The sequence below is a fragment of the Bacteroides stercorirosoris genome, assembly GCF_900142015.1.
GTDB classification, from domain to species: Bacteria; Bacteroidota; Bacteroidia; order Bacteroidales; family Bacteroidaceae; genus Bacteroides; species Bacteroides stercorirosoris.
Genome location: NZ_FQZN01000022.1, coordinates 1 through 57,671, shown reverse-complemented (window position 1 = coordinate 57,671; position 57,671 = coordinate 1). Strand labels below are relative to the sequence as shown.

General features: G+C 44.5%; 50 protein-coding genes, 1 tRNA gene and 4 pseudogenes (1 of these 55 running past the window's edge). 22 read left to right on the top strand and 33 right to left on the bottom strand.

What is annotated here, in order from left to right:
* From wecB to BUC01_RS16530, 6 genes and pseudogenes are all read right to left on the bottom strand, one after another.
* Nucleotides 1-875, bottom strand: partial view of a non-hydrolyzing UDP-N-acetylglucosamine 2-epimerase gene (gene wecB, locus BUC01_RS16555; RefSeq protein WP_025833164.1) — the 5' portion only. Its footprint begins 301 nt before the window's first position; 875 of the gene's 1,176 nt are visible here — the first part of the coding sequence; the start codon lies at nucleotides 873-875; its stop codon lies off the left edge, out of view.
* Nucleotides 872-1,365 (bottom strand): annotated as a pseudogene (locus tag BUC01_RS16550) (transposase). The gene wecB and the pseudogene BUC01_RS16550 overlap by 4 nt, the downstream one beginning before the upstream one ends.
* 81 nt (nucleotides 1,366-1,446) lie before the next feature.
* Nucleotides 1,447-1,680, bottom strand: a complete 234-nt coding sequence (locus BUC01_RS16545; RefSeq protein WP_034524462.1) for a hypothetical protein — start codon at nucleotides 1,678-1,680, stop codon at nucleotides 1,447-1,449.
* A 107-nt stretch (nucleotides 1,681-1,787) separates the two neighbouring features.
* On the bottom strand, nucleotides 1,788-3,350 hold the full coding sequence (locus BUC01_RS16540; RefSeq protein ID WP_025833167.1) for an ATP-binding protein: 1,563 nt from the start codon (nucleotides 3,348-3,350) through the stop codon (nucleotides 1,788-1,790).
* A gap of 111 nt (nucleotides 3,351-3,461) precedes the next feature.
* A complete protein-coding gene (locus tag BUC01_RS16535) occupies nucleotides 3,462-3,950 on the bottom strand; it encodes a UpxZ family transcription anti-terminator antagonist (RefSeq protein WP_025833168.1) in 489 nt (162 codons plus the stop codon).
* Nucleotides 3,951-4,022: 72 nt separating this feature from the next.
* Entirely contained in the window at nucleotides 4,023-4,562 is a 540-nt protein-coding gene (locus BUC01_RS16530; RefSeq protein ID WP_025833169.1) for a UpxY family transcription antiterminator, read from the bottom strand.
* Nucleotides 4,563-5,249: 687 nt separating this feature from the next.
* Here BUC01_RS16530 and BUC01_RS16525 point away from each other — a divergent pair.
* The 3 genes from BUC01_RS16525 to BUC01_RS16515 are packed head-to-tail and all read left to right on the top strand — an operon-like array spanning nucleotide 5,250 to nucleotide 8,060.
* Nucleotides 5,250-5,564, top strand: a complete 315-nt coding sequence (locus BUC01_RS16525) for a hypothetical protein (RefSeq protein ID WP_051568816.1) — start codon at nucleotides 5,250-5,252, stop codon at nucleotides 5,562-5,564.
* 54 nt (nucleotides 5,565-5,618) lie between these two features.
* Nucleotides 5,619-6,248: a BT4734/BF3469 family protein gene (locus tag BUC01_RS16520; RefSeq protein WP_025833172.1), complete on the top strand. Its 630-nt coding sequence runs from the start codon at nucleotides 5,619-5,621 to the stop codon at nucleotides 6,246-6,248.
* A gap of 12 nt (nucleotides 6,249-6,260) precedes the next feature.
* Entirely contained in the window at nucleotides 6,261-8,060 is a 1,800-nt protein-coding gene (locus BUC01_RS16515) for a DUF3987 domain-containing protein (protein ID WP_073314253.1), read from the top strand.
* Between the two features lie 171 nt (nucleotides 8,061-8,231).
* Here the strand turns inward: BUC01_RS16515 and BUC01_RS16510 are convergent, their stop codons facing one another.
* Nucleotides 8,232-8,450 (bottom strand): DUF4248 domain-containing protein, encoded by a 219-nt coding sequence (locus BUC01_RS16510; protein ID WP_025833173.1) that lies wholly within the window; start codon nucleotides 8,448-8,450, stop codon nucleotides 8,232-8,234.
* A 219-nt stretch (nucleotides 8,451-8,669) separates the two neighbouring features.
* Here BUC01_RS16510 and BUC01_RS16505 point away from each other — a divergent pair, with 219 nt between their 5' ends.
* From BUC01_RS16505 to BUC01_RS16500, 3 genes are read left to right on the top strand one after another with little or no spacing between them, the layout of a single operon-like run.
* On the top strand, nucleotides 8,670-9,152 hold the full coding sequence (locus BUC01_RS16505) for an HU family DNA-binding protein (protein WP_025833175.1): 483 nt from the start codon (nucleotides 8,670-8,672) through the stop codon (nucleotides 9,150-9,152).
* A 57-nt stretch (nucleotides 9,153-9,209) separates the two neighbouring features.
* Nucleotides 9,210-9,317, top strand: a complete 108-nt coding sequence (locus tag BUC01_RS26235) for a smalltalk protein (RefSeq protein ID WP_159106513.1) — start codon at nucleotides 9,210-9,212, stop codon at nucleotides 9,315-9,317.
* A gap of 2 nt (nucleotides 9,318-9,319) precedes the next feature.
* Nucleotides 9,320-9,733 (top strand): N-acetylmuramoyl-L-alanine amidase, encoded by a 414-nt coding sequence (locus BUC01_RS16500; protein ID WP_073314251.1) that lies wholly within the window; start codon nucleotides 9,320-9,322, stop codon nucleotides 9,731-9,733.
* 482 nt (nucleotides 9,734-10,215) lie between these two features.
* Here BUC01_RS16500 and BUC01_RS16495 read toward each other — a convergent pair whose 3' ends face one another.
* Nucleotides 10,216-11,331 (bottom strand): PspC domain-containing protein, encoded by a 1,116-nt coding sequence (locus BUC01_RS16495; protein ID WP_025833963.1) that lies wholly within the window; start codon nucleotides 11,329-11,331, stop codon nucleotides 10,216-10,218.
* Between the two features lie 52 nt (nucleotides 11,332-11,383).
* Entirely contained in the window at nucleotides 11,384-11,710 is a 327-nt protein-coding gene (locus BUC01_RS16490; protein WP_025833962.1) for a PadR family transcriptional regulator, read from the bottom strand.
* A 246-nt stretch (nucleotides 11,711-11,956) separates the two neighbouring features.
* On the opposite strand from BUC01_RS16490, the gene BUC01_RS16485 reads away from it, so the two are divergent.
* Nucleotides 11,957-12,457 (top strand): GNAT family N-acetyltransferase, encoded by a 501-nt coding sequence (locus BUC01_RS16485; protein WP_025833960.1) that lies wholly within the window; start codon nucleotides 11,957-11,959, stop codon nucleotides 12,455-12,457.
* Between the two features lie 82 nt (nucleotides 12,458-12,539).
* On the opposite strand, the gene BUC01_RS16480 is transcribed toward BUC01_RS16485, so the two are convergent.
* The 4 genes from BUC01_RS16480 to BUC01_RS16465 all read right to left on the bottom strand — a co-directional run bounded on the left by BUC01_RS16480 (nucleotide 12,540) and on the right by BUC01_RS16465 (nucleotide 18,303).
* Nucleotides 12,540-14,102: a peptide MFS transporter gene (locus tag BUC01_RS16480; protein WP_025833959.1), complete on the bottom strand. Its 1,563-nt coding sequence runs from the start codon at nucleotides 14,100-14,102 to the stop codon at nucleotides 12,540-12,542.
* 93 nt (nucleotides 14,103-14,195) lie between these two features.
* Nucleotides 14,196-14,675, bottom strand: coding sequence for a Cys-tRNA(Pro) deacylase (gene ybaK / locus BUC01_RS16475; protein WP_007213889.1), 480 nt, complete (start codon nucleotides 14,673-14,675; stop codon nucleotides 14,196-14,198).
* Nucleotides 14,676-14,679: 4 nt separating this feature from the next.
* Entirely contained in the window at nucleotides 14,680-17,508 is a 2,829-nt protein-coding gene (gene uvrA / locus BUC01_RS16470) for an excinuclease ABC subunit UvrA (protein WP_073314249.1), read from the bottom strand.
* Nucleotides 17,509-18,303, bottom strand: a complete 795-nt coding sequence (locus BUC01_RS16465; protein WP_025833954.1) for a T9SS type B sorting domain-containing protein — start codon at nucleotides 18,301-18,303, stop codon at nucleotides 17,509-17,511. It abuts the gene before it with no gap.
* 98 nt (nucleotides 18,304-18,401) lie between these two features.
* On the opposite strand from BUC01_RS16465, the gene BUC01_RS16460 reads away from it, so the two are divergent.
* Entirely contained in the window at nucleotides 18,402-20,180 is a 1,779-nt protein-coding gene (locus BUC01_RS16460) for a muramidase family protein (RefSeq protein WP_073314246.1), read from the top strand.
* A gap of 30 nt (nucleotides 20,181-20,210) precedes the next feature.
* Nucleotides 20,211-20,900: a porin family protein gene (locus BUC01_RS16455; protein ID WP_025833952.1), complete on the top strand. Its 690-nt coding sequence runs from the start codon at nucleotides 20,211-20,213 to the stop codon at nucleotides 20,898-20,900.
* A gap of 87 nt (nucleotides 20,901-20,987) precedes the next feature.
* Here the strand turns inward: BUC01_RS16455 and BUC01_RS16450 are convergent, their stop codons facing one another.
* The 5 genes from BUC01_RS16450 to BUC01_RS16430 form a co-directional block, all read right to left on the bottom strand.
* Nucleotides 20,988-21,455, bottom strand: a complete 468-nt coding sequence (locus BUC01_RS16450) for a DUF4293 domain-containing protein (protein WP_025833950.1) — start codon at nucleotides 21,453-21,455, stop codon at nucleotides 20,988-20,990.
* Nucleotides 21,456-21,532: 77 nt separating this feature from the next.
* Entirely contained in the window at nucleotides 21,533-21,868 is a 336-nt protein-coding gene (locus BUC01_RS16445) for a DNA-directed RNA polymerase subunit omega (protein ID WP_009127753.1), read from the bottom strand.
* Nucleotides 21,869-21,890: 22 nt separating this feature from the next.
* On the bottom strand, nucleotides 21,891-22,706 hold the full coding sequence (locus BUC01_RS16440; RefSeq protein ID WP_025833945.1) for an outer membrane protein assembly factor BamD: 816 nt from the start codon (nucleotides 22,704-22,706) through the stop codon (nucleotides 21,891-21,893).
* Nucleotides 22,707-22,856: 150 nt separating this feature from the next.
* Nucleotides 22,857-23,282: an amino acid-binding protein gene (locus tag BUC01_RS16435; RefSeq protein WP_025833943.1), complete on the bottom strand. Its 426-nt coding sequence runs from the start codon at nucleotides 23,280-23,282 to the stop codon at nucleotides 22,857-22,859.
* A gap of 29 nt (nucleotides 23,283-23,311) precedes the next feature.
* Nucleotides 23,312-24,610 (bottom strand): phenylacetate--CoA ligase family protein, encoded by a 1,299-nt coding sequence (locus BUC01_RS16430; RefSeq protein WP_073314283.1) that lies wholly within the window; start codon nucleotides 24,608-24,610, stop codon nucleotides 23,312-23,314.
* A gap of 115 nt (nucleotides 24,611-24,725) precedes the next feature.
* Between BUC01_RS16430 and uvrB the strand changes: the two genes are divergently transcribed.
* From uvrB to BUC01_RS16390, 6 genes are all read left to right on the top strand, one after another.
* Nucleotides 24,726-26,774: an excinuclease ABC subunit UvrB gene (uvrB, locus tag BUC01_RS16420; protein WP_025833941.1), complete on the top strand. Its 2,049-nt coding sequence runs from the start codon at nucleotides 24,726-24,728 to the stop codon at nucleotides 26,772-26,774.
* Nucleotides 26,775-27,175: 401 nt separating this feature from the next.
* A complete protein-coding gene (locus tag BUC01_RS16410) occupies nucleotides 27,176-28,690 on the top strand; it encodes a rhamnogalacturonan acetylesterase (protein WP_025833940.1) in 1,515 nt (504 codons plus the stop codon).
* Nucleotides 28,691-28,799: 109 nt separating this feature from the next.
* Entirely contained in the window at nucleotides 28,800-31,007 is a 2,208-nt protein-coding gene (locus tag BUC01_RS16405) for an alpha-galactosidase (RefSeq protein ID WP_025833938.1), read from the top strand.
* 74 nt (nucleotides 31,008-31,081) lie between these two features.
* A complete protein-coding gene (locus BUC01_RS16400) occupies nucleotides 31,082-34,330 on the top strand; it encodes a UvrD-helicase domain-containing protein (RefSeq protein ID WP_073314242.1) in 3,249 nt (1,082 codons plus the stop codon).
* A 17-nt stretch (nucleotides 34,331-34,347) separates the two neighbouring features.
* Entirely contained in the window at nucleotides 34,348-35,058 is a 711-nt protein-coding gene (locus BUC01_RS16395; RefSeq protein ID WP_025833937.1) for an energy transducer TonB, read from the top strand.
* Nucleotides 35,059-35,101: 43 nt separating this feature from the next.
* Nucleotides 35,102-37,999, top strand: a complete 2,898-nt coding sequence (locus BUC01_RS16390; RefSeq protein ID WP_073314240.1) for a PD-(D/E)XK nuclease family protein — start codon at nucleotides 35,102-35,104, stop codon at nucleotides 37,997-37,999.
* Nucleotides 38,000-38,100: 101 nt separating this feature from the next.
* Here the strand turns inward: BUC01_RS16390 and BUC01_RS16385 are convergent, their stop codons facing one another.
* The 5 genes from BUC01_RS16385 to BUC01_RS16365 all read right to left on the bottom strand — a co-directional run bounded on the left by BUC01_RS16385 (nucleotide 38,101) and on the right by BUC01_RS16365 (nucleotide 42,587).
* A complete protein-coding gene (locus tag BUC01_RS16385; RefSeq protein WP_025833935.1) occupies nucleotides 38,101-39,228 on the bottom strand; it encodes an ATP-binding response regulator in 1,128 nt (375 codons plus the stop codon).
* Nucleotides 39,229-39,258: 30 nt separating this feature from the next.
* Nucleotides 39,259-40,203 (bottom strand): UDP-glucuronic acid decarboxylase family protein, encoded by a 945-nt coding sequence (locus BUC01_RS16380; RefSeq protein WP_073314238.1) that lies wholly within the window; start codon nucleotides 40,201-40,203, stop codon nucleotides 39,259-39,261.
* Nucleotides 40,204-40,366: 163 nt separating this feature from the next.
* Entirely contained in the window at nucleotides 40,367-40,900 is a 534-nt protein-coding gene (locus tag BUC01_RS16375) for an IbrB-like domain-containing protein (protein WP_025833933.1), read from the bottom strand.
* Nucleotides 40,897-42,189 (bottom strand): DUF3440 domain-containing protein, encoded by a 1,293-nt coding sequence (locus BUC01_RS16370; protein WP_025833931.1) that lies wholly within the window; start codon nucleotides 42,187-42,189, stop codon nucleotides 40,897-40,899. The genes BUC01_RS16375 and BUC01_RS16370 overlap by 4 nt, the downstream gene beginning before the upstream one ends.
* A 2-nt stretch (nucleotides 42,190-42,191) precedes the next feature.
* Nucleotides 42,192-42,587 carry a hypothetical protein gene (locus BUC01_RS16365; protein ID WP_025833929.1) on the bottom strand — a complete coding sequence of 132 codons (396 nt, stop codon included), beginning with the start codon at nucleotides 42,585-42,587 and terminating at the stop codon, nucleotides 42,192-42,194.
* Between the two features lie 240 nt (nucleotides 42,588-42,827).
* On the opposite strand from BUC01_RS16365, the pseudogene BUC01_RS26230 reads away from it, so the two are divergent.
* The 3 genes and pseudogenes from BUC01_RS26230 to BUC01_RS16360 all read left to right on the top strand — a co-directional run.
* Nucleotides 42,828-43,137 (top strand): annotated as a pseudogene (locus BUC01_RS26230) (hypothetical protein); the annotation flags it as partial.
* A 302-nt stretch (nucleotides 43,138-43,439) separates the two neighbouring features.
* Nucleotides 43,440-43,532, top strand: a pseudogene (locus BUC01_RS25905) (alpha/beta hydrolase); the annotation flags it as partial.
* A 136-nt stretch (nucleotides 43,533-43,668) separates the two neighbouring features.
* Complete coding sequence (locus BUC01_RS16360) at nucleotides 43,669-43,989, top strand: hypothetical protein (protein ID WP_025833925.1); 321 nt, start codon at nucleotides 43,669-43,671, stop codon at nucleotides 43,987-43,989.
* Between the two features lie 108 nt (nucleotides 43,990-44,097).
* Here BUC01_RS16360 and BUC01_RS16355 read toward each other — a convergent pair whose 3' ends face one another.
* From BUC01_RS16355 to BUC01_RS16345, 3 genes are all read right to left on the bottom strand, one after another.
* Complete coding sequence (locus tag BUC01_RS16355; protein WP_025833923.1) at nucleotides 44,098-44,832, bottom strand: DUF5036 family protein; 735 nt, start codon at nucleotides 44,830-44,832, stop codon at nucleotides 44,098-44,100.
* A gap of 119 nt (nucleotides 44,833-44,951) precedes the next feature.
* On the bottom strand, nucleotides 44,952-45,374 hold the full coding sequence (locus BUC01_RS16350) for an acetyltransferase (RefSeq protein WP_025833921.1): 423 nt from the start codon (nucleotides 45,372-45,374) through the stop codon (nucleotides 44,952-44,954).
* A 158-nt stretch (nucleotides 45,375-45,532) separates the two neighbouring features.
* A tRNA-Asp gene (locus tag BUC01_RS16345) sits at nucleotides 45,533-45,606 on the bottom strand.
* A gap of 196 nt (nucleotides 45,607-45,802) precedes the next feature.
* Between BUC01_RS16345 and BUC01_RS16340 the strand changes: the two genes are divergently transcribed.
* Nucleotides 45,803-47,116, top strand: a complete 1,314-nt coding sequence (locus tag BUC01_RS16340) for an aminotransferase class I/II-fold pyridoxal phosphate-dependent enzyme (RefSeq protein ID WP_073314236.1) — start codon at nucleotides 45,803-45,805, stop codon at nucleotides 47,114-47,116.
* Nucleotides 47,117-47,120: 4 nt separating this feature from the next.
* Here the strand turns inward: BUC01_RS16340 and BUC01_RS16335 are convergent, their stop codons facing one another.
* Nucleotides 47,121-48,701 (bottom strand): SusD/RagB family nutrient-binding outer membrane lipoprotein, encoded by a 1,581-nt coding sequence (locus BUC01_RS16335; RefSeq protein ID WP_025833920.1) that lies wholly within the window; start codon nucleotides 48,699-48,701, stop codon nucleotides 47,121-47,123.
* A gap of 21 nt (nucleotides 48,702-48,722) precedes the next feature.
* On the bottom strand, nucleotides 48,723-51,719 hold the full coding sequence (locus BUC01_RS16330; protein ID WP_139261879.1) for a SusC/RagA family TonB-linked outer membrane protein: 2,997 nt from the start codon (nucleotides 51,717-51,719) through the stop codon (nucleotides 48,723-48,725).
* A gap of 256 nt (nucleotides 51,720-51,975) precedes the next feature.
* Between BUC01_RS16330 and BUC01_RS16325 the strand changes: the two genes are divergently transcribed.
* Nucleotides 51,976-52,569 (top strand): YqgE/AlgH family protein, encoded by a 594-nt coding sequence (locus BUC01_RS16325; RefSeq protein ID WP_073314234.1) that lies wholly within the window; start codon nucleotides 51,976-51,978, stop codon nucleotides 52,567-52,569.
* Here BUC01_RS16325 and BUC01_RS16320 read toward each other — a convergent pair whose 3' ends face one another.
* The 4 genes from BUC01_RS16320 to recR all read right to left on the bottom strand — a co-directional run bounded on the left by BUC01_RS16320 (nucleotide 52,570) and on the right by recR (nucleotide 55,787).
* Nucleotides 52,570-53,103, bottom strand: coding sequence for a GNAT family N-acetyltransferase (locus BUC01_RS16320; RefSeq protein ID WP_073314232.1), 534 nt, complete (start codon nucleotides 53,101-53,103; stop codon nucleotides 52,570-52,572).
* Nucleotides 53,104-53,105: 2 nt separating this feature from the next.
* Nucleotides 53,106-54,314 (bottom strand): glycosyltransferase family 2 protein, encoded by a 1,209-nt coding sequence (locus BUC01_RS16315; protein ID WP_025835972.1) that lies wholly within the window; start codon nucleotides 54,312-54,314, stop codon nucleotides 53,106-53,108.
* On the bottom strand, nucleotides 54,311-54,766 hold the full coding sequence (locus BUC01_RS16310; RefSeq protein WP_025835974.1) for a hypothetical protein: 456 nt from the start codon (nucleotides 54,764-54,766) through the stop codon (nucleotides 54,311-54,313). The genes BUC01_RS16315 and BUC01_RS16310 overlap by 4 nt, the downstream gene beginning before the upstream one ends.
* A gap of 406 nt (nucleotides 54,767-55,172) precedes the next feature.
* Nucleotides 55,173-55,787: a recombination mediator RecR gene (recR, locus tag BUC01_RS16305; RefSeq protein WP_025835976.1), complete on the bottom strand. Its 615-nt coding sequence runs from the start codon at nucleotides 55,785-55,787 to the stop codon at nucleotides 55,173-55,175.
* A 242-nt stretch (nucleotides 55,788-56,029) separates the two neighbouring features.
* Between recR and yihA the strand changes: the two genes are divergently transcribed.
* Entirely contained in the window at nucleotides 56,030-56,635 is a 606-nt protein-coding gene (gene yihA, locus BUC01_RS16300) for a ribosome biogenesis GTP-binding protein YihA/YsxC (protein WP_025835978.1), read from the top strand.
* A gap of 12 nt (nucleotides 56,636-56,647) precedes the next feature.
* Entirely contained in the window at nucleotides 56,648-57,250 is a 603-nt protein-coding gene (locus BUC01_RS16295; RefSeq protein WP_025835980.1) for a DUF4923 family protein, read from the top strand.
* 283 nt (nucleotides 57,251-57,533) lie between these two features.
* Here the strand turns inward: BUC01_RS16295 and BUC01_RS16290 are convergent.
* Nucleotides 57,534-57,671: pseudogene (locus tag BUC01_RS16290) on the bottom strand (DDE transposase); the annotation flags it as partial.

The following is a 57,671-nucleotide window of genomic DNA, read 5'->3' as shown; positions in this document are numbered from 1 at the left end:
CTCATGAGATGCACGAACTCAAGGTATTGTAGAGGCTCAATGAAGAAGAAGTTAGGACGAGTAAGATTCTTACCAAATACTTCATGAATTGGCTTGCGTACGTTAGGATTCAAGTGCATAGGATATACGAAGTCAACATCCGGATATTTCTCAGATAAATCCTTCATAGCAGAAACCATACGTATGAAACCATCACCAAAGTTCTCACGTCTATGTCCTGTAATCAAGACGAGTTTCTTGCCGTCAGCAAACCTCTTTACATCATAACCAGCCTCAAGCAGAATTTTATCCTGCTCAGCACGAAGGATATCATCAGTCTTGAGTTTCTCTACAACAATATGGAGGGCATCAATTACTGTATTACCTGTAACAAAAATATCTCCTTGAGCTTTTTCTTCTTTCAAGTTGCTTTCAGCAAGTGACGTTGGAGCAAAATTGTATGTAGCAATACGACCTGTAATTTGACGGTTCACCTCTTCAGGCCAAGGACTATATATAGTATGAGTACGAAGACCTGCTTCAACATGTCCAACAGGAATCTGTTGATAGAACGCAGCTAAAGCGGATGCTGTAGAGGTTGTTGTATCGCCATGAACAAGGACAACATCAGGTTTACATTCTTTGAGAACATCACGCATACCAGTCAATACTCGTGCAGTAATATCATATAAATCTTGACCTTGTTTCATGATATTCAAATCATAATCAGGTTTAATGTCAAAGATTTGAAGAACTTGATCAAGCATTTCTCGATGTTGCCCTGTTACACAAACAATAGTTTTAAATTCATTTTTATGTTTCTGCAACTCTTTTACCAGTGGGCACATTTTTATTGCCTCTGGACGAGTTCCAAACACTAGCATTATTGTCTTCATATATTTAGAATCTGTTTTGAATTTATTTCAAAAGTTTTTTTGAGCATGATTGGACAAAATGTTATTTGTAGCATTGCTTCTGCTGATTCTGTTTTGTATTCGTAATCAGTGGTCATCCTTCTGTAATTTTCAATCCAGGAAAAAGTCCGTTCTACAATCCATCTCAAAGGTGTTATCTGAAACTTTTTTGATGCTTCATCCGGACGGAGTACTACCGCTAATTCCCATCCCGGATCTTTCACTATGCCAGCTAACGTTCCTCTATATCCGCCGTCAGCTATAATCTTCTTTAGTCTTGGAAATATATACCGAAGTTGTTTTATAGGCTGGACAGCCCCTACGCTATCATGGATATTTGCAGCATGAATCCAAGTATATCAACAATGATGTGCTCTTTTCTTCCTTTGACTTTTTTTCCACCATCAATGCCATATTCACTGCTGTCTATATGATGGGACGTTCTTACACTTCTGGAGTCTATGAGCCCGATGCTGGGTAAGCCCCCAATTGCTTTACCCCTAATTGAAAATCAATCATATAGCAGTTGAGTAGATTTATTTTTTAAGTTTAATTAGATTGCCTGAAGGGCTAATTTACCTGGAAGTAGACTCTCATAGTCCTTGTTACCCTCTATCAATTCATCAGTCACGATTCGTACTCTATACCAGGTCTCATCTATGTTAAGCACGGATTTTGCTTTAAGTAACAACAGCTTTAGACAAGGCAACAGCTTTTGAATCTTACGGGGAGCATCATCAGTTTGATAACGGAATAAAAATTCACTGTAAAATTCACTCATGTTCATAACCGAATAATTTAAATGTATGAACACAAAGGTAACACGGAAAGAAAAAAGAGGCAAGAGCCATGCAATGAGTGCTTACAAAAAAAAACTGGATGTTTATTTGTATATTATTCTTCCACCAAATACCGTTCTATATTCCTCGTCTCCTTACTGAAGTTCACGCCTATCTTCACCAAACGTCTACCATCCAGCCGATAAGGTATCAGATAGTCTTTTTCATCAATCTGTTTCAAGGCATCTTCAGCACTGCCATCCAATTTGAACTCAAATACAAAGATGGTGTCTTTGGTCTTCACCACCGCATCGGCACGACCACGGGAGCTACGTACCTCGGTGTCTACAAACTGCCCCATCAGGGTGAAGACAATATAAAACACGGCTTGATAGTGACGCTCCGTATTACCGCTTAAGTCGTAAGGAATGCCGGCAAAGAAGACTTTCAAGCGTTCCATGAAAGCATTCACATCGTGAGCGCGGAGCTCGCGCATGAACTTGGCAATATGAAAACCAGTTTCATCGTCAGTAACCTTTGTATAGAAAGGAACCAGGAAGTTGAGAAAGCCGTAACGAACCTCGTCGTTGGGAAACGCCAATGTATAGAGCAAAAACTCCTTATCATAATCCTTGATAGTCAGATAACCACTTTGGTAAATCATCGGAAGCGGGTTGTTAGCTTCCGCACGATATTCGGAAAAAGCGGAAGCTGTCACTTCTACACCGTTCACCAGCAACCGAAGATCATAATCACTCTGTTTAAGCAAGCTGACAAGATAGGTAGGAGTGCCTGTCTGAAACCAATAATTGCCGAATTTCGTTTTCTGGAACACATTCAAAAGACTGAAAGGGTTAAACAACCCAATCACGGTATTCTCACAAAAGTGATAACCGTCATATTGTCTCTCCAGGCGGGAAAGGGTTTCTTCAAAAGTAAGTTCCTCATTTTCGCTCAGACGTTGTATTTCCGGTGTAAAGACTTTTACCAGTTCATCTTTCGTAATACCGCACAAGGCATTGTATTCCTTGTCCATACTGATGTCGTTCAGTTGGTTCAGATCGCTGAACACACTGACTTGAGCGAACTTGGTAACCCCCGTCAAGAATACAAAACGAAGATAACGGTCGGAACTTTTCAAAACACCATAGAAAGCTTTCAGGATACTACGATATTCGTCCAGAAGAGGCTCGTTCAAAATGGCTTGAAGAAGAGGTTTGTCGTATTCGTCAATCAAGACTACAACTTGCTTACCGGTCTGTTCGCTGGCACGGCGAATGACACCGGAGAAACGGGTGGAAAGGGTCATTTCAGCCACATCGCTCCCCCACTCTTCTTCCAAAAGGGTCAGATTACGCGAAAGCATTTGATTCAGGCTCTCGGCACAATCATATTTTTCCGCGTTCAGATCAAGATGAAATACCGGATATTGTTCCCATTTTGTCTCCAACTTCTCAATGGCAAGTCCCTGAAACAAGTCCTTGCGACCTTGGAAATATGCTTCGAAAGTGGAAAGGAGCAGGCTTTTGCCGAAACGACGGGGGCGACTCAAAAAATAAGGTTTACCGGAATTGACAATCTGATAGACCATAGCTGTTTTATCTACATAAAGATAATTCTCCTTACGTATTTCCTCAAAAGTCTGTATGCCGATCGGCAATTTACGCATCTGTTCCATTTTCGCCATCTGTTTTTAGAGATATGCAAATATACTAATTTTCACCACAGAGGACACTGTGTACACAGAGTTTTTTCCTCAAAAGGTGAAGAGGGCTACATCGCAAGACGCTTAATCTTCTATTTCTTCCCACGGATAGGGATTCTCAATCACATTCTGAAACTCTGCCACAGCCTCCTGCTGTTCAGTAGTAAGTGATGCGGAATCCCAGGAAGCGATAATCGTACGGCCTTCGTCAGCCAAAGGTTCGTCGAAGACTTCACCATAACAGACAGTCAGCAGACGAAGTTTTAATAGCGAGGCAGGAAGAACATCAAGGATATCCCAACAGCGATCCAACACTTCCTGAACATGCCGCTGCTTCTCACCGTGATCAATGAACGAGGCACTGTAGCCCATCAAAAGAGCGAGACAAACGTTCGCCTGTTCTTCCACAGTAGAACCTTTGACACCAGAATTATACAAAGCAGTAGTCAGGCGGTAGACTTCACCGTTACGACGGGACAAGTCATCGCTATAGATGGGACTCCCGTCAACACCCAAATACATCAGCTCATGCGCTGCACGCTGAAGGGCAGCTGTTTCTGCAGAAAGAGACATAATTATTTTAATTTATGATTTCAGATTTATGATTAATCGACTGTCGATGACTTGTGAAAGACTTATCTACTGTCAATTATTGATTACTTCTATAAGATCAGGATGAATGGTAGCAAGCGCAACGGCAATAACACCTTGTATTTCGATAACCACACGACGATCGCGAGCCCCTTTCACTTTCAAGAAAATGCCTTCCTGGCCTTCGAAGTCACCGCCCGTGATACGGACTTTCGTACCCTTGGACAAATTCAGTTCATCAGGTTGGAAATACATGAGATGGTCATTGTAAGTACCAGCCACAGCAATAAAGCGCTGCATCTCACTGTCGGAGATAATAATCTTCTGTCCGCTGCGGGTATCAGTGATGTATTGCAGGTAACTAACCTGAGACTTCACGCGCTTCACATCCGAAGGACGGGCATGGACAAATAGCAGATTATGGACGACAGGAACCAAAGCCCGGACTTTCCTGCCTTTCTTTATGCTAACCTTATACTGCATGGGAATGAAACAACCTAACTTCTCCTTTTCAAGCAAACGCATCGCATCAGGCTCTCTACGATAGGTGGCGCGCATCGCATACCATATTTCGGTTTCTTTATCCACTTCCATTTTAGGGGCTATTTCAGAAAAGGGTGTTCTCTTGGGGCTTTGAAACCCTTACACACGACTGAGTTTCAATCACTTGCGAACGCTTTATGTAAAATACGACAAGCTTTGCGTCCTTCTTGCCAACAGATTTTATGCAGTAATTCATTACCTTGAAGGTAAAAAGCTATAAACGAACCAGTTAAATAGAAATATCATCTTTTAATCGTTCGTTTTTTATGCGTAAAGATTTTTAAAAGTCTCAGGATTGAGATAGGCATAAAAAGAGTGGATATTAACTTATATTTTTATAAAATCTTTATCGCTTATATTCAACAACTTAGATAGATAAAACAGACGGTACAAAAATATTTTCTATCAAACATTTTGTCAGTTAAAAAAACACGCTTATCTTTGCGTACATTAAACGAACGTTTTTTAAACACCCCTAAAAGCACATATTAATCCACTACACATCAACCATTTACCTTCCTAAAAAGCGACTTATTTTTCATTTATTTCATATTCTATTTTCACCCTTCATCTTTATCTCATACTTTTGTACTTTTTTCAACATTGCAAATATTAGTTAATGAACAATCAACATATAAACAAAATGGAAAGTATAAAAAAAACGAAGAATCTAATGAGTCTAACCAAAGAAACAAGACCTATCGTATTGTAGAACAGAGGAATCTAAGTAGAAAAAGAGTGAGTGACGTCAGCATCATTAAGGAAGAATGGCTGGCTGAACGGATATATTTTGGAATTAACACCTACAGATACGTAAGTACACTCAGAGCCTTCAAATTAGGAGCTTATAAAGGACTCGGGATCAAGACAATCAGCGATTTGGCAGCACATTTATTCGCAAGTGGAGAGATATTAAAGCATGACAATGGAAGAGATATCCCGCTGAAATTAAGCAGTATAAGAACAGAGCTAAGAAAAGTGTGGGCAGTGATAAAGCTGGAAGATACGGAACACATAGATCCTTATGGATATGACGTGAAAATAAATCCATAATAGTTCACTCAAAAAAAAGAGGCGACCTTTGCACAAAATTTTAAAAACAACGCAATGGAAAACTTTTTTAGAATGTCGCTATTCATGCCCCCTATCTCACCAATAAAAGACAAAGCGACCGGAAGGACCCTGAAAAGCGCCACTCTGACCCCGCTACGCACAGTAGAACTTAGCGAAGTATACCAACTGGTCACCGCTAACGCGAAACTTGCCGCGCTCACTCTCGATGTACGCGACGCCGCACTGCGGGGTGACGACAACGCCTGCCGCCTCTTGAAGCAGCAGACACTGCCCTACGTGACCCCATGCGGAGTCTTCACCCGCCGGCGGAGCGACTGCATAGAAGAACAGTCCGGACTAATGGTTGTGGACATCGACCACCTCGATTCCACCGAAGAGGCCGAAAAACTGCGCCAACAATTATTCGACGATCCTTATCTGTGCCCGGCATTAGTGTTCGTCAGTCCTACCGGACGCGGCGTGAAGGCCTTTGTGCCCTGCATCCCCGGACAAAACACTTCGGACGGAATCTACTGGGCCATGAACTATGTACACTGTATGTACGACACCGACCAGCAACAATCGGAAAAAGGAGTGGATACATCGGGAAAAGACCTCGTACGCTCCTGCTTCCTATGCCACGACCCGAAAGCATTGATCAGAATCGCAAATCATAAATTATAAATCATAAATACAATGGACGCACTATCATCATTGCATCTCCTGACCGAAGCCGTCAGAAATGCGAGAGCAGACATAGCTCCCACCTATCAAGAGTATATACAACTCGCTTTTGCCATCGCAAACGACTGCGGAGAGGCGGGCCGCCAAGATTTTCTCACCTTGTGCAGCCTGTCGTCAAAGTATGACCCGCAGGCAGCCGGAAAACTATTCAGCAATGCGCTGAAAAACGGACGTAACAACGTGCACATAGGCAGCGCCTTCCATCTGGCCGAACTGTGCGGCGTCAAAATCCAATCCGAAATTCCATCCGACGTTGGTACACTTGGTACACAAGGTTCACCCTCTTCTTCCGCCTCACACACACGCGTGCGCAAAAAAGAAGCAGGCGTATGTGAGGATGACACCACAACGGACAGTGACCCGATATCGCCCTTGCCAACTTTCGACGAACACATAAAGTGGCCCTACCCACTGGAACGCATTCTGAAATGCGGCACCTCCCCCGCCCAAGAAGATGTCCTCCTGCTGGGAACAATCACAGTGCTGGGTGCCAGTATGGGGCGGCACGTCCAGTGTGCATACGGAGGAAAAATGAAGTCGCCCTGCTTGCAAAATTTTATCGTGGCACCATCCACATCGGGAAAAGGTGTACTATCATTAGTACGCCTGCTGGTAACCCCCATTCACGATGATATCCGAAAGCAGGTAGCCGAAAGCATGGAATCCTACCGGCGCGAAAAAGCAAAATACGAGGCTTTAGGCAAAGAACGGAAAAAAGCCGAAGCTCCCATCATGCCGCCCAACAAGATGTTCCTCATATCCGGAAACAATACAGGAACAGGCATCCTGCAAAACCTGATAGATTCTGGCGGGACAGGCCTGATATGCGAAAACGAAGCCGACACCATATCCACCGCCATCGGATCGGAACACGGACACTGGAGCGACACCATGCGAAAGGCTTTCGACCACGACCAGTTATCCTACAACCGACGCACCGACCAGGAATACCGTGAAGTGCAAAAGAGTTATCTCTCCTTACTCCTGTCAGGCACCCCCGAACAGGTGAAAGCACTGATACCCACTGCCGAAAACGGACTGTTTTCGCGAGAGCTATTCTACTATATGCCCGGCATACACCAGTGGCAAGACCAGTTCGACCTCAACGACAATGATCTCGAAAAGACATTTACCGCACTGGGCTTGGAATGGAAAGAAAAACAAAAGACCATCGTCATGGGTGGCACTTTCACACTACGTCTCACCCAGGAGCAGAAGAAGGAATTCAACCAACTGTTCTCCCAACTGTTCACTCGCTCAGAACTGGCAAACGGTAGCGAAATGTCGAGTAGCGTGGCACGTCTGGCCATCAATATCTGCCGAATCATGGAGGTGGTGGCAATACTACGTGCGTTGGAGCAAGGGGAGATAACCCAATCACCCTATGTATCACCCGATCCCACTATCAATCCCGACAATCTGAAAGACCATATCGTCACTCTGTGGGATCTTGCCATCACCCCCGACGATTTCCATGCCGTACTTTCGCTCGCCGAAAAACTCTACCGCCACGCCACCCACATCCTCTCTTTCCTTCCTGCCCCCCAAGTGACCAGACGGGGAAATGCCGACCGGGATGCGCTGTTGCAATGTATGGAAGATGAATTCAAACGGGCTGAATTCATGCAGAAAGCCGAAGAGATGGGCATCAAGCACGAAACCGCCTCCACTTGGCTGAAGCGCTTGCAAAAGCACGGTTTGGTAGAAAGTGTGGACAGAAACGGCACTTATCGAAAACCGGGTAGACGGTAAAGAGTGGTAGTGGTGAGAAGTCAGTGATGAAGATTTACAACTCTCTATACGCGCGCACGTGTGTGAGGAAAAAGAGCCAAGTGAACATCTGTACCAAGTGTACCAACCTCACCATTACCAACCTCAGCTTTGCATCGCCCAACCTCAGCTTTACGCCGCCAGACCTCAACTTTAAGGTTCCCCAAGTGCGCCTACTATCAGTCTCACCTGGGCAGGCGTATAGGTGCGCGAACGGGAAGAGATTCCCAAAGCGGCCAGACCGTCATGCAAGCCGGGACAAAGGGCAATCCACTGTTTCAGTTTGCGATAGGCAGAGTCGGGACAAAGTCCGGGGTTATAGAGAAGGGCAAGTTCAGTACGCCCATAGGTACGGATTTCAAAAGAGTTCATATCTGATATTTATGTGTTTTTAGTTCTACAAAAGTAGCCATAAATCATGACATAATCAAGTATACGGATATAAATAACAGGCTAAAAACGACCAGAACCGACCAGAACCCTCCGAAAGCGGAAAACGCCCATCTGCTCTGTATTACCTTTGCATCGTTGAGTTCAACACAGTGAATCTTTAATTTTTTAATTATTAATCTTTAATTTATTTATTAATCCATGATTCGTTACAAAAAGTATCAAGTGACGGGCGAGAACAGCCCGCTGAAAGGTCTCTGGTATGCACGTCCCGTGATTGAGGAGACTTTCGACATCGAGAAGCTTGCCAAACACATGTCCAACCACAACACCCCCTACTCAAGTGGTGTCATCAAGGGAGTGCTGACAGACATGGTTTCCTGCACCAAGGAACTGATTCTGGACGGTAAGAATGTGAAAATGGACGACCTGGCAATCTTCTCCGTGGGAATCATCAGCAAAGGAGGCGCGCAGTCTGCCGCCGACTTCTCACTGGCCAATAATGTAAAGGGGTTGAAGCTCCGCGCCCGTGCCACAGGTGAGCTGAGCAATGCCCAGATTAACCTGGAAGGACAGTTGAAAGAGTCTTCCATGTACACCGTGGACAGCAGCGCGTCCGGCAACACACCCGGAGGCGGCTCAGGGGGAGGCCAAGGCGGGGTGGATGAAAATCCGCTGGGATAGAATCCAACGCTTTCAGTTTCTTATTTTTAATTCCTAATTTCTAAATCTCAATCTGCCATGAATGAAGAAAAAAAGTCAAAATCAGTGTGGGGCATTGTCCTCAAAGTAATCATCACCGTAGCCACCGCTATTGCGGGAGCCTTAGGATTGGGAGCTTGCCGATAGGTATGCGAACGATCACCTTGCTCATTGTCCATTGCTCGGCCACGCCTCAGGGCGTGAGCCTGAGCTTTGAGGATTGCCGCCGCGACCACATCCGCCACCGCGGATTCAGCGACATCGGTTATCATTTCTACGTGACTCGTGACGGTGAAATCCACCGCGGCCGTCCACCGGAAAAAATCGGGGCGCATTGCCTCAATCACAACCGGCACTCCATCGGCATCTGTTACGAAGGAGGACTGGATGCTGAAGGCCGTCCGGCCGATACCCGCACCTTAGAACAGAAGGCTGCGCTGCTTGCTCTGCTTCGCGAGCTGAAACGCATCTTCCCACGGGCGCTGATTGTAAGCCATCACGACCTGAATCCCGTGAAACGTTGTCCTTGCTTCGATGCGGAAAGGGAGTATAGGGGGCTGTAAAAGCCCCCTATTTGCTTATTTCGGAAAAATGAATTCTACAGAAAACAATCAGGGCAAGCGCATCAAAAGTTTGCTTCATTTCGGTGCAGAAATGAGGTAAATGATTTTAGCCTATGTATTCAATCTCTTAGACGCAGATGACACGGATGACACGGATTTAAAGGCTGCGCTGTCACATCAATAAATAAAAAATCTGCGTCATCCGTGTCATCCGCGTCTAAAAAATAAATCATCACTTCGTTCAAAACCGAAAAGTAATGAGGCAAATGATAAATGAGATTTAAGACACGGATTACACGGATTACACTGTTGTTTTTATATACTGCAACAGCGTAATCCGTGTAATCCGTGTCTAAAATATATTCAAAACCCTACAAGAAAGAGCTAATTCCAACTCCCGATTCGCATGATTAACTAAAAATAGCTTGGAGATATTTTTAAGAACATCTCCAAGCCCCCAGAAAAACTAAAATAACAATCTGTTACCCTCGCATCAGCAATTCCGGGAATGTAAATCCTTGCATGGTATAGCAGATAAAGAAAATGGTAGCACTGACAATCCACAGAATGAGTAATGTCCACTTCAACCCGGAAACCATGGGCTGCCAATTGAACACCGGACGGAAGATTGCGAAAACAAGGCTGACCAGAGGAATACCCACTACGAGGATACCTGCAATATATAGTACGATGGCTGACAAAGGAGATGTAGGTAATACAAAGTCAATAGCCGGGAACCAAGACATCAACGCTGCGCCACCGCCAATGGCTACCGCAATAGCGGCAAAGAGCAAAGCTACAAATACAATACCGAAAACAAACAGTACCGGACTGCAAATGATAGCCACAATAACCAGACAAACCTTCAGGAACCAACCGACAATCATTAATAACGTATCACCGGTTCTTTGCAAAGAAGTACGAGGCTTATCCGACCGCACATAATCGTTTACATTATTTGCAACTCTCTCAAAACCGTCAGTCACGGTCTTTCCAATGTTCTCTACCGTAACAGCTTCGCCGCGCATGTTCAGTTTTTCAGCCGCCGTACGAGCTTCGGGAATCACTATCCAGCAAATGATATAGATAGGAATCAAGAACTTGAAACCAAAGATTGCGCAAAAAACAAGAATCAAACGGAACCAGGTGGAATCCCAGCCTAAATAAACACTAAGTCCCCCTATCACACCACCCAGCATTTTATCATCCGGATTGCGATACAAACGGCGACGGGTCGAAGTGTAAGAAGAATTAGTATCACTATTCCAAGAGCCGGAACCATAACCTTCACCGGAAGTGCCCTTAGTATTTCCGGAAGCAGCATTCTCTTCCGTACCTGTCTCCATTTCTTCAGGTTTCCCTATGCGATTGATTACTTCTTCCACATCGGCTATAGTGATCACCTGAGAGCCAGCAGTCAGCTTCTCTGAAAAAAGTTCAGAGATGCGAAGTTCGATGTCATTTACAATCTCATCAGCACCGGCCTGTCTTCTAAAGTGCAGTTTCAGATTGCACAGATAATTATCCAAAAGGCGGTAGGCGTCTTCATCAATGTGGAAAACAGTTCCGCCCAGATTTACTGTTAATGTCTTTTTCATTGCTATTCGTTTTTTAAATTTATACTGATACGAGGTTTTTAATATCTTGAATCTAACGATTGGCTATATGATTCACCGTTTCATTCAACTCACGCCAGGAGATTTCCAACTCTCCCAGAAAAACTTCCCCTTTTGGAGTGAGCTTGTAATATTTACGTGGTGGCCCTTGTGTGGACTCTATCCATTCGTAACTTAACAGATCATCATTCTTCAGACGAGTGAGCAACGGGTAAAGCGTCCCTTCCACTACAATCAGCTTGGCTTCTTTCAGTTTCTGGATAATATCCGAAGCGTAGGCTGGTTCTTTGTGAAGCAGTAGCATGATGCAATACTCTAACATGCCCTTACGCATTTGCGACTTTACATTATTTACGTCCATCTCTTATTGGTTTACGATTCGACAATTTTCTATTTTATAGCAAAGATGGCAACTGATTGAAATAGAGCCTTTCTTTGTATGACACAAATATATGTATTATCTTAGTACTATGCAATACAAAGTACCTTGCATTTTATTTAATTAACACTATTATCTATTCACACCTCATTAATAAAGCGCCAAGGGAGAGAATAACATATAAGAGAAAAATGTATCTTTGCGGAAAAGATATAAATACAGTGAACTATGTTAACTATCAGAAAAGCAACTACAGCCGATTGTGAGTTGATTCACAAACTTGCATGGCAGATATTTCCGGAGACTTACAAGGACATACTTTCACCGGAGCAAAACGATTACATGATGGAATGGATGTACTCCATAGAGAACATCCGCAAGCAAATGGAAGAAGAAGGACATGTATATTTCATTGGGTACAAGGACAATGAAGTGTGTGGTTATGTATCTGTGCAACAACAAGGTGAAGACCTATTTCATCTACAGAAAATATATGTACTCCCCTCCTTTCAAGGCTCACATTGCGGCAGCTTCTTATTCCATGAAGCCGTCAAATATATCAAGGAAGTACATCCCGGCCGATGCCTGATGGAACTAAATGTGAACCGTAACAATAAAGCGCTGAATTTCTATGAACGCATGGGAATGAAAAAACTGAGGGAAGGGGATTTTCCGATAGGGAACGGATATTATATGAATGACTTTATAATGGGGCTGGAGATCAATTGAGAATTGAGAATTAAAAATTAAAGGCTGCGCAGTTCAAAAGAGAACCTTGCGCAGCCTTTAATTTTTAATTTTCAATTTCTAATTATTCCGTTACTCGTTCCAGCCATTTTACCATGCCAAACATAACACCCATTGACACAAGACAAATAACAAAGAATACAGTCCAGCACTGCCAGATAGGAATCTTATTATACATCATAGGACCAAGGAATAAGAAGAGATTTCCTATCGCTGTTGCACCAAGCCACAAGCCTTGACACAAGCCCTGAATATGCTTGGGAGCTACCTTAGAAACAAATGAAAGACCAAGCGGCGAAATGAAAAGCTCAGCTACAGTCAAGAAGAAATAAACCACAATCAGCACCCACGGACCAGCCTTCAATCCTGCTTTGGCAGAGTCAGCCATTGCCTTGAATTCAGTGCCTGAAGGATAACCTTGCATTGCCGAATAAATGGTAAGGAATAAGAAGGCAAGTCCTGCAATCCCCATACCTATGGCAATCTTCTTAGGAGTAGAAATTTGCTGACCACGACGGGCAAGTGTACCAAAGAAAAGCATGATGAGCGGAGTAAGTACTATCACAAAGAATGGATTCACAGCTTGCCAAATTTCGGGTGCAATACTATCGGTTACTACGAAGTCGCGGGCAAAAAGTGAAAGCGACTGGCCGTTCTGGTGGAATGAGAACCAGAAGAAAATCACGATACCTAATACAGCGAACAATGCATACAGACGTTGCTTTATTTCCTTTGCCATAGCTGCTTTCTCTGCGGGGGTATAAGTCACCGATTCCGTCTTTTCCTTCTTGCCCGGTGTAGGGAACACCTTCCGGCACGCAATGAAAATGAAAAGAGAAATAAGCATAGCTACCACCGAAGCTATGAACGAATAATGGATGCCTGTATTAAATACGTCAAGATATTGGGTACAGAAAACGCTCAAATCAGTTGTTACCGTGCCTCCTACTTTGACAACCAGTTCATTCAGATTAGAGAGATTATCAGAAGCCATATCGCCACCTTCCTTAATATATTGATGGCACAATGCAGGCAGATCAGCGTTGTACATCATACTATGAACTTTCAGCCACCATTCTCTGAGCAGGGGAGCAACAAAAGGTGCAATCAACCCACCAATATTGATGAATACATAGAATATCTGAAAACCGGAATCACGACGGCTTTTAGCCAGTTTCAAGGCTTCAGGCCCTTTTTTCTCAGCTTCTTTTTCGAGATTGTCGTACATCTGACCTACGATAGCCTGTAGGTTTCCTTTAAAAAGTCCGTTACCGAAAGCAATGAAAAACAAAGAGACACAAGTCAAAGGAAGCAACCAGCCAATATTTTCAGCAGTAGACAATACAGGAATAGATAGAATGACATAACCCAACGACATCACGATCAATCCTGACATGATTGTTCCTTTATAATTTTGTGTCCTATCGGCAATAATACCACCTACCAAACTCAATACATAGATACCACAATAAAAGACCGAATAGATAATGGAACTGGTCTCGTCACTCAGGCCGAACTTGGAGCAGAGGAACAGTACCAGTACGGCATTCATGATGTAGTAGCCAAACCTTTCGCCCATATTGGAGATAGCAGCTGCCAACAGACCTTTAGGATGATTCTTGAACATAGATATAAGTTTTTAAATTAGTAATTAGATTGATTTTCGTTTATTAAATGCAAATATATACATTTTGCTGAAATAACCTGTAAAAAAGTGAAATTAGTCATGAAAAAGGATGCAAACTTCAGCATGAACCTCCTTAATTAAATCATTTGGATCAAGTTTAAGTTGCAGGCCACGCTGACCTGCACTTATGTAGATATAAGGATAATTGAGACAAGATTCATGAATGTATGTGGGGAAAGGTTTCTTCATACCGATAGGAGTACATCCTCCACGAATATACCCCGTCAAGGGAAGTAATTCCTTCATCGGAATAAGATCACACTTCTTATTGCCGGAGGCCTTAGCCGCCAGTTTCAAATCCACTTCATGTTCACCGGGAATGACGCAAACAAAATGGCCATTCTTGTCACCATGCAGCACAAGGGTTTTGAATACCTGCTCGATATTCTCCCCCAAGCTATCTGCCACATGAATAGCACTCAAATCATTTTCATCCACTTCATAGGGAATCAGTTCGTATGCGATTTTAGCTTTATCCAAAAGCCTCGCTGCATTAGTCTTATTAATTTTCATTGATTTATCCTTTTAATTCTTCTTTAAGGAATTTAGGAGTATATCCCTTCTTACTCTTGGCCACTTCTTCCGGCGTACCGAAACTAAGGAGTTGTCCCCCGCCCTTACCGCCGTCAGGCCCCATATCGATGATATAATCCGCCATCTTGATAACATCCAGATTGTGCTCGATGACAATCACCGTATTACCTTTGTCCACCAATTTATTAAGTACATTCATCAGTACACGAATGTCTTCGAAGTGAAGTCCGGTAGTAGGCTCGTCAAGGATATAGAGGGTTTTTCCCGTATCTCGTTTGGAAAGTTCTGTTGCCAACTTCACACGCTGGCTTTCACCACCAGAAAGCGTGGTGGAAGACTGACCCAGTTTGATATATCCCAGACCAACCTCCTGTATCACCTTAATTTTATTCAGAATCTGCGGTACATTTTCAAAGAACTCCACAGCGCGGTTGATTGTCATATCCAACACATCGGCAATGGATTTTCCTTTAAAACGCACTTCCAGTGTTTCGCGGTTATAGCGTTTGCCATGACACACCTCACAAGGTACATATACATCGGGCAGAAAATTCATCTCAATGGTTTTGTAACCATTGCCCTGACAGGCCTCACAACGCCCGCCACTGACATTGAAAGAGAAACGCCCCGGTTTGTAACCGCGTATCTTAGCCTCCGGCAGCCCAACGAACAGGTTGCGGATATCAGAAAATACACCGGTATAAGTCGCCGGATTAGAACGCGGCGTACGTCCCAGCGGAGACTGGTCCACATTCACCACTTTATCAATGTATTCAAGTCCTTCGATGCTACCATACTCCAAGGGATCCTGAAGCGAACGGTAGAACTTTTGCGACAGGATGGGCTGCAAAGTTTCATTAATAAGCGTCGATTTTCCGCTGCCGGATACACCGGTCACACAAATCAGCTTGCCGAGGGGAAATTCCACATCCACCCCTTTCAGATTATTCCCACGTGCGCCACGAAGCCACAGACTATGTCCGTTGCCCTCACGCCGCTTGGCAGGTATTTCAATCTCACGCTCACCGTTGAGGTACTGCGAGGTCAGTGTATGCGTTTCGAGCATCTCTTTCGGAGTTCCGGCAAAAACGACTTCACCGCCCAGGCGACCGGCTTTCGGCCCCATATCGATAACATAGTCGGCAGCCATCATCATATCCTTGTCATGCTCCACCACAATAACCGAATTACCAATATCTCTCAATTCTTTCAAAGAATGAATAAGCCGCTGGTTATCCCGCTGATGCAGACCGATACTCGGTTCATCGAGAATATAAAGCACGTTTACCAGCTGTGAGCCGATTTGTGTAGCCAGACGAATACGTTGGCTCTCCCCTCCGGAAAGGGTGACCGAGCCACGGTCGAGGGCAAGATAATCCAATCCGACATCCAGAAGGAATTTCAGACGGGTACGGATTTCTTTTAATATCTCGACGGCAATCTGTTGCTGCTTATTATCAAGGTACTGATCAACATTCATCAACCAGTCGTAGAGTTCATTGATATCCATGCAGGAAAGCTCATAAATGTTCTTATCATGGATGCGGAAATGTAATGCTTCCTTATTCAATCTCGCTCCTTTACATTCAGGACATATAGTAGTTTTGGCAAATTGTTCCGCCCACTTTTGCGCGGTAGCGGAAGCATCTTTTTCCTGTAACATCTGAATATACTTCACCACACCCTCAAACGTTACAAAGTAATCGGAAGAAGTGCCGATAAGGGAGCTTTTAATCTTAATACGTTCATCCGAACCATAGAGGATTTCATCAATAGCTTCATCCGGCAATTCCTTAACAGGAGTTTTCAGGGTAGCTTCATACTTCTCCAATAAAGCGGCTATCTGCCAGAAAATCATGCTATTCTTATACTTCCCTAATGGAATGACAGCTCCTTCATATATAGACAGCTCGCGGTCGGGAATGACTTTTTCCACATCAATCTGATTCACCACCCCTAATCCCTTACATTTAGGGCAGGCACCTTGCGGAGAGTTGAACGAGAAGTTATGGGGTGCCGGCTCACGGTAAGACAGACCTGTAACAGGGCACATTAACCGTTTGCTATAATGACGTACATTTTCGGACTGTAAATCAAGTATCATCAACAGCCCGTCGCCTTGCCGCATAGCCGTAGCCACACTGTTTTTCAGGCGGACATCATCCTTATCCGTCACAATCAGTTTGTCGATAACCACTTCAATATCATGGTTCTTGTAACGATCCAGTTTCATGCCGGGCAATGCCTCCCGCACCTCACCGTCTACACGGACATAAAGATAGCCCTTCTTACGAACCTGCTCGAACAGTTCCTTATAATGTCCCTTACGGGTACGGACCAATGGAGAAAGAATATAGATTTTCTTGCCTTTATAATCTTTCAGAATTAAATCGAGGATTTGTTCTTCGGTATATTTCACCATTTTCTCGCCCGACAGATAAGAATATGCTATACCGGCACGGGCATAAAGCAAACGCAAATAGTCGTAAATCTCGGTCGTGGTGCCTACCGTGGAACGAGGATTCTTATTCGTGGTTTTTTGCTCAATGGAGATAACCGGACTCAATCCCGTAATCTTATCGACATCAGGACGCTCCAGATTTCCCAGGAAATTGCGGGCATATGCGGAAAAGGTTTCGATGTAACGGCGTTGTCCTTCGGCAAAAATCGTGTCGAACGCCAACGATGATTTACCGCTTCCACTCAATCCCGTAATCACAGTAAGACTGTTACGGGGAATCTCCGCATCGATATTTTTCAGATTGTGCACGCGCGCACCATATACATTGATGTATTCTGTTTCTTCAGCCATTTATCTTAATATATTAATATCACTTTTTATCTTATAATCAACTCCATCCGCTCCTTCCGCTTCCACCACAATGAAATAAACACCGTCGGGAACGTTTTTACCATGAGCCGTGCCATCCCATCCGGCATCTATATTTTGCAATCCCCAATGATAAAGCTGTTGCCCCCAGCGGTTGAAGACATACGCATTGAAACGGACCAGCGATTTATGCTTCACCCGAAACACATCGTTCACTCCGTCTCCATTAGGCGAAAAGGCATTCGGGACTTTCAGCTCCGACTCTGCAATGCGGATAACAAAAGCGTCGGATGATTCAGTGTCTTCCGTCTCCGTATCCGTCACAATCAGGCGGACATAGAACAAGCCGGACTCCTGGAAAGTATAGATAGTCTCAGCATCAAAACGCGTCAGGAAGATATCATTGAAAGCTGCATCACGCGAAAAATTCCACTCATAACGAAGATTATCGTTTTCATCCGCTGCATCTCCGTTTTCAGCGGGCTCTTTCCACAGAAAACGGAACTCAAGGGGAGCGGAACCGGTATATGTATCACCCGGATAAACAGAGACACTTTCTTCGGGAATCGCTCCATTTTCAGAAAGCAGAATCGCTACGGGAGACATATCCAACAGTCCTGTCCTTCCCCCGCCAGCCCACACCGGTAAATTTCCGAGCAGCAACATCGCCGCACAACCGATATATAAAAACAATCCGCATCGCATAATACCTGCAAAAATAACGGTTTCCGTGCGAATATCAGCGTATACATAGAAATTTTCAGTTTTAAAATGCACAATATTATTTCTTAACTCATTCCATTCGTTAATTTTAGGCAAAATTCTTACCTTTGCGGCTACTTTGGGAAATTGTAAACATAAACCAACGATATCGAATGAGAACGATTAACCGGATTTTTTGTTCCATGCTGCTTGCCGGTGCATGCAGTTTTGGTGCATTTGCGCAAGAGAACCAGTCATATTTTCTGCATACCATCGAAAAAGGGCAAAGCCTTTATTCCATATCCAGTATGTACGGTGTCACACAGTCGGACATCGTGAAGTTGAACCCCGGAAGCGACGAAAAAATCTTCGTAGGACGTACACTCCGTATTCCGCGCACAGCCGCCAATACTCAGACAGAGACTTTCCATACCATAGCGCAAGGCGAAACACTTTATCGGCTGACCGTCAAGTATGGCGTATCCGCCAAGGCAATTTGTGACGCCAACCCCGGACTGAGTGCTGAGAACTTCCGCATAGGCCAGGTGATACGCATCCCTTCCGCCGGTGAAACGGGTGCAGTAACTACGGAAACTGCAACAGAAAACGTAATTCCTCCCATCCAGGGTCCTGTACAATCCCGTTGCAAGGAGATGCACAAAGTGAAACGGAAAGAAACCGTATACAGCATCAGCCGCGAATATGGCATATCGGAAGCCGAACTGATAGCCGCTAACCCCGAACTGAAAGGTGAAAACAAGATAAAGAAAGGTACATTCCTTTGCATCCCCTTCCCCACAGCACAGGTGGCAACTCCGGCTCAACCGCAGGTGACTCCCAGCAACAGCGAACTGTTTAGCGAAAACAAGAAAGCTACAGAGCGTTTCAGCACTATCAAAGCAGCCATCGTACTGCCTTTCCTGGATGTTCCTAAAAGCGAAGCGGCCCGTATGATAGAGTATTACGAAGGATTCCTTATGGCCGTAGACAGTTTGAAGCGCAGCGGAGTTTCCGTTGATTTATATACTTATAATTCCGGTTCTGAAAATGCTTCTCTGAATAGCGTGCTGTCCCAAAAAGAAATGAAAGATATGGATATCATTTTCGGCCCGTTGCACCATCAGCATATCAAACCGCTGGCAGACTTCGCCCAGAAGAATGACATCCGCTTGGTGATACCGTTTACTTCAAAGGACAACAGTGTTTTCCGTAATCCGTCCATTTATCAGATCAACACCCCGCAATCCTATCTTTACTCTGAAGTATATGATCATTTCGTGCGTCAGTTCCCCAATGCAAACGTCATCTTTATTGAGGCAAGCACGGGTACAAAAGATAAAGTAGAATTTATCAAAGGGCTGAAAGACGAACTGAAAAACCGTTCCATCCCCATGAAGTCGCTGAAAGAGGATGCAACAGTGGAATCACTGAAAGCTGTCCTGCGTGCCGACCGGGAAAATATATTCATCCCTACATCGGGAAACAATGTAACCCTGATAAAGATACTTCCTCAACTCACTTTATTAGTCCGCGATAATCCGGAAAGCAACATTCATTTGTTTGGTTACCCGGAATGGCAGACTTACACCAAAGATCATCTGGAAGCGTTCTTTGAACTGGATACCTATTTCTATTCATCATTCTACACCAACAACCTGCTGCCCGCAGCCATCAACTTCACCAAGAGTTATCGCAGATGGTACGGCAAGGATATGGATGAGCGTTATCCGAAGTTCGGAATGCTGGGCTTTGACACCGGTTATTTCTTCCTGAAAGGCTTGTCGCGCTACGGTTCGGAGTTAGAGAAGAATATGCAACAGATGGATTTAGTGCCTATCCAAACCGGATTCAAGTTCCAGCGTGTTAACAACTGGGGAGGGCTCATCAACAAGAAAGTGTTCTTTGTCCGCTTCACCAAGAACTACGAACTGGTTAAGCTGGATTACGATTGATAATAACAGAAGTTTCTAAACCTGAAGATAATGAAGATAAAAAATATCATAGGAATCGCTCTATTACTTACTGTATGGGCATTGCCCGGTCGTGCACAGGTAGGCGAACAGCGCCATAACCTTGCAGTGGGTTTTAACGGCGGTATCAATCTCAACAGCGTCAGCTTCTCTCCCACTGTCCGGCAGAAAAACCTGATGGGTATCAACGGCGGTTTAACGGCCCGCTATATTTCAGAGAAGTATTTCAGCATGATTTGCGGCGCACAAATCGAGTTGAACTTCTCACAGCATGGCTGGGATGAATATAGCGAAGACTACCCTGAACTGCAATATACACGCAAGATGAATTATGTAGAAATACCTCTGTTAGCGCATCTGGCATTCGGCAAAGACCGGGGAGTGCAATTCTTCGTCCACGCAGGACCGCAGATAGGATTCTTTATCAGCGATACCCGAACGAAAAATGACGCATGGGATAAGACAAGCCACAATCTGGTTACCGAACAGCATGATAAGAATGTAGAGAACAAGTTCGACTATGGTATTACGGGCGGCGCAGGATTGGAATTACGTACTAAAGCCGGTAATTTCCTGGTAGAGGGAAGGTACTATTATGCCTTATCCGACTTTTATAAAAGTACCAAGAAAGACTATTTCGACCGTTCGGCACATGGAACTATAGTAGCAAAAATAACTTATCTGTTCGACCTTAAAAAGTAGTATTAAAGAGAGATTTACATATATAAAAAGAGGACGCCCCGGAACTTTTCATTGAAGTTTCGGGGCGTCCTCTTTTTTATAATTCTTTTATTTTCTCAGTCTGAAACTATCCGCAGCTTTCACCATCAGTTCGTCACGATAGATAGCACGGAAAGACAAATAATTCAATATGATAGAAACAGCGGGAAGACAAAGTGCCCAACCCAACTGAAAAGACATTGCATCGAGATCATCCTTCAGCATATACATAAACACGAAAAATGCCGCATAATATCCTATCAGAAGAATACTGTTGAATATCGTCATACGCACCTGCAACATACGGTTACGGAACAGGAAAATAGTACAGAATGCTATGACAGTACTTAAAAACAGTATTCCGAATAGACCCCACGTAGACTGAAAAGCATTATCCACCAGCGTTACGCCCAATGGCTTGAAAACATATTCGGTAACCCCGTCTGCAGCAATAAACTGCCCCACGGGCAAACACATGGCCGCTATCAGCAAACCCGTCACAATCAATAAATAAACAGATTGAATTCGTTGTATCATACTCTCTTTTCTTGGTTAAAACAACAAAGGTGTGCCCAAGCAAATTTTACTCGGGCACACCTTTATAGTAATTTCATTTACTGTAATTTCTCTTTTTCTTTTGCCGGGTTGCGATAGTAAATCTTACCCTCAACGTATTCTTGCGTTGCAATCAACGTTGGTTTCGGCAATTTCTCATAATAGCGTGAAATTTCAATTTGCTCCCGATTCTCGAATACTTCTTCCAAGTTATCATTGTAGGAAGCAAACTCTGCCAACTTCTTGGAAAGGTCATTCTTGATTTCCACACTGATCTGGTTTGCACGCTTACCTATAATAGATACGGTTTCATACACATTACCGGTATCCGCACACAACTCCATCATGTCACGGGTAACCGTACTGCCAGGAGCATTTGTCTTCTTGTAATCCATAAATATCTAAATTAATATTATCCTAAATCTGTTTATCATCATTCAATATCTTCTCGGAGTCTTTGAATATCCTGTCGGCTTCCTTCATATATTTACTTTCAGGAAACTCATTCTTGAAAGCGTAATATTCATCCACCGTTTCACGATAACGCTCCGCTCTTTTGTCTTCCACACTGTAGATAGCCATTTCATATTTGGCACGCAGGATAAGAATGGACAAATCTTCGCGAAGGTTCGTGTAAGGATAGTCTTTCAAAGCATTTTGTGCAGTAATCACACAAGACTGATAGTTATTACCCAAGTAGTTACCCAAATTATAGTACAATTTAGCAGAGAGATACTCTTTCATTACCAGTTTGTCCTGCAACTTGAAAATCATGTCCTGGGCTTCTTCCTTCTTTGAGCTTTGCGGGAAATATTCCATGAACATCTGCAATTGCTGAATAGCACTGTATGTGCCCGACTGGTCGAGACGAGGTTCCGGAGTATCCAAATACAATGCTTTACCTGCATGGAAACGTGCCAGTTCGGTAAATGTACCACGGGGATATACATTATAATATTGGACGAAAGTCTGAGCTGCCGTCTGATAATCTTTCTGATTATAATAGCTCATACCCAGCATATAGAGGGATTCCTCTGCTTTGTCTGTACCCTTGAGGATAGCGATTAACTCATTCAGCAATGTTGCTGCACGATTGTACTGCCCCTTTGCGAAGTAGTTCTTTGCCGCCTCATACTTATACTCATAGTCGGTGCTTTTTAACAGCTTGTTATATTCTCCACACGAGGAGAGCAATACCGCTGCAAGCAAAGTTATTAAGATGTTCTTCTTCATTCTTAGCTTTTCAAATAATGTGCAAAGATAAAGGTTCGCATCGAATAAAGCAACGATACGAACCTTAATTTTTCAAAAACCAGAAAATGACCGACAAACGCCTGTCTATTCACGACGAACCGGAATTATAGCCGGTCTAAAAAATGGTCATTATAATTTATATAAATCACTTGCTGCAAGCAAATCTACTTTCCTTTCCGTCAGCACGCGGATGCAGTTTTCCATATCATTAGGACGAATGATGACATTTGCCGTATTACCGTTGGCAAATGAATACATATATTCAATGAAAACGCCTTCATCGGACAAGAAACGCAGAACTTTAGACAGTGAGCCCGGAATATTGGGGCAACTGATACCTACAACATCCGTCACATTCACGGCAAAATGATTATCTTTTAAAGCTTTATATGCCTTATCCGGTTCAGACACGATGCCACGAAGAATACCGAAATCAGCATTCTCAGCAATACAGAGAGCGGAAAGGTTGACACCTTCTTTCGCAAGCACTTCAGTCACTTCAGTCAAACGACCGGACTTATTCTCCAGGAAAATAGAAAGTTGTTTTGCTACCATGATCTTAATTATTAAATAATTTATAATTATCAAAGTTTACGGTTGTCGATTACACGTTTGGCTTTGCCCACGCTACGCTCAATGCTGCGTGGTTCAACCAGGCGGACATCCACTCCCAAACCAAGTACACTCTGCAGGCGGGATGCCAGTTTCTTCTTTAATGCCAGCATTCTGTTAATCTCATCCGAATAGTATTCCGGACGAACTTCAACCTGCAATTCCATAGTGTCGGTATTATTCTTACGGTCTACTATCAGGAGATAATGCGGCTCGAATTCCGGCATTTCGAGAATAACCGACTCTATCTGAGTGGGGAAGACATTGACACCACGGATAATGAGCATATCATCACTACGTCCGAGAATGCGGTCCATACGGACAAGCGTACGCCCGCAAGGACATTTGTCATAGTGCAAAGCGGTGAGATCCTTCGTGCGGTAACGCAACAGAGGCATACCTTCCTTAGTGAGATGAGTAAAGACAAGTTCGCCCGTCTCACCCGGAGCAACCGGTTCCAAGGTATTCGGATTGATGATTTCGGGAAAATAATGGTCTTCATTAAGGTGGGTGCCATGCTGACATTCACATTCATACCCTACACCCGGACCGGCTATTTCACTCAATCCATATATGTCATAGGCTTTAATGCCTAACTTTTCTTCTATCTCGTGACGCATATTCTCCGTCCAGGGTTCCGCACCGAAAGCACCAATCCGCAACTTGAATTCTTCACGGGGCAGACCGGAGTCTTTGATAGCATCCGCCAGATAAAGTGCATAAGAGGGGGTGCAGCAAAGCACCGTAGAACCGAAGTCATGCATCAGGGTAATCTGCTTTTCAGTATTGCCACTTGACATCGGGATGACGGAAGCACCGATATTCTCGGCACCGGCATGTGCACCCAGTCCGCCGGTGAACAGGCCATATCCGTATGCTACATGGAAAAAATCGGAACTGCCCGCACCGTATGCAGTAAAAGCACGCGACAAGCATTCTGCCCACGCTGAAAGGTCCCTACGCGTATATCCTACCACGGTAGGTTTACCGGTCGTGCCAGATGAAGCATGGATACGCACTATCTGACTCATGGGGACGGCACAAAGCCCGAAAGGATAATTATCGCGCAGGTCGTATTTCGTAGTAAAAGGTAGCTTGACGATATCGTCTATACTGTTGATGTCATCCGGGGTGATCCCCAGTTCCTGCATTTTTTTACGATAGAAAGGAGTGTTGTGATAAACATGCTCCACGATCTTCTTGAGGCGGATGCTCTGGATTTTGCGAAGGCTTTCGCGATCCATGCATTCGATACTTTCATTCCAAATCATGTCTTCGTTGTATTACATTGATGGTTATTATTAGTACTTATTTCCTGCAAAGGAATAAAAAAATTTTGTTTATCTCAAGTATTTTCCCGAATATTGCCGTCCATAAGGAGAGAAAATGAACAAATTTGAATTAACATCCGCTTATAAGCCGACCGGTGATCAGCCGGAAGCTATCGCACAGCTCACTGACGGCGTGGTTCAGGGAGTTCCTGCACAGACTTTACTTGGTGTCACCGGTTCCGGTAAGACTTTCACCATCGCCAACGTGATCGCCAACATCAATAAACCAACGTTAATATTAAGCCATAACAAAACATTGGCGGCTCAACTCTACAGCGAATTTAAGGGTTTCTTCCCCAATAATGCCGTGGAGTATTACGTTTCTTATTATGACTACTATCAGCCGGAAGCCTATCTTCCTTCTTCTGATACCTATATAGAAAAGGACCTCGCCATCAATGACGAAATCGACAAGTTGCGGTTGGCGGCCACCTCTTCCCTACTTTCGGGACGAAAAGATGTAGTGGTCGTTTCTTCCGTGTCCTGCATATATGGTATGGGTAACCCATCGGATTTCTATGAAAATGTGATAGAAGTGCAACAAGGTAAAACATTCAGCCGGAATGTATTCCTGCGCCGTCTGGTAGACAGTCTTTATGTACGCAACGACATTGATTTAAACCGTGGCAACTTCCGCGTAAAAGGAGATACGGTGGACATTTACCTGGCCTATGCCGACAATCTGCTGCGTATTATTTTCTGGGGAGACGAGGTAGACAGCATCGAGGAAGTGGACCCCATCAGCGGTGTGACCATCGCCCGTTTTGATGCTTACAAAATATACCCTGCCAATCTCTTTATGACCACCAAAGAAGCCACGCTCCGGGCCATTCATGAGATAGAAGACGACCTGCACAAACAAGTGCAATGGTTTGAAAGCCAGGGAAGGGCATATGAGGCGAAGCGACTTCAAGAACGGGTGACGTATGATATGGAAATGATACGCGAATTGGGACACTGTTCGGGCATCGAAAACTATTCGCGCTATTTTGACGGACGTGCCGCAGGCACCCGGCCTTACTGTCTGCTGGACTTCTTCCCGGAAGATTTTCTGATTGTTATAGATGAAAGCCATGTGAGTGTGCCGCAGATACGCGCAATGTACGGCGGTGACCGGGCCCGCAAAATCAATCTTGTTGAGTATGGATTCCGTCTTCCGGCGGCTATGGATAACCGTCCGCTGAAATTTGAAGAATTTGAAGAAATGGCGAAGCAAGTGATTTACGTCAGTGCGACGCCTGCGGATTATGAATTGATTCAATCGGAAGGTATCGTTGTGGAACAGGTGATTCGCCCCACCGGGTTGTTGGACCCGATCATTGAAGTACGTCCCAGCCATAACCAGATAGACGACCTGATGGAAGAAATCCAGATACGCATAGAACGCAATGAGCGCACGCTTGTTACCACTCTTACCAAACGCATGGCAGAAGAGCTGACGGAATATCTTCTGAATAATAATGTGAAGTGTAACTATATCCATAGTGATGTGGACACGCTGGAACGTGTAAAAATCATGAGCGACCTGCGCGAAGGTTTATATGACGTACTTATCGGTGTAAACCTGCTACGCGAAGGCCTGGACCTCCCCGAAGTATCGCTCGTTGCCATTCTCGATGCAGACAAAGAAGGTTTCCTCCGTTCCCACCGTTCACTGACACAGACTGCCGGACGTGCAGCCCGTAATGTGAATGGTATGGTCATCATGTACGCCGACCGCATCACCGATAGTATGCGATTGACAATTGACGAAACCAACCGCCGTCGTGAAAAGCAATTAAAATACAACGAGGAGCACGGCATCACGCCACAACAAATCAAAAAAGCGAAAAACCTCAATGTATTTGCTGCCAATGCCACAACGGAAGAAGTTTTTGCCGACAAAGGTGCAGCCACCGCTCCCCGCCCCTACATCGAACAGGAAAGTACTGCCAGCATCGCAGCCGACCCCATTGTACAATATATGTCTCGCCCGCAACTGGAGAAAAGTATCGAACGCACCAGAAAGCTCATGCAAGAGGCTGCCAAGAAGCTCGACTTTATCGAGGCGGCGCAATATCGTGATGAACTGTTGAAGATGGAGGATTTATTAAAAGAGAAATAGAGAGAAAAGGGATTTTTCTTAAAATAAATAGAAGGATGGTGGATTTCTACTAATAAGTGTTATAAAACATACTTTTTTCTTTGGATAATTTGCAGATTTCCCAAGAGTCCGTATCTTTGCACTGTGTTTTTCATAGTATTAGATTTAAGGTTAACAAAGGTTGGAGTACAGCGGTACTCCTTTTTTTATGCCTATATGTCTCATTCCCAGTCTGCATAAACCTATATATCTCGTCTTTTCTTTTCTGTTCTCTCTCTTTTTGCCTTCATTCACGCTGCTGATTCGGAAATTGGAGTATTATTTGTTCTATTTAATAGACTATTTATTCCTGCTATTGTCTATCACAAAGAGAGCATCTATTTTTGTGAATACAAAAATATAGAACTTTAAAATACAACACCATGAAAAGGCAAATACTTATGCTTGCTGCCAGCGCTATCTGCGCAGCAAGTATGCATGCTCAGAAACTGACAGTACACACCATTGGAGATTCCACAATGGCCGACTATGTAGAAAACACTACCCGCACCCGTGGCTGGGCAGAGATGTTACAGGAATTTTTCTCTCCCGAAGTGAAAGTCATCAATTATGCCCGTGGAGGCAGAAGTTCACGTTCTTTCTGCGAGGAAGGACTCTGGAACAAAGTGAAAAACAACCTGAAACCGGGAGATTATGTCTTTATCCAGTTTGCACACAATGATGAAAAAGAACAGGGTAAAGACGGAGCCGACGGAAGGGGGACAGCACCGTGGACTACCTACAAATCTTTCCTGGAAAAATATGCAGATGAAACAAAGGCACTGGGCGGTAACCCGGTTTTCATCACTCCTATCATCAGACGCTATTTCACCAAAGAAGGCACAATCAGTCCGAAGGGATGTCACGATATAGGCACTGCCCCTGACGATTCAACCCTTAACTATGTGCGCGTAATGAAGCACGTGGCACGTGAGAAAAAAGTCCCGCTGATTGACATCACCGCACTGACCAAAAACTTTGCAGAGCAGCTGGGGGAAACAACCACCGTGAAATGTATATATGTACCGACAGACGGCACTCATACACAAGCAACCGGCGCTGCTTGCTATGCCCAACTTGCCGCACAAGGACTAAAACAGCAAGGCATCCTGTCATCTTACATCCAAGCCGAAGCTCCACTCATCCTGAATCCTACCCAACTCGATTTCCAAACCGTTTACGTGGGGGACAAAGCGAGCTTATGTTTCGACCTTACAGGATTAAAATTATCTCCCTCTACCGGAACTTTGCGACTGGAAGCTCCACAGGATATGATGTTATCCGACAGCCCGGAGGCCACTCCAAAGAAAATGATAGAACTATCTTATACGAATGGCAAACTGTGGAACCAATGTTTCTATCTGCACTTCACCCCTACCCGTGCAGAAAATATTTCGACCGTTATATCTATTATATATGGAAACAGTAAACGTCTGCTTCCGGTAAATGCGGTTTGTAAAGAAATAACCCATCAGCTTCCCGTTACGTGCAATTGTACCAAAATGTCAGTAAAAGGACTGGTAGAAACCGACAAAGGCATCACCATAGAGACCGGAGAATGGCCTGCCGACATTGACGAAGACGGCAAACGATATGTAGAAATCATCATACAAGGTAAGGAAAAGCCTCTCATTGTCCGCCAAATATCTTTCACTCTGGAAGGTGAAGTCTGTTATCGCATAGCTTATGCACGTGGAAAAGACTTTTATCCCCGCACGGATTTAGGAGAACAACAACGCGCCGCAGAAGCACCAGGCAAACTGACATTCTCCGTCAATACTACCTTAAAACCGAATGAACGCCTTCATGTCCGCCTCTTCCCCTGGAGTACCCGGCAGGATAAGGAACTGCACTTCCAGATGAAAGAATGTACATTTGAGGGTACGGAAATAGAGTAATACGACAAAAGGTATCAATATATGATAAAAGGATACCAATGCATCTAACCGGAATTGCCTACTTTTGTCACACTTATTAATATTCAGAAATCTAAAAAAGAAGAAAAACATGAGTATCAGAAAACGAATGAATGTATTACTCGGAGCATTGCTGCTGACCGGCAGCCTGTTCTCTCAAAATGTATGTGTGACTACTCCCAAGACATCCCTGATTCTTTCAGCCCCTATCGGCGGCGAACTGAAGCATGTATATTACGGCAATAAACTTTCGGAGACGGACTTGCAGAACATTGACTTTGCAGGCACTCCCAATATGCCCGCATATCCGGTATATGGACTGAATTGTCCCGGAGAATCCGCCCTTGCCGTGAAACATGCCGATGGCAACATGACTTTGCAGATGGAAATCGTACAGGTCAAGACGGTCAAGGAAGGAAACGCAGAGGTAACCGTCATCGAAATGAAAGACAAGGTATATCCTTTTTATGTAAATGTGTGCTACCGGACTTATCAGGATGCCGACGTCATCGAAACATGGACCGAAATCCGCCATCAGGAAAAGAAACCGGTCACGCTCAATCAGTTTGCCTCAGGCTTCCTGCCTATCCGCCGTGGTGAAGTCTGGTTATCGCACCTATACGGTTCGTGGGCTAATGAAGGCCGTTTATGTCAGGAATTGCTGGAACCGGGAATGAAAGTCATCAAGAACAAAGATGGTGTACGCAACGCACATACTTCACACGCCGAAATCATGTTCGCCCTTGATGGAAAGCCTCGGGAGAATACGGGCAATGTCATTGGAGCTGCTCTCTGCTACGGTGGCAATTACAAGTTGCGCATCGATACGCATGATGATGAATACCACCGTTTCTTTGCCGGTATCAATGAAGAAAACTCTGCCTATTCACTGAAAAAAGACGAAGTGTTCCGCACTCCCGAACTTGCATTGACATACAGCAACGAGGGGTTGAGTGGAAGCAGCCGTAACTTTCACCGTTGGGCACGCCTTCATAAATTAGCCAACGGCACCGTCCCCCGAAAGATTCTGCTGAACAGTTGGGAAGGTGTTTATTTCGACATTAACCAGACGGGTATGGATCAGATGATGAGTGACATAGCCTCTATGGGCGGTGAGTTGTTCGTGATGGACGACGGATGGTTCGGTGATAAATATCCCCGCAAAAACGACAGTTCTTCACTTGGCGACTGGGTGGTTGACAAGAACAAGTTGCCCGACGGCATTGAGGGGCTGTTGAAGAGCGCAGAAAAGCACGGTATCAAGTTCGGTATATGGATAGAGCCGGAGATGGCGAATATCACCAGCGAACTGTATGAGAAACATCCCGAATGGGCAATCAAGGCGCCTGAGCGTGACTTGGTATTGGGACGTGGCGGTACGCAGATAGTACTCGACCTTGCTAACCCGCAAGTTCAGGACTTCATATTCAACATCGTAGACGATCTGATGACCAAATATCCTGAAATAGATTACATCAAGTGGGATGCAAATATGTCTATCATGAATCATGGTTCCAACTATCTGACGAAAGACAATCAAAGCCATATGTACATCGAATATCATCGCGGACTCGAAAAAGTGTGCCAGCGCATACGTGCCAAGTACCCGGAATTAACCATACAAGCTTGTGCCAGCGGTGGCGGCCGTGCCAATTACGGCATACTTCCCTACTTCGACGAATTTTGGGTAAGCGATAATACGGATGCACTGCAACGCGTCTATATGCAGTGGGGAACCTCCTATTTCTTTCCGGCCATCGCCATGGCTTCGCACATCAGCGCTGCGCCCAATCATCAGACTTTCCGCACAATTCCGCTGAAATACCGGATTGACGTGGCAATGAGTGGCCGCCTGGGCATGGAAATACAACCAAAGAACATGACTGAAGAGGAAAAGGCACTCTGCAAAAATGCAATAGCGGAATACAAAGCGATTCGCCCGCTTGTGCAGATGGGTGATATCTACCGCCTGTTGTCACCGTATGACAATCAAGGTGCGGCATCCATGATGTATGTAACTCCCGAAAAGGACAAAGCCGTATTCTACTGGTGGAAAACGGAACACTTCGTCAACCAGCATTTACCACGCGTAAATATGGCGGGGCTATCTCCTGACAAGCTGTATAAAGTGCACGAACTGAACCGTATAGACAATGAACCCTTAAGCTTTGAAGGAAAAGTGTTCAGCGGAGCCTATCTAATGGCAAACGGTTTGGAGATACCTTATAATCACAGGGTTGACTATCACAAACAGAATGATTACTCCAGCCGGGTGCTCTATCTGGAAGAAGTGAAATAAAGAAGTACAGAGAATACTGATAATTCCATGTTTTTTGCGTATGTTTGTAGCAAAGTTCAATCCCGCAAATCGACATGGAATTATTAGTATATAAAGCCTCAGCCGGCTCAGGAAAGACATTCACCCTGGCCGTAGAATACATCAAACACTTGATTCTGAACCCAAGAGCTTATCGGCAGATACTTGCCGTGACCTTTACCAACAAAGCCACGGCGGAAATGAAAGAGCGTATCCTACAGCAACTTTATGGCATCTGGGTAAACGATCCGGCATCGGAACCCTATTTGAACCGCATCCGTGAAGACCTGCAACGAAAAAACTTATCCGATCCCGATATCCGCCGGGCAGCGGGGACAGCATTGCAATATATGCTGCACGATTACAGCCGCTTCCGTGTAGAAACCATCGACTCCTTTTTCCAGTCCGTCATGCGCAATCTGGCCCGCGAACTGGAGTTAAGCCCCAATCTGAACATTGAATTGAACAATGCCGATGTACTGAGTGATGCCGTGGACAGCCTCATCGAAAAGCTGACACCGTCTTCTCCCGTACTGGCATGGTTGCTGGATTACATCAATGAGCGTATCGCCGATGATAAGCGCTGGAATGTTTCCAATGAAATCAAACGTTTCGGATGGAACATCTTCGACGAAGGCTACATAGAACGTGGAGAAGGGCTTCGGCAGCAGTTGAGACAGCCGGATACCATCAAATTATACCGTAACGAACTGCGCGAAATGGAGACGGAAGCCCTGGAACAAATGAAAGGTTTCTACGACCAATTCACGGGCGAACTGGAAGCCCACGCACTTACCGCCGAAGACCTGAAAGGCGGAGCCCGAGGGATAGGCAGCTATTTCCGCAAATTGCGGGACGGGCGGTTATCAGATAAAGATACGCTGAACGCAACATTAAGGAACAGCCTGGACGACGCTAAGAACTGGGCAACCAAAACTTCAGCACGGAAAAATGATATTATCCATCTTGCCGAAACAAGTCTGCTTCCTATATTGCAAGATGCGGAAACTTACCGGCCAAGAAACAACAAGATTGTAAACAGTTGCCGATTGTCACTGCAACATCTGAATAAATTGCAATTGCTTGCGCACATCGACGAAGAAGTTCGTGAACTGAACCGGGAGCATAACCGCTTTTTGTTGTCAGACACCAATGCCCTACTCCATAACCTGGTACGGGACGGAGACTCTTCATTCGTATTCGAGAAAATCGGTGCCAATATCCGGAATGTAATGATTGACGAGTTCCAGGATACCAGCCGAATGCAATGGGATAACTTTAAAATCCTGCTGCTGGAAGGTCTTTCACAAGGAGCCGACAGTTTGATTGTGGGTGACGTGAAACAGTCCATCTATCGCTGGCGGAACGGTGACTGGAAAATATTGGACGAACTGACAAGTGGCAAACCCACAGACAGCGCAGCCAATTCTCAACTTAACAACTTTCCCATACGTGTGGAAACCTTGAAGACAAACCGCCGAAGTGAAACCAATATCATCCGGTTCAACAATTTCCTGTTTACGGCTGCTGTGGAGTACTTAAACATGCTTCACCTGAAAGAACTGCAAGAAGATTGCCAGCCGTTGCAACGGGCTTATGCAGATGTAGCACAAGAGTCACCACGGACAGAAGCGAAAGGATATGTCAAAGTCGATTTTCTGAAACCTGACGAAGAGCATAATTACGTGGAGATGACACTTATTGCATTGGGGGAAGAAGTACAACGGCTCTTGAATGCAGGTGTGAAACTGAATGATATCACCATCCTGGTACGCAAAAATAAGAGCATCCCTCCTATTGCCGACTATTTCGACAAGACCATGCACTTGCCTGTTGTCTCTGACGAAGCATTCCGGCTAGACGCTTCCCAGGCAATCTGCATGCTGATAGATGCTTTGCGTTATCTTTCGAATCCGGAAGATAAAATTGCCCGGGCCTCGCTGATTACCAATTATAAACTGCAAATAAAAAAGGAAGGAAGCGAAGATACAACTATCAACTGGGATGCTTTGCTGACCGCTGCCCCGCAGGACAGTCTACCGGAAAAGTTCGTTTCACACATGGAGACTCTCCGGTTAATGCCGCTATACGAATTGCTGGAAGAACTTTTCAGCTTGTTCGGGATGAACCGGATTGAGAAACAAGACGCTTATCTATTCTCTTTCTTTGATGCCGTAACGGAGTATCTGCAAAACAATTCGTCGGATTTGGATGCCTTTATCCTTTTCTGGGAAGAGACATTGTGCAATAAAACCATTCCCAGCGGTGAAATGGACGGCATTCGTATTCTATCTATCCACAAATCGAAAGGTCTGGAGTTCCACACCGTCCTGATTCCTTTCTGCGACTGGAAATTAGAGAACGAAACCAATAATCAATTGATATGGTGTTCGCCCACTGATGCACCATTCAGTGCGCTCGACATTGTTCCGGTAAATTATTCTTCCACCATGGCCGAATCCGTATACCGGAAGGATTATCTGCATGAACGTCTGCAACTGTGGGTAGACAATCTTAACCTGCTTTACGTAGCGTTCACCCGTGCCGGAAAGAACCTGATTCTATGGAGTAAAAAGGGACAGAAAGGAACAATGTCCGAACTGCTTGCCAATGCACTGCCACAGGTAGCGGCTAAGGAAGGAAAAGAAAGTTGGGATGAAGAAGAACCTTACGAAAGTGGAGAGCTTTGTCCATCCGTAAAGACGGATAAGCACTTGTCCACCAAACACATACTCAACCGCCTCGCCCAGAAACCTGACAAACTTCCCGTACATATGGAGAGCATGAGGCATGATATCGAATTCCGGCAATCAAACCGTTCTGCAGATTTCATCCAGGGAGTTGATGAGGAAGAATCCGACAGCCGTTTCATAAACCGGGGACGATTATTGCATACACTTTTCTCTGCAATTGAAACAGAAGACGATATTGACAATGCCATTACACAACTCGTATTCGAAGGGATCATCGGCAAGCCGGAAACGGAAGCGGAAATACGGGAACTGACTCACCGTGCTTTCTCTTTACCACAAGTGCAGGACTGGTACTCGGGAAGCTGGCAGTTATTCAATGAATGCGACATCATCTGGCAAGAGAACGGCGAACTGCATACCCGCCGTCCTGACCGTGTGATGATGCGCGGCAATGAAATTGTCATCGTAGACTTCAAGTTTGGAAAGCAGAATAAGAAGTACAACAAGCAGGTGAAAGGATATATCCAATTGCTTGTCCGTATGGGCTATCCGGCAGAGAACATAAAAGGTTACCTGTGGTATGTGGAAGAAGATTTAGTAGAGAACGTATAACCTCAAAACAAGAATACATGAAACGAGGAAAACAGACTTGCAGGATATTAAAAGATATCCGTCGGCAGATTGCTGAAGCGAATGACATCGAGTATATCACTTCCGAATGTCAGTACAAGGGAGACTGTTCAGGTACGTGCCCCAAGTGTGAGGCAGAAGTGCACTATCTGGAGCAACAACTGGAACGAAAACGGATGACAGGGAAAGTAATCGCCCTACTCGGTATATCGGCAGGATTATCGACAATGATGCCTCAACCTGCCTGTGCAGAATCAATCAATTCCGAAGCTCCGCATGGTTACTATACAGTAATTCCCGAGATACAGGAACCACTGGTTATAAGAATTCTCCCTCCGGATTCTCTTGCACAAGAGATCTCCCTACAGGATACTACAATATATGCCACAAATAAGGATAATGCACCGGAGGTAATGCCCGAATTTCCCGGAGGAATGGTTGCATTAATGCAATTCATTAGTAAAGAAATATTAGACTTAAAACTTCCCGTTTATCAAGGTAACGGAACTCAGGGACGGACAACTATCAAATTTATCGTTGAAAAAGACGGAAGTGTCACTAATGCAACGGTACATCGCGGCGTTGATCCTTATCTGGATAAAGAGGCGCTACGTATAATCAATGCCATGCCCAAATGGACTCCCGGTATGGTGCAAGGTAAACCGGTACGTGTACAATACATGGTTCCGGTAATGTTCCACCTTCAATAAGTTAAGACTGTATTGAAAAATAGATGTAATTGACTCTGATAATATGCAAACATTTCTCCAATTAGTTGCCCAAGACCTACACCAAAAGATAGGAAACGACTTGTCACGGGTTGCCATCGTTTTCCCTAACAAACGTGCCAGCCTGTTCTTCAATGAATATCTGGCAGCGCAGAGCGACCGTCCGTTGTGGTCGCCCGCATACGTCAGCATCAGCGAATTGTTCCGGCAACTCTCTCCCTGGAAGTTGGGTGACCCTATCCGCCTGGTGTGCGAACTCTATAAAGTATTTCGCGAAGAAACCCGCAGCGAAGAAACGCTCGATGATTTTTACTTCTGGGGCGAGTTGCTGATCAGTGATTTTGATGATGTAGACAAGAATCTTGTAGATGCCGACCGTCTGTTCTCCAACCTCCAGGATCTGAAAAATATCATGGATGATTATGACTTTCTTGATTCCGAACAGGAAGAAGCCATCCGCCAGTTCTTTCAGAATTTCTCCATCGAAAAGAGGACGCAGCTCAAAGAGAAGTTCATTTCTCTGTGGGACAAACTTGGTGATATCTATCGCCGTTACCGCGATAACCTTGCAGAACTCGGCATTGCCTACGAAGGTATGATGTATCGCCAGGTGATGGAAGAGTTGCAACCGGATAAGTTGAAATATGACCGATATGTATTTGTCGGCTTCAACGTACTGAATAAAGTAGAAACCAAATTCTTCGAACGCCTGCATGACGCGGGAAAAGCACTGTTCTACTGGGATTATGATATATTCTACACCCGGCTGCCCCGTGAGAAAACTCCACCCTACACCCACGAAGCGGGAGAATTTATCCTCCGCAACATGCAGATTTTTCCTAACGAGCTGCCCGAAACAGCATTCGATATCTTGAGGAATCCTAAAAAAGTCCGTTTCATCTCCGCACCTACTGAAAATGCCCAAGCACGTTATCTGCCGGAATGGCTACGAAGCATCAATGAAAATCCTCATTCTTCATTCAAAGAAAAAGAAAATGCAGTAGTGCTTTGCAACGAAGCACTGCTATTGCCCGTACTGCACTCCATCCCATCCGAAGTAAAGAATGTAAATATCACTATGGGATTCCCCTTGGCACAAACTCCTGTTTATAGTTTCATCAATGCCTTGATTGAATTACAAACCAACGGTTACCGGACAGATACCGGACGCTACTTATACGAAGCCGTACAAACCGTACTGAAACATCCTTATACCCGCCAGCTATCTGATTCCGCCGAAAACCTGGAGAAACAGCTGACCAAAGATAACCGCTTCTATCCCCTGCCGTCCGAATTGAAACAAGACGCTTTTCTGGAGCAAATATTCACTCCGCAAAGAGGGATATCAGCTCTGTGCCAATACCTTACGGATATGTTGCGTGAAGTATCTGTCCTTTATCGTCAGGAGCCAGAGGCAGAAACAGAGGACATCTTCAACCAGCTTTACCGGGAATCTTTATTCAAGAGCTATACAATCGTCAACCGTTTACTCAGCCTTATCGATAATGGGGATTTAAGTTTGCAGGTCGATCCCCTGAAGCGTCTTCTCTGCCGACTGCTTGCTACCTCGAATATACCTTTTCATGGCGAACCGGCCATCGGTATGCAGGTGATGGGAGTATTGGAAACGCGTAACCTCGATTTCCGTAACCTCATCATGCTTTCCCTCAACGAAGGGCAGCTGCCCAAAGCAGGCGGAGAGTCCTCTTTCATCCCCTACAACTTGCGGAAAGCTTTCGGCATGACCACCATCGAACATAAGAATGCCGTGTATGCATACTATTTCTACCGATTGATACAACGCGCCGAGAACATCACCTTATTATATAATACCTCTTCAGACGGATTGAACCGTGGAGAGATGTCCCGCTTCATGCTGCAATTCCTCGTAGAATCGCCCCATGACATCTCTCGCGAATATCTTGAAGCCGGACAATCTCCCCAAAGCGGTAGAGATATCAGCATTGAAAAAACACCGGAAATCATCGTAAGGATGTATAGAAGATACGACGTCACCCGTCATCCGAAAGCTATTTTCTCCCCCTCCGCCCTCAATGCCTATCTGGATTGCCGGCTGAAGTTCTACTATCGCTACGTAGCCGGATTGAAAGCTCCCGATGAAGTAAGTGCCGAGATAGACTCCGCACTATTCGGTACCATCTTCCATCGCTCGGCCGAATTAGCATACAAAGACTTGACCGCCAATGGAAAAGAAATACGGAAAGAAGATCTGGAACAATTGCTGCGTAACGATATCAAACTGCAAAATTATGTAGACACAGCTTTCAAGGAAGAATTTTTCCACGTTGCCCCCAGCGAGAAACCGGAATATAACGGTACGCAACTCATCAATGCCAAAGTCATCACGTCCTATCTCCGCCAGTTGCTACGCAATGACTTACAATACGCCCCTTTCTCTATGGAAGGTATGGAAGAGCCGGTGAACGAAATCATGGAGATAGAAACTCCACAGGGAAAACTGACGCTGAATATCGGTGGAACCATCGACCGTATGGACAGCAAGGGAGATACGCTGCGCATTGTGGATTATAAAACCGGCGGCACTCCCAAAACTCCCGAAAACATCGGGCAACTCTTCACTCCCGCAGAAGGACGTCCGAACTACATTTTCCAAACCTTCCTGTATGCATCTATCATGTGCAACAGGCAGCCTTTGAAAGTAGCGCCTTCCCTACTCTACATCCATCGCGCAGCATCGGAAACTTATTCCCCCGTCATCGAAATGGGAGAACCACGCCAACCGAAGATACCGGTCAACAACTTTGCTTTCTACGAAGATGAGTTTCGCGAACGTCTGCAAAATCTTCTGCAAGAGATATATAATCCGGAAGAACCTTTCACCCAAACAGAAGATACAAAGAAGTGTGAGTTTTGCGATTTCAGAGATTTGTGCAAACGATAAAAAAACAGACCGTCTGTTCACTTGAAACAGACGGTCTATATGACTCGGACAGACCATCTGTTTCACCTCAACAGATGGTCTGTTTTTATTAAGTACATCAATTATTTCTTCAACGGAACTGAAAAGCTGAATATAGAACCCTCACCCTTCTTGGAAGTGAACCACAACTTACCGCCATTCTTCACCACGAAATCCTGGCATAAGAGCAGTCCCAAACCGGAACCTTCTTCATTGTTCGTGCCAAACGTACTGAAGTGGGTATCTGTATGCAACAGTTTCTTCTGTCCTTCTTCGTCGATACCGCAACCATGATCCTGTACACTGACCACTGCCATGCCATCCTTTTCTTCCAGTTTCACCAGCACTTCAGAACCTTCGTTACTGAACTTAATAGCATTACTGATCAAATTACGCACTACCGTTTTCAACATATCAATGTCTGCGAAAACACCCAGTTTTTCCGGCTTCTCTTCGCGGATTGTAATCTTCTTCAGACCGGCTACCATGTTGAAGATGTCAATTACTCCATCTACCACTTCCACCACATCGATGTCCTGGTATACTACATTCAACTTACCGATCTGGCTCTTTGTCCACTTCAGCAAGTTGTCCAGCAGAGAGAATACATCTTCTGTCGTCTGATTAGCCATCGTCAACAGTTCATACATCTCAGCACCAATCTTTTCTGGCGGCAGATTCAGTATCAACATGTTCAACACCATCTTGATGGAGCCCATAGGAGAACGCAAATCATGAGCAATCACCGAATAAAGCTTGTCACGTCCGGCAATGGTACGTTGCAGTTCTTCAGTCTTGTTCAGAATAATGCGCTTGGCAGCTACCAGTGAAATCTGGTGGGTAACACGGATAATCAGCTCTTCTTTATTGAAAGGTTTGGAGATAAAGTCGTTTGCCCCCACCTGGAAACCTTTTACAATATCTGTCGTGCTGTTCAGTGCAGTCAGAAAGATGATAGGAATCTCCGCAGTCTTCGGGTTAGCCTTCAAATGCTGCGCCACTTCAAAACCACTCATGTCCGGCATCATTACGTCCAGCAACACCAAATCCGGGTTTTCCTTATCTACCTGCTCCAATGCTTGCCGACCGTTACTTGCCGTAGCGATTGCAAATTTTTCATTTGTCAAGAGTACTTTCAACAGTAATACGTTGGACATCACATCGTCAACGATGAGAATTTTGTACTCAGAAGGATTTATTTCCATATTCATCTTATACTATATTGTTTTCCCGTTTATCTACTAATCTATATAACGATATTCTCTAAAATACTCAACTATCCGGCGCAGGCCGTCTTCCAGTTCAATGGTTGGCTGCCAGTTCAGTTTTTCCTTCGCCAACGTAATATCCGGCTGGCGTTGTTTAGGGTCGTCATGCGGAAGTGGCTTGAACACCAGCTTCGACTTGGATCCTGTCAACTGAATCACTTTCTCCGCCAATTCGAGGATAGAAAATTCGTTCGGATTTCCCAGATTCACCGGACCGATAAATTCATCTTCCGTATTCATCATCCTCACCATACCTTCTATCAGGTCGTCAACATATTGAAAGCTGCGCGTCTGGTCTCCGGTTCCATAGATTGTTATATCACTGTTCTTCAATGCCTGAACAACAAAATTAGAAACTACCCTACCGTCATTCGGCAACATCCTCGAACCATACGTGTTAAAGATACGAATAATTTTGATTCGGATGTTATTTTGCCGATGATAATCCATAAACAAAGTTTCGGCACAACGCTTTCCTTCATCATAACAAGAACGGGGACCAATCGGATTTACATTTCCCCAGTAACTTTCTACCTGGGGATGCACCACCGGATCTCCGTATATCTCACTCGTTGAGGCCTGCAAAATCTTGGCATTTGTCTTCTTGGCTAATCCCAACATATTAATGGCTCCCAGCACGGAAGTCTTAATTGTTTTGATTGCATCATATTGGTAATGTATAGGCGATGCCGGACAAGCCAGATTGTAAATCTCATCAAGGTCCTCAGTATGATAGGGGAACTCAACATCATGATTCACAAACTCAAAAAGAGGATTGTCTTTCAGATGTTCGATGTTTGCCTCAGCACCGGTAAATAAATTGTCCAGGCATATGACATGATGCCCTTCGTTAATTAACCGTGTGCATAGGTGCGAACCTATAAAACCGGCACCTCCGCTTACCAATATATTTTTCATGTAAGTATTTTATAATGTCCGAAGACTTATGAGACCTGTTCGTTTGTTTATGATGGCAAAAGTAGGAGATTTGGTTAACTTATGCAAGTTTGTAACAAGATATTTCACTTGTTAACGAGAACAAAAGAACATAATAGAAATAAAAATCCCTCCAACGAGCTTTTTATTCTTCTTGAACAGGAAATTCAACCGGGTTTGGGATGCTAAAACTCTTATCCGAAAATAAAGCTGCCAAACCGGAAATCTGCTTCAAACGGAGCAATTCATCCCGATCCATGCCAATATTTTTCATTATCCACTGGTCGGACATCCCCGCTTTATCCAATTCGGCTACAATGTGGCACATCAACTCTATATTGTGCGAACCACGAGCACGGTTATGCCGGATGGTGGATGCCATGCGGTTGGACAATTCCTTATCAATCACCACTACGGGCAACAAGCCGTTTTCACGCTGATAGATACGCTTTGAACTTCTCAATACACTATAACGATGATAACCGTCTACCAAAATGTAGCGGTCTGTTTCGTTATCATAATAACATACGCAGGGCATCGTAAAGCCATCTTCCCAAATAGAAAGTTCCAGTAGTTTCATCTCGGGTGGCGCCACAATATTGGGATTATAATCATTCGCCACAATTTTCTCTACCGGCACAGCTTTTACAGAATATACCGGGCTTAGATTTTCACTCATAACATCATATTTTTGAATTGTTCCATTATTTTATCTCTCTTGTAAGCTTCTTCCTTATTCAAGGCAAAGCCCATGTATTTGCAAGCATGATCGTTCTTCAATATGCAAACACACATTCTCTTGTAAGTTGGTATCTCACGGAATTCAGAAATATCAATATCATCCAGATAATCCATTTTCACCGGTTTCTTATTCGTTTTATAATTGGTGGTATTCACCACCTCCAGTGACACACCGGCTTTTAAGAGTTTCTGAATAGTCTCCTCACTGAGGCAGCCGCCCTTAGTGCGCCAGAATTCAATGCTGACGGTCAACTTCTTCAAATAATTACGCCGGGTATCTTCCGGCAATGTAGATAGCAGGAATTGCATGAACTCCTTCCAGGTATATCCTTTCGGCAAACGGACAGTCTGCCATCCCATGGCATGTGTTCCACCATAGATACCGGTGAAGTTCACTCCATTGACACGGCCTATCATCTTTCCCCAAGTGGAGGGATCGATTACTTTATAAAGACGCAGACTCTCCTGGGCTTCGCAGAGAAAAGGACTTGCCACACGCTGACGCTCGATGTTTACACCAGCCTTATAGTATAAATCATATAAATGATTATAGTCCCAGCCGAATTTTCCATTGGCCGTCCAGATATCCGTCGTTTTCCAGTCATAAATAGGATAAGCATTGAAGATATCATTTCCGATTTTAGAGGTCCACCGGTAATTATGATACATTTGATATTTCCGGGCAAGATGAATGCTGCGCCAGCGATTGAAACTTTCCTGCGTGCGAATACCTATTAGGAAACAGGAACGAACCGCATCCTTCTTTTCGTGCAGCCACTTGGCAAAATGCATCTGAAACTCATAATCCCACATCGCATCCGTATAAAATGGAAAGTGCTCCACAGGCAAACTGCCTTTCGGCATCTTCCGTACCCATATATCACGCATCTCAGGGTCCCATGGACGCCAATAACTCTGATGCATGGATGTACAGGTAGTTACTTTGAAAGGAACGCAAACCCGATACACATCTACAATATCCTTATTGGCTTCCAAAATACGGTCCACATAATCAATAGTCATGCTATATTGGATTTCATAATCCATATGATAGACACAGAGTTTTCGTTTCAGGTTATGCCGCCGGATATAGTCGATACATAAGTTCAGCAATACTCCGCTATCCTTTCCTCCTGAAAAAGAGACGCAAATATTATCAAACTGTTTAAAAATAATGTCTAACCGCTCTTCTGCCAACTCATATACATTCTTCTGAAGTTCTGCCATCTTTATTTCTCCTTATTCATTTTCACGTAGCGCTTCCACATTTTCTCTACAGAAAATCCCAGCTCCTGAAACGTTTTCTGGTGTTCAACAAACGTGACCGAACTTAATTGTTTGTCTTCATCCATGCTGGCTATTACTTTCTCTAAAAGAGCTTTCAACACCTCCGTATCATTTCCCTTTATATAATAGTTATTAATAACCACCTCCCGTTTCTTGTATTCCAGCGGCAGAAAACCAATCACTTCTTTCCCATCCACTGCAACAAACCATATAAAACTTTCCGATGTACGAAAAGGATAATTATAGTTCTGTTTCAACACTTCAGGATTCATAACCAAGGGAGCAACAAGTTGGTATAACCGTTTCTCCGTACCTTTCAACTCTACTATTTGTGTCATGGCCGATTAATTATTTATTATGGTTTGAGTTCATATTCCCAAATAAAATAGTGCAGACAAAATTAAATAAAAAAAGAATAAAGACAACTACGAACAAAAGAAAAAAAGATAAAATTATAAATAGAGAATAATATATCTCTTAAACTTGAGTATATATTCATAAAAAAGATTATCCGACACAAGCTTATAAATGCAGTTTCATAAGGTGAAATAAAATCTCTTTCAGTATCATTACAATAAGTATTGGCACAAGAAATGATCATAAATGAAGTTTCTACAGAAACCAAGCGCCTGGCAGCCCTGCTCCCCACTCTTTCTTTTATTCAGCCGAAAGCCGAAATCGTGAAAACAATACGAAGCCCATCTCGACTTCCCGGTGGGCAAATCTGTTATCCTACCCGATTTTATGAATAATCAGATTGGGTTACGAAATATTCAGAACATGCTTAATAAGATACACGGTGATAAGAAACCGACCATTACCAATGTTTATATAGAAAGATTCGCATCACCGGAAGGTTCGCTGCAACTGAATGAGCAACCCTCCCAAAACCTATCGCATTATGCTGAAAAAACTGTACCCTACGCTCCGTAAGGTGAATTGCCGCATCGACTACACCGTCTGAAAACATTACATACAAAGAATAAGGCAGGCCTTATATAAAGTTTGTTCATCCCTCTCAGAAGTACTTATAAGGCAGTTTATACAAGGCTACACCCTTTTTCCCGGATGGCTACACCTTTGCAGAGTGATGGCTACACCATCCGGGGGAAAGGGTGTAGCCTTGTATAAAGAATGGTTAGTGCAGTAGAAGTTAATGACTGTTATTTTGACATATGGAAGGCGATCAACCAGAGAAACGTGCAGGAGAATCCGATATGAATTATCCGGTTCTCTATTTGCTGGATGGCGATGTGTTCTTCCACTCCGTAGCAGAGTACTCTTTGTTACGATCTCTTTTATACTGTTAATAATCCGAATAGTTTAACCACTACCAAAAACCGTAATGTCGATTTTTTTGTTTTAACAATGAGGGAATAAGTTTTGCCCGAATCCTAAAACCGAGTAAAATTGATTATCATGAGAAAAGAAGTTTCTGAAGTATTTGCAAAAGAGCAATCTAATGATTGCTGTATTAATCTGTATCTGGAAGAATGTGGCTGGTGTGCCTACGAAGTATCAGCTTATCTGCTAATGAACCTTTTAGGAGGCAAATGCATTGTCGAAAAAATAGAGAAATGCGGATTGATGCTAGTCCGCGCATTTCTGAATATAGACTTATTGGGGGGCATTAACTATGGTGAATACCGCTACGCCGGTCTGAATTCCTACAACCTGCAATTGATAGGGACAAATAAAGTCGATAAGAGTTCATTTATTCACTGGAAAAAAAATATATAGGGCGTAACAAGCATTTTAAATGATATAGAAAAAGCTCCGCAGACTGATTTGCGGAGCTTTATTTTTATGCACCTATTTAGCTAATATTCTATTGCCAAACGCATAATCTTATTTCTTCATGCCCGCCTTAAACATTATATAAGTAAATGCATCTCCTGAACGGACAAATATCCCATAATCCCCATAAGGACCGGAAATCTGATTGATACTTTTCAGCAACGCAATCTTTAATTTCCCGTTTACGAATTGTATATCAAATGAATCTTTCTCATCATCCAGGTAAGCACTAAAGTGTAATTCTGCATCTTTCGGTAATGCATATTCTATCTGATCTCCGACATTATCCACATTTCCGATAACGGTTTCAAATTCGGGTAAACCATTTGTTTCCGGATAGGCCAATACAAATTTCAGTGTCGCTCCGGTTGTAGCCCCATCCACTGTTATGGGGGAGACAACATAGGCTTTGTAATAGCCTGAACCAATCAGTACGGCTCTCTCTCCCGAAGGAAAATCCAAGAGAACATCTTTATCATATATATGATATAAATGTCCAGGAACGACAGCTATTTCTTTAGCAAGGTTATCCAATGAAAGTTTCACAGGTGCTCCAAGTCCGGAAGTCGCTCCCACATCGGCAATATAACAAGTAGAGGTCTTAAAGTTATTTGAGTTATTGATATATACATCTGATGCGCCCAGCAAGGTTTTCCCATTTCCTTCATTCATCATGTTTAGCATAACGCTTCCTTCCGGGTCTTTGTTATCATCATCATCACCACAGCTTACAAAGCCGATTGAACAGAGGAATAGTAGTATTCCGAATAATTGTTTTGTTTTCATAACTGACTAAAATTAATTATATAGTTTAAGTTTCGCCTTTTGTTTTGCGGCAAAAGTAATATTTTAATAGATAGGATTGCTAATATACATGATAATTAACACGCCAATCATCAAACAAACTACAGCCTCATATGCAAGATGGGATAATCCTTACCTTCTCCATCCAATTCTGATCTTCCCACGATGTTGAATCCCATATATTCGTAAAAACCAACCGCTTGAATGTTTTGCTCGTTCACGTCGACTTTAGTCACCTGCAAGTTAGCTACCGCATACGCTATCAGTTGTTTTCCGATTCCTGCACCCCGGCAATCGTTATCAACAAATAGCATTTCGAGGTTGCCATCTGCAATTCCCATAAATCCAACCAAATCTCCCGCTTGTTCAAACCCTAACAACGTAACATATTGAAAATATACAGGAAGTTGTTTCTTGAAATATAAAAAGTCCTCTTCTTTTAGGAAATCATGTGTATTCAGCACTGCAGTCTCCCAAATCTCTATCAAGCGCGGATAATCTGTTTCTTTAATTTCTCTAATCATAATTTGTAAAGTTAGAATGGTTAAGCCCGGAATAAAAAAATAAAACCTAAATAAGAACTTCAGGGATAATTCAGTTTCAAAGTTCCGTACTGCATATAAAAAAGCCTTTGATTATACTGATAATCAAAGGCTTATTTCATATTTATTCTCTCTTTAAGCGGTGCGTACGGGACTCGAACCCGTGACCCCATGCGTGACAGGCATGTATTCTAACCAACTGAACTAACGCACCATTATTTCATTTTTCATTTACTATCTCTCTCGATTGCGGTTGCAAAGGTAGACATTTCTTTGAAATCTGCAATAGCTTGAAAGAAATATTTTTCATCTTTTTTAAAGTGGGCTTGATTATAAGATATTTATATTACCTTTGTGTGACGAAAAAAATTCGAGTAACAAATCAAAATGAACTAAAAGCGAGAAAAACCATGAGAAATACTCCTATTGAACGTAGACTGATTGACGAAACCATCGAAGCATTTCAGATTGCAGACTTTGGAAAAGCAACCATACGTGAAGTAAAAGCCATCGCCGCCAAAGCAGAAGCAGAGTCGGGCGTGGAATTCATTAAAATGGAAATGGGCGTACCGGGACTTCCGGCTTCGGCTGTAGGCGTGAGAGCCGAGATAGAAGCCCTGCAAAATGGCATTGCCAGCCTTTACCCCGACATCAACGGCCTGCCTGCGCTGAAAGAAGAAGCCTCACGCTTCATCAAAGCCTTTATCAATGTAAACCTGAAACCGGAAGGCTGTGTACCTGTCACCGGCTCCATGCAGGGAACTTTCGCCTCCTTCCTCACATGTAGCCAATGCGATGAAAAGAAGGATACGATATTATTCATCGACCCGGGGTTCCCCGTACAGAAACAGCAGTTGGTAGTGATGGGGCAAAAGTTTGAGACCTTCGATGTTTATGACTATCGTGGCGACAAACTGAAAGAGAAACTGGAAAGCTACCTCTCGAAAGGCAATATCTCCGCCATTGTCTATTCAAATCCGAATAACCCCAGTTGGATCTGTCTGAAAGAAGAAGAACTGCGCATCATCGGAGAACTTGCTACGCAATATGACATTATCGTTTTAGAAGACCTGGCCTATTTTGCCATGGACTTCCGCCAGGATTTAAGCAAACCGTTTGAAGCACCTTTCCAACCCTCAGTAGCACATTATACAGACAACTATGTATTGCTTATTTCCGGCTCCAAAGCATTCAGTTATGCCGGACAACGCATCGGGGTAAGTTGCATTTCCGATAAACTGTATCACCGCTCCTACCCCGGCCTGACGAAACGTTACGGCGGCGGTACATTCGGTACGGTATTCATCCATCGTGTGCTCTACGCTCTTTCATCCGGCACAAGCCACTCTGCACAATATGCCCTTGCCGCCATGCTGAAAGCAGCCAGCGACGGACAATACAATTTCCTGAATGAAGTGAAAATATACGGTGAACGTGCCCACAAGCTGAAAGAGATTTTCATGCGCCACGGTTTCCATTTAGTATATGATAATGATCTGGGCAATCCCGTTGCCGACGGTTTCTATTTCACCATCGGATATCCGGGCATGACCAGCGGCGAACTTGCCAAAGAACTCATGTATTACGGTGTCAGTGCCATTTCACTGATCACCACCGGCAGCCACCAGGAAGGTCTGCGTGCCTGCACCTCTTTCATTCAGGATCACCAATACGCACAGTTAGACGAGCGTATGGCAATCTTTGCTGAAAACCATCCGGTATAAAAATCTACCAGTTACTGCCGGTATCCCACCACAAACGGGTACCGGCATTATCTTCTCCACCCAGAGCTTTCACCAATGCCTGATACTGCTCCGGATTCTCCGTTTGCAAACCGCCGGGAAAATTCAAACGGCGTATCATAGTCTCCGTATCTACACACCCATCCTTACTATGATTGAAGCGCACGGGGAAAAGTCGCGGATAACCAGTCCTGCGCTGCTCCGCCCAAGCCTCACAGCCTTCGGGAAACATGGCAATCCACTTTTGCGTGATAATCTTCTCCAGCTTCATTTCAGGGTCAGCCGTTTCTATCCATTTCGGAGATACTTTGCAACGAGCCTCTATATTATTCTCCGAATCGTATGTATCCACAAAGTCAGCAGGCAGTTTATCACTATTCAGATAACTCTCACTCTGCATGATGCCATGCTGATGCAAAGAAGAAGTAACTCCTTTCTCATAGCAAACACCTGCCGATTCTCCCGTCCAGTTACGCAAAGCAGCCTCCGCCCGCAGAAACCAAACTTCCGCAGCAGTCATGAGAACCGCATCTGTCGCCTGAGTGACTTTCAGTTTCGACATCTCCAGATAATTATTGTGAGAGAAACAAGTTCCCTGGCGGATTCCATGATATTCGCTCTTAAACGCTGCATCCTGGCACGTTGCAAAGTAGATGCTACGCCTCGGATCGTCATATCCATTCATTATTGATTCCATCGGAGCACTCATAAAAGTCTCGTTCCACACCAGATTAAGCTCACCCAGCGGATTGGTATATCCTCCCTGGGTAGAAACAGCTACCGGCTCATTTTCCGCTTCCAGCACTCCATATTCATTATTAAAGGCTTTCAGGAATTCAGTACGGGCCTTTTCCTCATCAACCGTCGCAATTCTCACGGCAAGCCTCATTCTCAGAGAATTGGCGAACTTTATCCACGAGGTATATGCACCGTCCATCAGAATGTCAAAACGCGAAAACTCAGCAGCTTCCGGGTTCGACTTCACATAATCGGTAAGTGTGGCCACCGCCGTATCCAGTTCACAGAAGAACTCTTTATAGACCTCCTCCTGGGTATCGGGCATATACTTCGCATCGGCATCCGCAAACCGGGTGTACACGATAGGACCGTAATAGTCCGTAACCCGGTGCATCACTTCCACTTTCAGCACTTTAGTCACTCCAAAGAAACCCGGATGCTGGTCACGGGTTGCATTCTCCGACTGATATATCTGCGGAAAGATGTAGGAATAAGTATGTCCCCACATCGCACTGTTCCAGCCATCCTGCAAGTTATAGTCCGAATTATGGCTACCTCCGTTCAGCGGCTTGCCATCGTGCATATATCCGCTGTACATATCCGCATTCAGATTCTGCGTCAGCTGGAAAGGCCAGTTTTTACCTTTTCCATAATCATAATTGAAATAAATGCCTTGCTGGATGATTCCCAGGCGGATGCCATGCTCATTATAATCTATCTGCAAATCATCATCCGTCACTCCGGATTTATCCGTATTGATATCTTTGAAATCGCCCGTACACGAAGCAAAGGCCAACAACGCACCTAATATCCAAGCCTGTCTTTTCATTCCTGTTTCCTCCTCACCTGTTTAAAATTCACACTTCAATGAAAAGCCCCAACTACGGGTCGTAGGCATTCCGTACACATCGATTCCCTGATTATCATTGCCGGTAGACAATACCAGATCAGGATCAAAAGGAGCTTTCTTATAAAAGAAGAACAAATTACGGGCAATAAATGACACCTGCACTTTTTTCAAGACTTTCGATTTCTCCATCCAGGAGGCAGGCAACTGATAGGATAATGAAAGTTCTCTCAGCCGGATGTTCGTGGCGTCATACATATAATATTCCGTCGTTCCGGCACGTCCGCCCACTATCTTATAGAATCCTTTCACATTATCTATCCTTTGCCCTTCAAGCATCACATATCCTTTGTCACGAGCTTTGGCTGTCACCTCCGACACGCCATACAGATCCATGTCCGCCTGTGTCTGCGAGAGCACCTCGCCACCATAACGACAATCAACCAGAAAATAGAGTGAGAGGTCTTTGTAAGAAAGTGTATGGTTCCATCCCATCTGGAACTTCGGATTAGAATTTCCCACCTTCACCGTATTTCCGTCACCTATTATCTTCGGCAGTCCTGCATTGCTTCCTTCCGTCTCATAAATGATGTTTCCGGATGCATCTCTTTCAAACGCTTTTCCGTATATATCGCCTATCGAACCGCCTTTCACCAATTTCATGGCATAGCTGGAAGAAAAGCTGGTAGGGCCGTAGACAAATTCTTTCAGTTCCTCGTGCAGAGAGATAATCTTGTTCCTGTTGGAGGCAATATTAAGAGTAGTACTCCACATGAAGTTCTTTTTCATCACAGGGGTTGCATCCAAAGCTATTTCCCATCCCACATTCTGGATATTACCCGCGTTCACATAGCGGTAAGCATATTTATCGCCCGCCAACGTAGGCAATTTGAAGAACTGATTTCGGGTATTTGTTTTATAAAAAGTCAAATTGAAGCCGATACGGCTATTCAGAAAGCGTGCCTCGGCACCCGCCTCCCACGAATAAGTCATTTCGGGTTCCATATCCTTAAAAGGAGCCGCATCATTCGCCAGAAATTCACCACCGGCAGTGATATGCGAAGAAGAATTCGTGATGAACATCGGAATATCATTTCCCACCAAACTGTATGCGGCACGCACCTTGGCATACGAAACCCACTCCGGCAACTTGAGCAGACGGCTCAATATCAGCGAAGTACCCACCGAAGGATAAAAGAAGCCACTTTTCTCATGCGACGTATATGCCAGTGTAGATGCCCAGTCATTACGTGCCGACAAGTCAATGTAAGCGCTTTCCTTATATCCCACCTGCACCGTACCGAACACTGACTGCAACTGCCGTTGTGCATCTATCTTCTGGTCCAGACTTGCCGAACCGTTCATTAGTATGTTTGCCAGATTAAATACATTGGCATACTTCAAGGAAGCCGTCTTCGAATCGTAACGGGTGGAATTCACCGTCTTATCATTGATACTGCCACCCAGCGCACCGCTTACGGAGTAATCTCCCCACTGCTTCTTCATCATAAGCAGCAAGTCGCCATAAAACTGTATTTCCTGGTAATCCATCTCCACGTAGCGCCCATTGGCACCAGCCAGAGCCGGAGCTGTAGACGCATAAAACTGCTGGCGTACCTTATCGTCAATACAATCCACATTGCCACGGGCCTGCACCGTCAGCCAGTCATTCACTTTCAGATTGGCCGACAGAGAAACAATGGCATGCATACGCACATCCTTACTTTGTATGCGATTGGTTATCCAATAAGGATTCTGCTCGAAGTCTTCGTAAGATGTATGCCAGTTCTGTACATTCAGATTTCTGCTCTCATCATACACCTCAAAATTATCTTTATAGTACGACAAATCTTCTCCACGGGGGAAACGGTATAGCCCCACCAATGGGTTCATATAAAATCCCCCCACAGTCGGTTTGTTTTTGGTAACCTGACGCATCAGATTTACATTGCCGTCCAGTTTTAGGCGGTCATCAAACATCACGGAAGTCTCCCTGAGCGTTATGTTATGCTTGGACAGGCGGTTCTTGTCGATAATTCCATGCCCTGTGGTATTGGCATACGAAAAATAATTCTGCAACTTCTCATTACCATGGCTCACAGATACGGAAGTGATGGAAGTCATTCCGGTGGAAAAGAAATCTTTCAGATTATCATACTTCGGCAAGTCTTTCCGTTCGCCCCAGCTGTCCACGCCGTCACTCACGCCGTAGCGGTTCTGCATTTCGGGCAGAGACATTGCATTATCAAACATCAGGCTGGTAGAGAATGAGATGCTCCGCTGTCCCTGCGATTTGCCTTTCTTGGTCGTAATCAATATCACACCATTGGCTGCCTGGCTTCCATAAAGCGCCGCCGCAGGAGCACCTTTCAGAATACTGATACTTTCTATGTCCTCCGAGTTCAGTCCGGAGATTCCGTCCCCACCATCGCGGTTACCCGCATTGGCCGTTCCGCCAATGGCACTGAAAGCCTGTTCCGAAGTCGAATTCAGCATAGGCACACCGTCAATCACATAAAGAGGCTGATTATCACTGGCCACCGAACGGATGCCACGAATACTCACCTTGGCAGACGCTCCCACCCCTGATGAAACCTGGTTAATCTGCACTCCGGCAGCTTTTCCGGTGAGCGAAGTAATCAGATTGGGCATTTTCACCCGGTTTAAGTCTTCATTCTTTATCTGGCTTGTGGCATAAGAGAGAGAATGCTCCTTCTTTTCAATGCCCAATGCGGTCACAATCACTTTATCCAGTTCCACCGCATCTTCCGCCAGCACAATGTCCAGATAGGCATGTCCTTTCACGCTTATCTCCTCTGTCTTATATCCCATAAAGGAGAATTGCAACACGGCGTCATCCGCTACTGTCAGTTCAAACTGACCGTCGACATTCGTAGCCACCCCGTTGGAAGTGCCTTTCTCTAAGACAGTGGCGCCCGGCAAAGGGACGCCTTGTTCATCCAAAACACGCCCGGTAATCTTTTTCTGGGCAGAGGCCATTCTAAACCTTTCATTTACATCTTCTGAAGAAAAAGCATAGCTGGAGCCAGTATATGAAAAAAAACAACTTAGAATCAATAAATATATATAAGTATGACTAGTCAGTTTCATAGAAATACAATAAAGAAATTATATCTGGCAAATGTAGCCAATTTCTTTTGAATAAAAACCTGTTATATAACACAAAAATAAAATCAATCAGTGAAAAAAGAGAAATAATATTTGTTTTTCGAGGATTTGTCTGTATATTAGGGGCATGGATACTAATGCAGATATATTTAAAATAGAAACCAACCACGTAGTGCCTTCACGCGGAAAGGTGTTAATATCTGAGCCATTCCTCTATGATGAGATGTTCGGACGCTCTGTTATATTGCTGGTAGACCACACCATGGACGGAACAATGGGGCTGGTGTTGAACAAGCCTCTCACGCTATGCCTCAATGATGTTCTGAAAGAATTCAAAGACGTGGACGACATACCTATATATAAAGGTGGCCCGTTAAGCACAGACACACTGTTTTACCTCCACACCCTGAAAGATATAGAAGACTCATTACAGATAGGCAAAGGTTTCTATCTGAACGGGGACTTCGAAGCGATTCGCCGTTATATCCTGCAAGGTAATGAAATCAGCGGTAAAATACGTTTCTTTCTGGGGTATTCCGGTTGGGAACACGATCAGCTATGCCAGGAAATAGAAGAAAACACCTGGCTGATAGGTTCGGCGGACATCACTTCACTTATGAATGAGAAAGGAAGCCCGAAGCTCTGGAAAAATGCGTTGGGGCAACTGGGAGGAAAATACGAAACATGGTCGCGCTTCCCCCAGATACCGACACTGAATTGATTAATCCGCCCGAAGGCATTGCATTAATGCAACATCCTTGAAACATCCTTCTACAAACAGCCAGTCTTTCAGCAACCCGCATTGCACGAAGCCGCAGGAGGTGAACAGGCGCATACTTGCCTCATTGTCCGTAGCAACATGGACAATGAGTTGCCGCAAACGCAAAAAGTCGAAAGCATAGTCGCAAAGCAATGTCAGCGCCTCTTTGGCGTAGCCCGATCCGCGAAATTCCTTCCGGAGAACGATGCCCACCTCTCCGCGCGAATGCATGGGGGCAAAGTCCGTTATGTCAATCGTCCCTATCGGCATGCCGTCTTCAAGGCGCACAATGATCATACGCAGTTGCTTGTCGGCAAACATGTCGCATTGCGAACTTTCCAGATATTGCTTCATCACGTAACGCGAATAAGGTACGGTGAAGTTACTGATGTCCCACTGTTGCGGGTCATTCTCCATCTCATAAATCAGTTCCAGGTCTTCCGGCTCCATGGCACGGAGGCGGATGCGGTCGCTTATAAAATAACTATGTTTCATTGTCAGAGATAACATTTTTCGGGAGTCACCAGTACGCGGCTCTCCGGGTTATAGACTCCCAGATGCAAACCCGTCTTCCGGTGGCGGGAAAGCAAACGGATAATTGTTGAAAAAGAAAAGGCGCGGCAATCATAAACCACGTGCGTGAAATCTTTCAGGTAGATGAACGTGCCGCCATGTCCATCTACCGAGGATGTTTCGTTGGACACCACAAAATGATGTTTCCCGGTCAGTCCGTTACGCTTGAACAGACTGCGGAGACTATGGATAGTCGCTTCTTCGCCAAAAACCAAAAAGCGGGGAAGGCCTTGACCTTTCCGAAAGGATCGTTTCGCCTCTTTTCCCGAAAAGCCGAATGTACGCTGCAAGAAAAGCAGCGACAAGCGAATATACATCTGCAAATGGATGCCCGCCCGAACCAACCCTCGTCCGACAACTCCATAACGCTCGCCATGCTTGCGGAAGAAGATATCCATCGCTTCACAAAACACGCGCACGTAACGGTAGGTATCTTTCGATGTGCTTTCACCTTTATAGTGCAATATCGGGTAAGGGAGATAATAGTTTTCATATCCCGCCTCCTCTATCCGGCAAGACAAGTCGATGTCCTCGCCGTACATGAAGAAGTCTTCATCCAGCAATCCGGACTTGTCCAATGCGGAAGCACGCAGCAACATGAATGCGCCTGCCAGCACTTCCACCCGGTGGATGGCGTCCATATCCAAAGCATTGCAATAGTAGCCACCGAGGCTTTTGGAATGCGGAAAAAGTTTTCCCAAACCGGACAATTTACCGAAAGTGGCCGCCAAAGTAGGGTAACCGCGCTTTGACTCCGGCAGAAATTTTCCGTCATCGGTCAGCATTTTTACTCCGGCAGCTCCGGCACGTGGATGGGCATCCATAAAAAGGAGTGCATTCTCTAAAGTATCTTCCGGCAATAGGGTATCAGGATTCAACAACAGCACATACTCTCCTTTCGCCTGTCGGATGGCCTGGTTATTGGCACGGGCAAAGCCGACATTCTCCTTATTATATATATAGGTGACGCGTGGGAAGCGTTCAGTGATATACGCCTCCGAACCATCGGCAGATGCATTATCCACCACCAGCACTTCGGCCGAAAGATTGTCGATAGCCCTATACACGGAACAGAGGCACTGTTCCAGGTAATGCTTCACATTATAATTGACTATGACAACGGAGAGTTTCATACTTCTTCTTTATTGATATGCAGTTCTTTACGCAAACGTCCTTCGCCGGGCAGGCAGAACAGCGAGGCTGTAAGGGCAATCAATGCACAAAGCACGCCTTTGTTGCTCAACATAAGATAATATACAGCGAAGCCTACCAATACCGGTAAAGTGAGCAGTGCCAGGCGAACTTTACTCCAGAAAGAATAAAGGCGCAGGGCTTCGGGCAGACTGACTTTATCAATCTTACGTGTCAGCACCCAGGCAAACAGTTTCAGCGATACGGGCACACAAATGGCAGTCAGCAGGATGGTCAATGTCTCTGCAAAATAAGTAGCGCGCACATCAGCGGCATACCTACCTACCCAGTCTCCATCGGTTTCACCGACCACGATTAAGATCACCGGCAATAGCCAAAAACCGATAAAGAATCTCTTCTGACGAGATGCCACGTGTTTTATCTGTTCTTCCATTTCTCTATTTTTTATTATTCAATATTGTAAAATAGTTAATTATACGAATCAGGAGTTGAAATTAGCTCATGTCTGTAGGGATTTGAACAGAGCAGGCATTCATTGCGCAGCTCAAGGCTGAAAGCCTTTTATCTTATAGCCCAGGGCAACGCCCTGGGAATTGAGTAATGTTTATCCCTGCGCCCTGTAAGGGCATAACAGTACACACTGGCTTTTGCCCTTACAGGGCGCAAGATTGTGGGGTACAATTCATTCCCGGGGCGTTGCCCCGGACTATAAGATGAAAGCCTTTCAGGCTTGGGCTGCGCTAAATTATCATTTGATTCCTTTCTGCACCGTTATGAATGAATTTTAACTCCTGATTCACATTAATTGATGATTTAGCGGGCGGATGCCCGCTAAATCATCAATTTCCCGAAAAAGGAGTACGGTTCACAATACTGCGTCCCAGCGTCACCTCATCTGCATATTCCAATTCATCACCTACAGAGATGCCACGGGCAATCACGCTCAGTTTCACTCCCATCTTCTCCAGTTTACGGTAAATATAAAAGTTGGTGGTATCTCCCTCCATCGTGGTACTGAGTGCCAGGATAATTTCTTTTATCCCACCCGCAGCCACACGTTGCACAAGGCTTTCTATCTGCAAATCGCCCGGACCTACACCATCCATCGGCGAAATCACCCCGCCTAACACATGATATAATCCACGGAACTGTTGCGTGGCTTCCACCGCCATCACATCGCGGATATTCTCCACGACACAGACCGTAGATGCATCCCGCTGCGGATTGGCGCAAATGCGGCAAGTCTCCGTATCCGAAATGTTGTGGCAAACCTTGCAATATTTCACTTCATGCTTCAAAGTAATAATAGCGTTACCGAAAGCCTCTACCACCGCCGTATCTTGCCGCAAAAGATGCAACACCAGACGCATGGCCGTTTTCCGCCCCACTCCGGGCAGCTTGGCAAATTCGCTCACCGCCTTTTCCAATAATATCGAGGAAAATTGTCCGTTCATACTAAAAAATCAACTATTGGCGGCAAAGATAATGCAAACCGAAAGCAGTACAAAATAAGCTTGCTTATTTTTAATGCTGAGGTGCAGCTTATCTTCGCTTAAAAGCAAAGATAATGCCAATTGAGGGCAGAACTTTCATGCAAGCATGAAAAAGTTATGTGAAATTCTGAAATTAGTGCTACCTTTGCATACGTAAAAAAGGAGAAAAAAGAGTAAGAAACTTTCTAAATTTGAATAAGAAAATGGAGATAACAAACGCTGAATTCGTCATCAGTAATACAGACGTGAAAAAATGCCCTGCGGGAATATTCCCCGAATACGCCTTTATCGGACGTTCCAACGTTGGAAAATCCAGTCTCATTAATATGCTGACCGGGCGCAAAGGGCTTGCAATGACTTCCGCCACTCCGGGAAAGACAATGCTCATCAACCACTTCCTCATCAACCACAGCTGGTACATCGTCGACCTGCCCGGCTACGGTTATGCCCGCCGCGGACAAAAAGGAAAGACGCAGATACAGCGAATCATCGAAGATTATATCCTGGAACGTGAACAGATGACCAACCTCTTCCTGCTCATCGACTCGCGCCTCGACCCGCAAACCATCGACCTTGAGTTTATGGAATGGCTGGGCGAACACGGAGTACCCTTCTCCATCGTCTTCACCAAAGGCGACAAGCTGAAAGGCGGCAGACTGAACACCAACATCCAGCAGTACCTGAAGAAGCTAAAAGAACAATGGGAAGAACTTCCTCCGTATTTTGTGACCTCTTCTGAGAACAGAATGGGCAGAAAAGAGTTATTAGATTATATAGAGAGTATTAACAAAGAAATGAATACCCAATAATTTATTAGTAAAATGAAAAAGAGATTTTTTTCGCTGGCATTTATTGCCGCCCTGTTACTGGTATCCGCTAATAGCCAGGCGCAATCGCTAAAAGATTTGTTCAATAAAGAAAACGTAGAAAAAGTAGTCAGTGCCGTTACCGGCAAAAATACCGTTGACATGACAGGTACATGGTCCTATACCGGTGCCGCTATCGAATTTGAATCGGACAACCTGCTGATGAAAGCCGGTGGTGCCGTTGCCGCTACCACAGCCGAAGCCAAACTCAACGAGCAGTTGAGTAAAGTAGGTATCAAGCCCGGACAACTGAGCTTCACCTTCGCCGCCGACAGCACTTTCAGCGCCAAACTGGGAGCCAAAACCCTGAAAGGAACTTATACATACGACTCTGCCGAAAAGCACGTAACTATGAAGTTCGTCAAGCTGATTAACATGAACGCCAAAGTCAACTGTACATCCGCCAACATGGACTTACTGTTTGACTCGGACAAACTTCTGAAGCTGATTACTTTCCTTTCCAGCAAGAGTAGCAATGCAACGTTGAAAACCATCAGTTCGCTGGCAAGCAGCTACGACGGTATGATGCTGGGCTTCTCGCTTGAGAAGAAGGAATAAATTCCGCCACCCCCAATAAAAAAAGCCCGCAAACTTAATGTTTACGGGCTTTTTAATTAGGGATATTCAGTAAATGTCCCTCTTTCTAATAAATTAAGAGAACAGTTTTACTTTACGTGAGCTTTTCTCTTAATTTTTTTCTGTAAAGCCTCAAGTCTCCTATCTTTTTCATAGAATATTATTTACATATTCTTATTTTTTCTTCCCAACGGTACATTATGTATATGTCTTTTTAGGGGAAGTTAAAAACCTCTCCTGTTTTCCTCTTATTATTTTAGTCTGATTATGCAGCCGTTCTTTTTTTCTTTTCGACCTTTTCTATCATGCATACCGCATTGGCCGTATGTATTCCAAAGAAAATCCAAAGCATTTCCGTTTTCCTGTTTCTAGCTTTTATTCTGGCCAGTGAGTAATGTTGTTT

Excerpts from the sequence above, each read along its gene's own strand:
- BUC01_RS16480 (WP_025833959.1), bottom strand. The coding sequence starts at position 14,102 with ATGTTCAAGAATCATCCTAAAGGTCTGTTGGCAGCTGCTATCTCCAAT.
- recR (WP_025835976.1), bottom strand. The coding sequence starts at position 55,787 with ATGAACGGACAATTTTCCTCGATATTATTGGAAAAGGCGGTGAGCGAA.
- BUC01_RS16320 (WP_073314232.1), bottom strand. The coding sequence starts at position 53,103 with ATGAAACATAGTTATTTTATAAGCGACCGCATCCGCCTCCGTGCCATG.
- BUC01_RS16325 (WP_073314234.1), top strand. The coding sequence starts at position 51,976 with ATGGATACTAATGCAGATATATTTAAAATAGAAACCAACCACGTAGTG.
- BUC01_RS16520 (WP_025833172.1), top strand. The coding sequence starts at position 5,619 with ATGGAAAACTTTTTTAGAATGTCGCTATTCATGCCCCCTATCTCACCA.
- BUC01_RS16450 (WP_025833950.1), bottom strand. The coding sequence starts at position 21,455 with ATGATACAACGAATTCAATCTGTTTATTTATTGATTGTGACGGGTTTG.
- BUC01_RS16315 (WP_025835972.1), bottom strand. The coding sequence starts at position 54,314 with ATGAAACTCTCCGTTGTCATAGTCAATTATAATGTGAAGCATTACCTG.
- BUC01_RS16335 (WP_025833920.1), bottom strand. The coding sequence starts at position 48,701 with ATGAAAAGACAGGCTTGGATATTAGGTGCGTTGTTGGCCTTTGCTTCG.
- BUC01_RS16410 (WP_025833940.1), top strand. The coding sequence starts at position 27,176 with ATGAAAAGGCAAATACTTATGCTTGCTGCCAGCGCTATCTGCGCAGCA.
- BUC01_RS16535 (WP_025833168.1), bottom strand. The coding sequence starts at position 3,950 with ATGTCTCTTTCTGCAGAAACAGCTGCCCTTCAGCGTGCAGCGCATGAG.
- BUC01_RS16380 (WP_073314238.1), bottom strand. The coding sequence starts at position 40,203 with ATGAAAAATATATTGGTAAGCGGAGGTGCCGGTTTTATAGGTTCGCAC.
- BUC01_RS16355 (WP_025833923.1), bottom strand. The coding sequence starts at position 44,832 with ATGAAAACAAAACAATTATTCGGAATACTACTATTCCTCTGTTCAATC.
- BUC01_RS16340 (WP_073314236.1), top strand. The coding sequence starts at position 45,803 with ATGAGAAATACTCCTATTGAACGTAGACTGATTGACGAAACCATCGAA.
- uvrB (WP_025833941.1), top strand. The coding sequence starts at position 24,726 with ATGAACAAATTTGAATTAACATCCGCTTATAAGCCGACCGGTGATCAG.
- BUC01_RS16435 (WP_025833943.1), bottom strand. The coding sequence starts at position 23,282 with ATGGTAGCAAAACAACTTTCTATTTTCCTGGAGAATAAGTCCGGTCGT.
- BUC01_RS16430 (WP_073314283.1), bottom strand. The coding sequence starts at position 24,610 with ATGATTTGGAATGAAAGTATCGAATGCATGGATCGCGAAAGCCTTCGC.
- ybaK (WP_007213889.1), bottom strand. The coding sequence starts at position 14,675 with ATGAAAATTAATAAGACTAATGCAGCGAGGCTTTTGGATAAAGCTAAA.
- BUC01_RS16400 (WP_073314242.1), top strand. The coding sequence starts at position 31,082 with ATGGAATTATTAGTATATAAAGCCTCAGCCGGCTCAGGAAAGACATTC.
- BUC01_RS16515 (WP_073314253.1), top strand. The coding sequence starts at position 6,261 with ATGGACGCACTATCATCATTGCATCTCCTGACCGAAGCCGTCAGAAAT.
- BUC01_RS16365 (WP_025833929.1), bottom strand. The coding sequence starts at position 42,587 with ATGACACAAATAGTAGAGTTGAAAGGTACGGAGAAACGGTTATACCAA.
- BUC01_RS16405 (WP_025833938.1), top strand. The coding sequence starts at position 28,800 with ATGAGTATCAGAAAACGAATGAATGTATTACTCGGAGCATTGCTGCTG.
- uvrA (WP_073314249.1), bottom strand. The coding sequence starts at position 17,508 with ATGGCTGAAGAAACAGAATACATCAATGTATATGGTGCGCGCGTGCAC.
- BUC01_RS16455 (WP_025833952.1), top strand. The coding sequence starts at position 20,211 with ATGAAGATAAAAAATATCATAGGAATCGCTCTATTACTTACTGTATGG.
- BUC01_RS16490 (WP_025833962.1), bottom strand. The coding sequence starts at position 11,710 with ATGGACGTAAATAATGTAAAGTCGCAAATGCGTAAGGGCATGTTAGAG.
- BUC01_RS16330 (WP_139261879.1), bottom strand. The coding sequence starts at position 51,719 with ATGGCCTCTGCCCAGAAAAAGATTACCGGGCGTGTTTTGGATGAACAA.
- BUC01_RS16295 (WP_025835980.1), top strand. The coding sequence starts at position 56,648 with ATGAAAAAGAGATTTTTTTCGCTGGCATTTATTGCCGCCCTGTTACTG.
- BUC01_RS16350 (WP_025833921.1), bottom strand. The coding sequence starts at position 45,374 with ATGATTAGAGAAATTAAAGAAACAGATTATCCGCGCTTGATAGAGATT.
- BUC01_RS26235 (WP_159106513.1), top strand. The coding sequence starts at position 9,210 with ATGAATGAAGAAAAAAAGTCAAAATCAGTGTGGGGCATTGTCCTCAAA.
- BUC01_RS16460 (WP_073314246.1), top strand. The coding sequence starts at position 18,402 with ATGAGAACGATTAACCGGATTTTTTGTTCCATGCTGCTTGCCGGTGCA.
- BUC01_RS16510 (WP_025833173.1), bottom strand. The coding sequence starts at position 8,450 with ATGAACTCTTTTGAAATCCGTACCTATGGGCGTACTGAACTTGCCCTT.
- BUC01_RS16545 (WP_034524462.1), bottom strand. The coding sequence starts at position 1,680 with ATGAACATGAGTGAATTTTACAGTGAATTTTTATTCCGTTATCAAACT.
- BUC01_RS16360 (WP_025833925.1), top strand. The coding sequence starts at position 43,669 with ATGAGAAAAGAAGTTTCTGAAGTATTTGCAAAAGAGCAATCTAATGAT.
- BUC01_RS16395 (WP_025833937.1), top strand. The coding sequence starts at position 34,348 with ATGAAACGAGGAAAACAGACTTGCAGGATATTAAAAGATATCCGTCGG.
- BUC01_RS16530 (WP_025833169.1), bottom strand. The coding sequence starts at position 4,562 with ATGGAAGTGGATAAAGAAACCGAAATATGGTATGCGATGCGCGCCACC.
- BUC01_RS16370 (WP_025833931.1), bottom strand. The coding sequence starts at position 42,189 with ATGGCAGAACTTCAGAAGAATGTATATGAGTTGGCAGAAGAGCGGTTA.
- BUC01_RS16485 (WP_025833960.1), top strand. The coding sequence starts at position 11,957 with ATGTTAACTATCAGAAAAGCAACTACAGCCGATTGTGAGTTGATTCAC.
- BUC01_RS16495 (WP_025833963.1), bottom strand. The coding sequence starts at position 11,331 with ATGAAAAAGACATTAACAGTAAATCTGGGCGGAACTGTTTTCCACATT.
- yihA (WP_025835978.1), top strand. The coding sequence starts at position 56,030 with ATGGAGATAACAAACGCTGAATTCGTCATCAGTAATACAGACGTGAAA.
- BUC01_RS16445 (WP_009127753.1), bottom strand. The coding sequence starts at position 21,868 with ATGGATTACAAGAAGACAAATGCTCCTGGCAGTACGGTTACCCGTGAC.
- BUC01_RS16500 (WP_073314251.1), top strand. The coding sequence starts at position 9,320 with ATGCGAACGATCACCTTGCTCATTGTCCATTGCTCGGCCACGCCTCAG.
- BUC01_RS16390 (WP_073314240.1), top strand. The coding sequence starts at position 35,102 with ATGCAAACATTTCTCCAATTAGTTGCCCAAGACCTACACCAAAAGATA.
- BUC01_RS16505 (WP_025833175.1), top strand. The coding sequence starts at position 8,670 with ATGATTCGTTACAAAAAGTATCAAGTGACGGGCGAGAACAGCCCGCTG.
- BUC01_RS16385 (WP_025833935.1), bottom strand. The coding sequence starts at position 39,228 with ATGAATATGGAAATAAATCCTTCTGAGTACAAAATTCTCATCGTTGAC.
- BUC01_RS16440 (WP_025833945.1), bottom strand. The coding sequence starts at position 22,706 with ATGAAGAAGAACATCTTAATAACTTTGCTTGCAGCGGTATTGCTCTCC.
- BUC01_RS16375 (WP_025833933.1), bottom strand. The coding sequence starts at position 40,900 with ATGAGTGAAAATCTAAGCCCGGTATATTCTGTAAAAGCTGTGCCGGTA.
- BUC01_RS16540 (WP_025833167.1), bottom strand. The coding sequence starts at position 3,350 with ATGGAACAGATGCGTAAATTGCCGATCGGCATACAGACTTTTGAGGAA.
- BUC01_RS16310 (WP_025835974.1), bottom strand. The coding sequence starts at position 54,766 with ATGGAAGAACAGATAAAACACGTGGCATCTCGTCAGAAGAGATTCTTT.